Source organism: Candidatus Thiodiazotropha sp. AKAK3, assembly GCF_058244645.1.
Window position 1 is genome coordinate 1 of sequence record NZ_JBSYOQ010000014.1, and the last position, 42077, is coordinate 42077.

Consider the following 42077-nt stretch of genomic DNA (forward strand, 5'->3'; position numbering starts at 1 on the left):
TTAAATCACCTGCCTCGCCCTGCGGGAAGCCACTCAAGCCGCGATTGCGGCGTTGCACCCCTTGGTAAGGGAACAACCATTACCTGCGGGCTGCGCCTTGCACTCACGGCTTGAGCGGCTTTCTAAATACATGGTTTATATGACGCACTACACTAGCGAATCACCACATGGGGATTCTCAATACCGAGCTGACTCAGTCGCTGACTGAGATGATCAGCCATTTCGACACTCGCAATAGGTCCTACCTGTACTCGGTAGACTCTGTTGTTGGGGGAATCATTGCCGTGTATGAGTACACTGGTCTTCAATTGTTCCTCTAACCTGGTTTTAAGTCGGTTAGCATTATTTGAATCACCGAATGCACCAACCTGCAGAAACAGTTCAGGTAGTGCGCCTCTCCTTTTGCTGACAGGGGCGGCAATTCGGCGTGGCTTAGGCTCTGGCTGGCCTGCCTCTACTGTTGTGACTTCGACCAGGCCGGTTCCTTCACCAGTGATGCCCAGTTTCCATGCGGCAGAGTAGGAGAGATCGATCAGGCGATTGTCGTGGAAGGGGCCGCGGTCATTAACCTTAACCACCACGCTGCGATTGTTCTTGAGATTGGTGACACGTGCATAGCTTGGCAGAGGGAGTGTCTTGTGGGCAGCGGTCATGGCATACATATCATAGGGTTCACCACTGCTGGTACGTCGTCCATGAAATTTACTGCCATACCAGGAGGCTATGCCACGGGCACTGTAACCCTGACTCTCGGAAAGGGTGTAGTAGCGTTTGCCAAAGACCTCATAACTGGCTGGATTGCCATATCTGCTTTTAGGTTCGTCCTTGGGTACAGCATCAGGAATAGTCGCTATATCCGAAGGTGGCGGATGGTGAGGACTGACACCATCTGAGTGAATGCCGGGCCTACTGCTGCAACCTGCAAGGATCAACAGAGAGAGGCATACTATGAGATTAAACCTACTGGTTTTCATCGATTATATCCACGGGCGAATCTTACGGTCCTGCAAAGCATACCTCGTAAAATACTGGTTTGATGAAAGCCGATGAAATTCCCTACACCCGACACAGTACAACATCACCATAAGCTCTATTGGTTAGAGGACGAAGCCTTTTCTGCTGCTCGCTTGGCAGCAAGGATCTCCTGGCTCAGCTGGTAGGCAGCCATGGCGTAGAGATTGCTGTGATTGTAACGGGTGATCACGTAGAAGTTGTGAAGACCCAGCCAATACTCCTGCTGACTCCCGGCATCAAGTTTGATCAGACTGGTCAACGCTTCCGGGTCGAGTGGTTCCTGGTTGAGGGGTTTGACCCCTTCAGCAAGCAACTCTGCAACCTGTATGCTCGGTTTCATACCCGCATCCACATAGCGTTGTAGAGCATCGGACCCATGGACTTGTCGAGTGATCGGTTGACCCTTCTTCCAGCCATGTACCTTGAAATAGTTCGCGACACTGGCAATGATGTCGGCATTATTGTGCCATAGGTCTCGCTTGTTATCGCCATCGCCATCCACGGCATACTGACGGTAACTGCTTGAAATAAATTGAGGTTTACCCATGGCGCCTGCATAAGATCCTAATGCGCCAGCCGGATCGACCTGCTCTTCACGGCTGAGTAACAGAAACTCTTCAAGCTCCCGGCGGAAGAACTTGGCGCGTTTTGGATAACCGAAAGCGAGGGTTGTGAGGGCGTCGACAACCCGGTACTTGCCCGTATAGCGCCCATAACGGGTCTCAACCCCAATAATAGCGACGATGATCTCTGCTGGAACCCCAAATGTTTGATTGGCTTTTTCCAGCAGCGATTCGTTCTCCTTCCAGAATTTTAAACCACCAGCCACACGGTCTGGCTTGATGAAAATCGGTCGATACTGGTGCCAGGCTTTGGATTCAGCCGGTCGTGTGATGGCAGCGATAATATCGTCTCTGTATCGGGTGCCGATGAGTAGCTTTTCAACCTCTTCAGCCTTGAATCCATGTTTGTCAGCCATCTCCGTAGCGAAAGCCTTATATTCAGCTCTCATCTGAGGCGTATGGGCGCAGGCCAGGTTGCTCAGGCTAAGGAGAAAAACAAGTATAAGTTGTGTCGTTATTTGCTTCATATCTATGTTGGTAGCAATTTTTTGTGTGTTTGTATGGACATCAGCATACCGAAGCTTGCCAAAATGGTCACCAGGGATGTGCCGCCGTAACTGATCAAGGGTAAGGGTACACCCACAACAGGTAGTAAACCGGTAACCATTCCCGCATTCACAAAAAGATAGACAAAAAATATCAGTGATAATGCGCCTGCGAGAATGCGACCGAAGGTATCCTGGGCCTGGGAGGCGATATATAGCCCTCTTAGGATGATAAAGAGATAGAGGATCAGCAGGGCGATGATTCCAACTAATCCGAACTCCTCCGAGATAACTGCAAAAATGAAATCAGTATGTCTTTCTGGGAGGAATTCCAGGTGGGATTGAGTACCGTTCAGCCAGCCTTTACCACTGATCCCTCCTGATCCGATGGCTATTTTTGACTGGATAATGTGATAGCCCGTACCAAGGGGATCACTCTCCGGGTTGAGAAAAGTGAGTACACGTTGCCGCTGATAGTCGTGCATCAGATACCAGGCAAGGGGACCCATGGCCGCCATGAGTGCGCCGGCGATAAAAATCAGGCGCCAACTGATGCCCGCCAGAAAAAGGGCAAACGCGCCACCTGAGCCTACCAATAGGGCAGTGCCAAGATCTGGCTGTTTTGCGATGAGCAGCACCGGGATAATGGTGAACAAGGCTGCTGTAATCAATCTTGATGGGCTTGGGGGAAGCCGTTTTTCTGCCAGATACCAGGCAATCACCATTGGCAGTGTGAGTTTGAACATCTCCGAGGGCTGGAAACGAACAAAACCGAGGTCGAGCCAGCGTTGCGCCCCTTTACCGAGTTCACCGAACAGAATGACCGAAATCAGAAATAGAATGCCCAGGCCATACAGCCAAGGGGACCATCGGCGGAAATTATCAGGGTGTATTTGAGCAAGTATGACCATAACAGTGAATCCGAAACCCAGGCGAACCAACTGTTTCTGCAGCAGGATCATCTCCTCATCTCCGGCACTGAACAGAATTGTCAGTCCGACACCGACCAGCATCAACAACGACAGTAGCAAGGGTAAGTCGATATGCAGCCAGGCCAGAAGACCATAGGCCTTGGCTGGTTGAGAGTCGTGGAATGTAATGTGCGGCTTAGCCACTATTGATCCTGTTGATTTTTCAGCAGATAACTGTCCATAACTTTACGCGCAATCGGCGCTGCTACCGATCCCCCATGGCCGCCATTTTCCACCACCACAGCGATTGCTATTTTAGGTGATTCAACAGGTGCGAAGGCGATAAACAGTGCATGATCCCGCTTTCGTTTAGCGGTATTCTCCTCATCATACTCCTCATCCTGTTTGACGCTGAATACTTGCGCAGTACCTGTTTTACCGGCTATACGATATTCGTTGCTTCTGATGGATCTCGCTGTACCCCGTTGACCCTCGACCACGTCAGTCATGGCACTGATCACCTGGTTCCAATGCTCCGGATCGAGCTGATGTAAAACATCTTCAATCTTCGGGCTCTCCCTTTTAACCTTATCCGGACTTTCAATGGTTGCAACCACCCTTGGTCGAATTCGATGTCCCCGGTTAGCAAGGGTCGCGGTTGCGGACGCCAATTGGAGTGGGGTGGCCAGAAAGTAGCCTTGACCGATACCGACGATCAATGTCTCTCCGGGATACCAGGGTTCGCGACGTTTACTCTGTTTCCAATCACGACTTGGCATCAATCCTGACAACTCACCATCCAGGTCAACTTTAGAAGGGATTCCGAAACCGAATCCAGTGAGAAATTCGTGCAACCGGTCGATCCCCAGTGTTCTGGCAAGCTCATAGTAGTAGACATCGCAGGACTGCACGATTGCCTGATGCATATCGACTTTTCCATGGCCCCACTTTTTCCAGTCTCGGTATTTGTGCTCCTTGCCGGGTAATTGGTAGTAACCAGGGCAGTAGGTCTCCTGGTGAAAGCCAACCACGTCGTACTCCAGACCAGCCAGGCCAATAAATGGCTTAACTGTGGAGCCGGGAGGATACTGCCCTCTTATGGCGCGATTAAACAGTGGGTTATCCAGGGATGATTCCAACGCTCTGTAAGCTTTACTGCTGATGCCATCAACAAAAAGGTTTGGGTTGTAACCCGGCTTACTCACCAGGGTAAGAACCCCCCCGGTTTCAATATCCATCGCCACCACAGCGCCGTTGTACTCTCCCAGAGCCTCCAGGGCGGTGGATTGCAGCTCCATATCCAGGAATAGCTGCAGGTTGTCGCCGGGCTGAGGGGGTTGATTTTCAAGTACCCGAAGCACCCGTCCCTTGGCGTTGACCTCCACCTGTTGCAGGCCTACCTGGCCATGCAGCATGCTTTCATAGCTCTTTTCGACGCCGTTCTTGCCGATGAAGTCTGTGCCACTGTAGTTGGAGGTGTCGATCTGCAGCAGCTCTTTTTCATTGATCCGGCCAACGTATCCCAACAAATGGGCTGTCTGAACCCCTTGTGGATAGTCTCTAAGCAGGGTGGCTTTGACATCCACACCGGGAAATCTGTGGCGATGGATAGCGATCCGTGCAACCTCCTCTTCCTGCAGACGCACTCGGATGGGAATGCTGTCGAAACGTCGGCGCTGTTTGCGTAAGCGGTGAAAACGCTGGATATCATCCTCACTGATGGTGATGATTTCACTCAGACGGTCGATTGTTGTCTGTAAATCCTTGGTCTTTTCCGGGACGATCTCCAGGCTATAGGCAGGCAGGTTTTGCGCCAGGATGGTGCCATTACGATCGAAGATCAAACCTCGGGTTGGAGGCAGAGGCTCAAGTTTTACCCGATTATCCTGTGATAGGGTGGTGAAGTGTTCGTGATTCTCTACCTGGAGAAAAAAAAGTCTGCCAACCAGTACCCCCAGGGCGATGATAACCAGGATGCTGGAGACGATTGCCCGTCCCAGGAAGAGCTGGCTCTCGTGCAGATAGTCCTTGATTGAGGATTGAGGCATAGGTTAACTGACATTAAAGCGGTGGCTGATATCCCGCAATAGAATATAGACCCAGGGCCAGAGCAAAGTACTGATTAGCGGTGTAACCCAGTACCAGAGTGAGGGGGTTGGATAGTTGGCAGCTCCGGTAGACCAAAGTGCGAGCAGTCGTTCAACCAGTAACAGTATGAAAATGGTGAATACCTGTTGCCGCAATGGCATGACCCTTACTCGTAGATGCAGTCTCAACATGATGTAGGCGATGACAGAAAAACCTAAGGCGTGTTGACCCAGCAGGGTGCCAGTGAGTACATCCAGCAAAAAGCCGGTGGTAAATCCCACACCTACTCCGATACGTTCAGGACGTTGCATGCACCAATAGATCAGTATCAGAGCAACCCATTGCGGACGGTAGGCGTTCGCCCATTCGGGAAGTGGCATGATGGTGAGAATGAATCCAGCAAGCAGGGTTGTATAGATAACGGAGTTACGACTTGGAGATTGACCGATCATTCAGCCTCCTCGGCTTCAGAAGTCGTATCTTCAGCCTCATTGGAGGGCGGTGTAACTACCCTGGATTCAGCAATAGAGACACTGGGATCGAGGGTCCAGACCAACAGTACTTCACGTATCCTGTCCAGATGGGCCGTGGTCTGGGCTATCACTGATGCGAAAGGCTGTCCGGGTTCTCGTCGTACCTCTATCACTTCCGCTACGGGGTAACCGGGGGGGAATCCTCCCCCCAGACCTGAGGTGATCAGCAGATCACCTACCTGGATATCGGCATTATTGGGTAGGTGGGGTAGTTCCAGTCTGTTGATCAAGCCTGTACCGAGCGCAATGGTGCGGAGACCGTTTCGATTGACCTGAACAGGTAAGGCGTGCGCTGCATCGGTGATCAATAAAACACTGGCGTTAAATGGATTGATATGGGTTACCTGACCAACGACTGCATTGGCATCCAGAACAGGCTGTCCTTCAAACAGACCAGAGCTTTTGCCTTTATTGATCAACACCTGTTGACGGAAAGGGTCCTGTTCGACAGCGATCAGTTCAGCAATCAGTACCCGGTCGCCAACCTTGAAGGAGGAGTCGAGCAGGCCTCTTAAGCGCATGTTTTCAGCTTCAAGAGCCTCAAACTTTTGTAGCCTGGCGCGTAATTGAAGGTTTTCCTGATGCAGGTTATCCCTCTGCTCCTCCAGCTGTGAGCGACTGACGATGGCTTCACTGGCCGATTCACTCAGCAATAGAGGCAGACTGGCAAGGTATTGGATTGGATAGAGTAGTACGGACAGGGCTGATCGTAGTGATTCCAGGTGGTTATACCGATGATCCAGAACCATCAATGAAGTGGAGAGGAGCGCAGCCACCACCAGTCGGGTAGTGATGGATGGCCCCTGTGTAAAGATAAGTTTAATGGCTGAATAGCTCCATATAGTGTGGGCTGCCTAAGTGCATGCGCTCACTCCGGGGAGAGAATTCGCAGCTGAGAAACCCTTTAGTCAACCATGAAGAACTCACCACCTCGCTCGTCTATCAACTCCAATGCCCGACCGCCACCACGGGCGACACAGGTCAGAGGGTCTTCTGCCACGATCACAGGCAGGCCGGTCTCCTCCTGCAGTAAGCGGTCGATATCTTTCAGTAAAGCACCGCCACCGGTAAGTACAATACCCCGCTCGGCAACATCTGCTCCAAGTTCCGGAGGCGTCTGTTCCAGTGCCGTTTTTACTGCGCCAACAATACCTGAAAGTGGCTCCTGAAGTGCTTCCAGGATCTCATTACTGTTGAGGGTGAAGCTCCGGGGAATGCCTTCTGCAAGATTGCGGCCTTTGACATCGATCTCCTTCACTTCATTGCCTGGATAGGCGGAGCCGATCTCATGTTTGATGCGTTCAGCAGTGGCCTCACCGATCAGGGTGCCGTAGTTACGACGGACATAGTTGACGATTGCTTCGTCAAAGCGATCGCCGCCGACTCTGACTGAATTGGCGTAGACGATACCGTTCAACGAGATAATTGCGACTTCTGATGTGCCACCACCGATATCCAGTACCATTGATCCACGGGCCTCATCAACCGGCAGACCTGCACCAATCGCGGCAGACATCGGCTCTTCGATCAGGTAGACCTCACGCGCTCCTGCACCAGCGGCTGATTCTTTTATTGCGCGTCGCTCAACCTGGGTGGAGCCACAGGGCACACAGACAAGTACCCGCGGGCTGGGGCGAATGATTCTTGTCTCATGAACCTTGTGGATGAAATATTGCAGCATCTTTTCAGTGACTGTGAAATCGGCAATGACGCCCTCTTTCATCGGTCGGATTGCGGTAATGTTTGCAGGGGTTCGGCCAAGCATTTTTTTGGCGTCCTCACCGACGGCAACTACCGATTTGGCGCCACCCGGACCTCTGTCCTGGCGGATAGCGACCACGGATGGTTCGTTTAACACAATGCCCTGACCGCGGGCGTAAATTAGTGTGTTGGCGGTACCCAGATCGATGGAAAGATCATTGGAAAATAAGCCACGGATGCGTCTGAACAGCATGGATCTTTTATCTTCTCGTGTCAGTGGTTGATATATGGGTTTATCGGGGCTCTGGAGGGTAGCGGGATTGCAACTACATCTGTCCGAAAGATCCTGGATAAACCAAAAGACGGCTAATCTATCAATGGTACAGGAGTTGAGCAAGAATGGGGATGGGGATTAACGCAGAATTCACGCTTTTTGAGGATAAAAAAGATTTTATGCTTGAAACTGTGGCTTCTGCGCGAGTAGTGATTGCAGTAATTTGTGAAAATCCATGCTCAACTGGCTGGGAATGGTTGGAGCCCTGAAGATGGCTATTAAGGTGTCAGCTTAATAGTGCCAACCAGGCCCGGTATCGCTAGGTCTGGTTGGCTGTTATCGATTAAATCTCAATCATGATCATGATGATCGCTATCCTGGTCATCTTCGCTTTCAATCGAGCTGGCGACAAATACACCATCGATATAGTCGCCATCAATCTCAACCAAACTGGACGAGAATTGATAATTAACGCCGGATAGATCCACGACAACCCCAAAAACGCTGATCGTATTGTCATCAATGAGGGTTGGGGTTCCCTCGACTTCGGCGGTGTGGTTGCGTGGTGGGTCATCACGCTCAAGTTTTGTGGCGATCAAAACACCGTTATCGCTATAGATTTTGGCTTCCAGGTAGTCTGTCGCTTCGAGTTGAGTCAGGGTAAAGGTGGACTCACCTTCCAGATCACTTTTCATGATGGTGGAGTTGTTGATCTGGATGGTCTGGCCAAGCAGATTGATCGTTCCCGCAGCAGTATCAACGTTATCAGCGCCCAGGATGCCGGCCAATTCGCCTCTTTCCGATGCTTCCACCTTGAGTTCGATCTCTTCAGCAAGGAGTATGGATCCGTCCATGACACCTTCCACTTTGGCCAACCGGCCAACTGTGAGCATGCTGGTCTGACCACTGAAATTGGTGGCTGAGGCATCGACAAGCTGGCCGTTCAGTGCAAACTGATCCTGGCTGTTCAGCGCAGATGTGATTCTTCCCTCGATTTCGACCTCATCCCCATCATCAGCAATCTGGTTGCTGCCGTCCCCTTCGATTTCGATGCTGTCGGCCTCAAAGATAGTGCCGGAAAAACTATTACCTTCAACTTCTACAAAGGTGCCTTCAGGGGGGATAGGTAGAGCGTCAGCCGCTTCAATCACCAGATCGCCTATCTGAAACTGAGTGCCCGATATATTGCTGACAACACCAGATACTTCCAGGTCGTCACCGGCCCATCCCAGGGATTTGACTTCAATGCGAGTTGCCAGGATATCACCGTTTCCATCGGTGAAGCCGCTTACCTCTACCACACTATTAGTAGGCAGTGCTTCCAGCGATGTGGCATCGAAGGGATTCTCATAGACAGTATCCTGATCCACCACGATGGTTTGATTCATGATGACCAGGGTGTCATTGGTGGCGATGTTATTGGCGTCGATCACCCCTTCGATCAAGCTGTCGTATTCAACACTCTCTGCTTCGCCTGTTGCGGTGGTCTGATCACTGCTGCCGCTGATACGCACCACCATGCCGATTGCCAGGTCATCCTGGGTTCCATCTGCATTGTTGACAGTGAAGCTGGCATTGTCTGTCTCATATTCAACGCCGTTGACGAAAATAGAGCCAAAACTGGTGACTCGACCCTGAGTAACCCCGGTTCCGCCTATGCCACCGTCTGCGACCTGTGAACCACCACCTCCACCACCACAGCTATAGAGTGCACTGATCAATATGGCGCAGACAATTGGGGTAAAAAATCTGTTTGCTCTAACCATGCAGCTATACATCCTTTTCGAAGTAGTAGATACCGATGCCCGCCTGTTTGCGCCCGGTACCTTCTGAGTTTGGTTCAATATCCCTATCGTGTTGGGAAAGAAATTTGTCGCACTCCAATAGTAGCGCTTGTGACTTTTCAGCACTTAGGTTTCGAAATTCCGGTAGTACTTCTGCGGGTAGATTGTTATAGGAGACTTTGCGCTGAAAATGGGGTGTTTGCGAGCCAGTCTGCAGATTATGGTCAATTGTTTCAATAAGGAGCTCTACATCGGTACCCAGGATATGCAGCTTGCCGGTTTCGCCTGTGCGCGGAATATAACCATCACTGAGCAGTGTTATTTTTCCCGATTCATCTTTGGCTATGGTACCGACTCTATGGAGTTCGTCGTAGATGGCCCTGGGTGGGACGTCGCCACTGTGCTCACGCACCAGATCACTGAAATTGTTTTTACCCTGGTCAAATTTTAGTGGGGCCGGATGGCCTTTTTTGGTTAAAAATCGCGGATCTCTAAGCCAGCCGGAGATAACTCTGGCTGCCCGGTTGTACTGGTGGGCGATTGCGCTGACATCCGGGGTGTCGATCTTCTGCAGACGGCTGACCTCTTTGCGGGTCAGACCGGTAATGACTGAAACCCGGGAGACGGTCTGCTTACGACCGGGAATTCCGAACTCGTTTGAGGCAACATCCATAAATATCCATTTACTGAGGTCGGCAAAGTCACCATAGGTAAACCCATTACGCAGCATGAGTCTGATAAGCGGCCTTAGCAGCTTCAGGATTGAGGAGGTCAGTACTTTGCGGTTTTCATCCATAACGGTATTTGACTATCCTGCTAAACGGCAATTCTCTAGTTTATTGACTCTAGTCTTGGTTAATGCTGACTGTCTTTGATATTTATCGATTCTGGTCAAATATTCCCTAATTTTTTTGACCATTCGATATTCTGTTGGGAATAATATCCCAACTGCCTCTATTAAGGTATTATAGATGCTAATTCTCAGGGTGAAAGCGGTATGTTTGTCACATTTTTGCTACTACACTGCCTTGAAATCTGAACTATTCGTAAATCAATCCGTAACAAAGTCGCTCATTTGCTCCAGTGATCAACGTCTTCGGCATGTATCCACTGAGCAGAATATGGTAGATTCCTCTCTTTTTCGAACCAGGAATCAGCCGGATGTCACTAGATCGCTCCGATGTTGAAAAGATTGCCCATTTGGCGCGAATGGCGCTGGATGAAAAGCAGGTTGAAGGCTATGCCACTGAATTGAGTAAAATTCTTGAGCTGGTAGAGCAGTTGGAGGCAGCGGAAACCGATGATATCGAGCCGATGTCTCACCCTCTTCATATGGCACAACGACTGCGACAGGATGAAGTTACTGAAGCAGACCGTCGCGAAGAGAACCAGGCTGTGGCACCTCAAGTTGAAAACGGCCTCTATCTGGTCCCCAAGGTGATTGAGTAGCAGTCGTCTGACAATTACTCATATTCAATGAAGTCAAACCATGCATAAGAAAACAATTGTAGAGCTGGGTGCCGGTCTAAAGGCTGGTGAATTTTCCAGTGTAGAGTTGACCCGCCACTATATCGAGCGCATCGAGCGTTTGGATGGTGATATCAACGCCTTCATCACCACTACCCCGGAACAGGCTCTGCTTGAAGCGGCGGCTGCGGATCAGAAGATAGCGTCTGGAGAGGCGGGGCCTTTGACCGGCATTCCTATTGTGCAGAAGGATATCTTTTGCACTCAAGGTGTGAAAACCAGCTGTGGTTCCAGGATGCTGGATAATTTTATCTCACCCTACGATGCTACTGTGGTCACCCGATTGAAGCAGGCCGGAGTGGTTACTCTCGGCAAAGCCAATATGGATGAATTCGCCATGGGGTCATCGAATGAGACTAGCTTTTATGGTCCTGTGCATAATCCCTGGAATCTGAATAAGGTGCCTGGTGGTTCATCGGGTGGCTCAGCTGCTGCAGTCGCGGCGAGGTTGGTGTCAGCTGCAACGGGTACCGATACAGGGGGTTCGATACGTCAGCCAGCGGCTCTGTGTGGCATTACCGGTCTCAAGCCAACCTACGGCCGTGTCTCCCGTTTCGGAATGATCGCATTTGCCTCGAGTCTTGATCAGGCAGGGCCGATGGCTGCCAGCGCTGAGGATGTGGCGTTGCTGCTGCAGAACATGGCGGGATTCGACCCTAAGGACTCCACCAGTGCCGATCAACCTGTGCCTGACTACTCCTCTGGCCTGAATGATTCCCTTGAGGGGCTGAAGATCGGGCTGCCGAAAGAGTATTTTGGTGAAGGTCTCGATTCAGATGTGAGCAGTTCAATAGCAACGGCCATCGAAGTCTATAAAAGTTTGGGTGCCCAGGTGGTTGAAATCACTCTGCCCAACAGCCACTTAGCTGTACCTACATACTATGTAGTCGCTCCTGCGGAGTGCTCTTCCAACCTCTCCCGCTTCGATGGCGTGCGTTTCGGCTACCGTTGTGAGCAGCCTAAAGATCTTGAGGATCTCTATAAACGATCACGGGGTGAGGGTTTTGGTAGTGAGGTTAAGCGGCGTATCATGATAGGAACCTATGCGCTCTCAGCAGGTTACTATGATGCATACTATCTGAAGGCACAGAAAACCCGTCATCTGATCTCAGATGATTTCAAGCGGGCCTTTGAGGAAGTGGATGTCATTATGGGCCCGGCAACGCCGGCAACCGCATTCAATCTGGGTGAGAAGACCGATGATCCGGTTACCATGTACCTCAATGATATCTATACCATTGCGGCGAATCTGGCTGGTCTGCCGGGTATGTCTCTGCCTGTAGGCCCAGTAAATGGACTGCCTGTGGGACTGCAGGTTATAGGTAACTATTTTTCTGAAGCCAAGTTGCTGAATGTGGCACATCGGTTTCAACAGGAGACAGAGTGGCATCGTCTAATCCCTGAGGGCATGGCTTAGTCTATCGATGATAGCGTCAGGGTTTTTGGATGATCCTCTGTTAAAGGCTGCATCAATGCATGCGGTCATAAGCGTCTAGTCGAGCCTCCGGCCGACGACACAAACCAGACAAAGTAAACATAGAGTTAGAGATATGCAGTGGGAAACCGTCATCGGGCTGGAAATACATACCCAACTTGCCTCCAAATCGAAGATTTTTTCCGGAGCGTCGATCGCCTACGGAGCTGAACCGAATACCCAGGCCTGCATCATTGATCTGGGATTTCCCGGTGTGCTGCCGGTGCTCAACGAAGCCGCCGTGGATATGGCGATAATGTTTGGATTGGCTGTTGATGCGGAGATCGGTTCACGTTCAGTCTTTGCCCGTAAGAACTATTTCTATCCAGATCTACCGAAGGGGTATCAGATCAGTCAGTTTGAGTTGCCGATTGTCGGCAAGGGATCTTTAACCATCGATCTTGATGATGGTCAACAGAAGATAATCGGAATTACCCGTGCTCACCTTGAGGAAGATGCGGGTAAGTCGCTGCATGAGGATTTTCATGGCATGAGCGGCATCGACCTGAACCGTACCGGCACCCCACTACTTGAGATCGTCTCCGAACCTGATATGCGTTCCATCAAGGAAGCAGTGGCCTATGCACGAAAGATACATCAGCTGGTGGTCTATCTGGGTATTTGTGATGGCAACATGCAGGAGGGTTCATTTCGGGTCGATGCAAACCTTTCGATGCGGCCCATGGGCCAGGAAGCGTTGGGTACCAGAACAGAGTTGAAGAACCTCAACTCCTTTCGTTTTCTCGAGCGTGCCATGAATTTCGAAAGGGAGCGCCAGATCGATCTTCTTGAAAGTGGTAAGAAGATAGTGCAGGAGACCCGTCTCTATGACGCGGATCGTGACGAGACCCGCTCTATGCGTAGCAAGGAAGAGGCAAACGACTATCGCTATTTCCCCGATCCGGATCTACTGCCGGTGGAAATTACACCGCAGCGCCTGGAGCAGGCAAAGCAACGCATGCCGGAACTGCCAGCTCAGAAAGAGCGGCGTTTCGAGTCAGACTATCAACTCTCCACCTCAGACGCGAAGATGTTGACCCATAGTCGCAGGCAGGCCGACTATTTTGAGCAGGTGGTAGCCACTGGTGCCAGTCCGAAAATAGCCGCAAACTGGGTCACAGTGGAGCTTGCAGGCGCGTTGAACAAAGCGGGTCTGGATATCAGTGAGTCTCCTGTCAGTGCCGAACACCTTGGCGGTTTGCTGAAGCGGATCGCTGATAACACCATCTCCGGCAAGCTGGCAAAGCAGGTATTTGAAGGTATCTGGCAGGGTGATGGAGATGCTGATACGGTGATTGAGGCCAAAGGGTTGAAACAGATCACCGATACAGGCCAGATAGAGTCGATCATTGACGAAATTATTGCCAATAACCCGAAGCAGGTAGAGCAGTTCCGAGCCGGCAAGGATAAGTTGTTAGGCTTTTTTGTTGGTCAGGTCATGAAGCAGACTCAGGGAAAAGCCAATCCAGGACAGGTCAATCAGATCCTGCTCGGTAAGCTGAAGGGGTGAGGGTAGTAAAGGAAGCGAATTCATTGCAGGAAATCGCTTATCTGCTCCCAGTGGCTAAAAGCGGACTATCTCATCGCCGGACTAATTAAGAGGGCATAATGGGGAATTGCAACTGGAAAAAGTTGAGCGGATGGATCTGGCTGTTTCTGGCACTTCCTCTCCAAGCAGATGAACGTATCTGGCATGATCTCGACAGCCAGACCTTTGCTGCCAAAGGTGTAACTGGCGCCCCCGTCTATTACCGTGCCCTTCAAGCAGACCTGAATAAAATGCAAAGCCTGTTGTTACAGGCCCCAGCTGAATTCACTGCTGATCCTGAAGTTGGCGTGGAACTGGCTCTGCCGATGCCTCATGGTCAGATGCAGCGTTTTTGGGTTGAGTCCTCACCTGTTATGGCGCCTGCACTGGCGCAACGTTATCCCGAAATAGCCACCTACCGGGTCAAAGCTATAGACGAGCCGGCCATCACAGGAAGGATTGACCTGACGCCAAGGGGTTTCCACGCCATGCTCTCGACCCCTTCGGGAACAATCTATATCGATCCGGATGAGGCTGGGAACTATCGTAGTTTCTACAAAGGGGATTACGCCAACTCAATCGGACAGACAAAGAGCCCCAATATGTGCCAGACACATCAGCAGGCCGAGACTGTTCCAGCCACACAAACTGATGTCACAGCTGCGCAACAGACACACAGCAGTGATCAACGACGAATCTACCGTTTGGCAGTAGCGGCGACCGGCGAGTATACCGCCTATTTTGGTGGCAATAAGAGCGAAACCCTGGCTCAAATTGTAACGGCCATCAACCGGGTCAATCAGATTTACGGAAGGGATCTGGCGGTACAGTTTCAACTGGTGGGTAACAATGACCGGATAATCTACACCAATGCGGGATCCGATCCTTACTCCCACTCACCCAATGCAATCCCAACCATGCTGAATGAAAATCAAGAGAATCTTGATTTTACCCTTGGGGCTGACAACTATGATATCGGTCACCTGTTTGGCGTTCTGGGTGGTGGTCTGGCGAGTGTGGGTTCAGCCTGTCAGAGTTTCAAAGCTCAGGCTTATACCGGCACATCAAAACCTGACAGCGACGTTTTCTATATCGATTTTGTCGCCCATGAGTTGGGACACCAGCTCAATGCCAATCACTCCTTCAATGGTACTTCAGCCAACTGTGCCGGTATAAACCGAGTGGGAATCAGTGCTGTTGAGCCGGGTAGTGGTTCGACAATCATGAGTTATGCCGGTATATGCGGCGATGAAAATCTGCAACTAAACTCCGATGCAACCTTCCATGCCATCAGTATTCAGGAGATGCGTTCTTTCATCGACGCGGGTGAGGGGAGGCTCTGTGGCACCCTGGTCAATAGTGGCAACAACGCACCTACTGTCGATGCGGGTGCTTCAGGGGATGATGTTGTCTATACCATACCGTCCGGCACCCCTTTTCGTGTCACTGGTCAGGCCAGTGATCTCGATGGGGATTCGCTCTCCTACCAATGGGATGAGATGGATGTGGGCGGTGATACAGGGGCTACTGATGCAACGACAATTGGTACAGACCTGCCGGGGGAGAGCAATCCGCTGTTTCGAAGCTATCTGCCAAAAACAACCCCAGAGCGCTATTTTCCTCGCCTAAGCACTGTCATTTCCGATAACTATGAGATTGGTGAAACCCTCCCTGATAGCAACCGCCAACTAAATTTAAGACTGACAGTGCGGGATGGTGAATCAGGTGTCGCAAGCGATGATCTTGAAATTACAGTGAACAGTGACTCAGGAAGCTTTGAGATAAGCGGTGGTTCGATCAATGGTGGTGGTAGCTTCAGCAGTGGTTCCACACAATCCCTCAACTGGTCAACTGCAGGTACAGAGCTGAACTGTCCGGAAGTCGAGATCAGCCTGCTCAGTCTGAATGAAACTGACCCCCCAACAAGCTATTGTGAATACCGGGATGAGGGAATGGAGCAGCTAAGCCTGGGAAGTTTTGCCAATAGTGGTTCTGCACTGTTTGAGCTTCCCGATATAACGCTGACCAGAGGTCGTATGATGCTGGCCTGTGCAGATGGTCTCTTTTTCGACCTTACAGATAGAGCGTTTAATGTTGATGGTGGCACACTCAACATAGCAGATGATTGTAAATCACTTGACGGTGATAACCTGGAACATGGAACTGTTTTTACCGATGCGGATAGCGCGACAAAATTCGATAGTCCTGGTGGTGGTGGCCTTGTTTGGTTGCTGAATCTGCTAATGGGAGTGGTTCTGGTATTTCGTTTGTGCTCTGACCCACGGTGGGTTTCCCGCCTATCCTCAGTGAAAACCATCTGAATTAATAGAGGTGCCGATAAGGATCTACGGAAGGTTGCAGGGGGTTTTTGTGAATTTCCAGCGCGATTTGGTGGGGCAGGGCCCCACCCTACCTGTCGATATAAAGGGTTGGGGGGGGCAATGCCCCAGCAACTGCACTAGCGCATATTACGGTTATACAGGTTGATACTCTTTTGCTGAGTAAGGGGAGTAATCAGGTAAAACTTTCAGTTCAGTAGGATCAGGAATTACGTAATCTACAAGGTCGGCTAAACAAACTGAACAGATTCGTCAACATTTGCGTAGTCAATCCAAACAGATGAAGATTGGCTTGGAAACATGATTGCGCCGATATAAAGCGTTGGCGTTTGCCATTGCGCTCAGAGATGTAAATGTTTCTATCATCATCGCTCATTGCATCCAGTGACTCCTGGCTCTTATAGGGAAGCGAAACATTGTCCTGCATGGTTTTCAGGTTATCCATCGCCGCTTGTAGAAATCTAACTTGCAGTGCAACGATAGAACCGGATAAAACGCATAGCCAGCTGATTGTCTTTTTCTCTGTTTGTTGAATGTTATCGGCATTCATACTGTTGAGAATCATATGCCTATAGATAAAGCTGAGTGTGCGATGCCATGACCAATCAGATTTTATGGGATGGTTTTTATGGTTGGATACGAGGTCATTCTCTGTTTTAGCTTCGTCAGCTTCTAAGTCAGGAGTTGCAGTGCTGTGCTGCATAATATCCTTCGGTAAAAACTCATTACAGAGGTTGTCACACTCGGACTGGCACTGAATGTTGTCAGTGGGACCAAGGGTGTCGCATTGATTACTAAACGATGTTCTTAATTCGTCCTGCAGAAAGTTTGGAAGGTCAGAGCTACAAAGTTGTTGGTTAAAACTGTTGTATGCATGTTGTGAAAGAGAGTTATTTAATCCGAGTACCAACTCATCTGTTCCATACTCGTCAGAAATATTTTTTAGCTTGCTGCTAAGTTGACGGGAAACTTTTTCACTTCGGAGGACTCTAGTTTGTCGTCCCAATAGCCGACCATGTTGACCATGGTAGTGGTGGAATATGGTTGGTTGTAATTTCATGGTTATCTTAAACTGTCTATCCGTTAACGCTTAATGATGTTCAATTTAGTTGATCTACTACTCTGATGTAACTAGGGATTACCCTAGCCACTTTAAAGCGCTGTTTAAATAGAGCTGGATGATATGAAAAGTATTATTTTATTTTTCTCTTTGCTAACGATCGTTATATTCCTCTCAGAATCATTACCTTTTGGTAACGAGAGTGATTTAGAGTGGGTTGCTTTATCTGAACAGCAATCTTCCTCAGAGAAGAATGGTCGGCGTGTTGATAAGTTGTTACAGGATCAAAAGCCAATAACTGGCACTGTTGCCCGATCATATATTGAACGGGAAGAGCCCTCTTTAGAAAATGATAGACAAAGCGACCCAGCAAAAAGAGCAGAGTCCAATGTGAACTGTCATCCTGATGATGAGCAGCGAGAAATGTTGCGACTGGTGAATAAAGCGAGAACAAGGGCGCGTGAATGTGGTGGTGAAACCTTTAAGGCAGCGCCATCATTGAGCTGGAGCTGTAGGCTCAAACATGCAGCCTTCATCCATTCACAGGATATGATTGACTACGACTATTTCGACCATGAAGGCTCTGATGGTTCCAGTGTCGGAGTGCGCGTGAGCCGTTCAGGTTATGACTGGAGAGCGGTTGGAGAGAACATCGCTGCAGGTTATCCCGACAATAAACAGGTTATGGAAAACCTGCTGTCGAGCCCCACTCATTGTGAAAATATAATGGATCCGAAATTCAGGGAGTTTGGATTTGCTGTAATCGCTACGGATCAAGCCCACTACTACAACTATTGGACTCAGGTATTTGCTCGACAATAAGTGTGTGCCTACAAAAAGAGTAGGTTATTTTCACTGCTGTCTGATTAACTTTCAATCTTCCCAGAACAACTTTGAAAGCCCCTCTCCCTTTACGGGAGAGGGGTTGGGGAGAGGGTGTACGCGAAGCGTTTGATGTGGCTGAAAGAGAAAAACTGTATTGATCGTATATATTCATCTTGCTGATTGTTGGGGGAAATAGAGTGTTCATTCTCCCCCTCTCTGGCCCCTCTCCCGCGAGGGGAGAGGAGGGTTCTCCCCTACCTATTTAAAATACTGATGACTTGTAAGTTTTTTCAAGCCGTGACCCTCTGCTTTGCGATGTTTTTCATGTCTCAATTCTCAATCAGCAATAGAAACCAATAGTAATAATCAGTTACAACCGTAATAGATAAAGTAAGTGGGTTAGCAGTGGGTTATTTTGATTCTATTTTTTCCAGGCAGTGCTTGATTAATTCCTGGTTATAAGCTGCCGCATAGTCATAAGCCGCCTGTATAAGTTTTAGATGGATATCACCTTGGATAACATCTGTAGATCCCTCAAGATAGCGGACGTCACAAACGGTTTTGGCTTTGGAAGCCAGTTCTGGTGGCACTCCCGGTAAACTTGGAGATCGTCCCGCCATAACCAGCAGCCGGTGATCGTTTTTGGCTAATGCGCTTTCTACATCTTGCTCAACATTGGCCTGTTTCAGCCAGGCGAGTGATGCAACACTTTTTCGTTCTTCGGGGCTCAGCTGAGTCATATCCAAATCATTTGGGCTTTGGCAGGCTATGAGTGAAAAAAGTACAGCTAAAATAGTGGCGCGCTTAATCACTGGTTTTCCCATTGTTAATTGTTTTAAGTACTGTTTCCACGATCCAGACTAGCACACCACTCAGTGCACCATACAGATGAGACTCCACTACCACCCGTCCGTTTGCCAGGGATTCACTCCCCGGCATAGGGCCATGCCACTGTTCCCAGCCGATTTTAATAACCAGACCAAGCAGCAGGGCAGCAGAGAGTCGGGGTTCTGAACTGAAATGGCGGAGTAAGGCCCAAATCAATAGTCCATGGAGTGCACCTGAGAGCCCTCTGTACCAGATCAGTTCTGGGGTGAAAAACCAAAGTCCCGCTGAGGTGCCTATGATCAGTGGAATAAAGATATAGCTGCACCAGCAGATGCGGGAGTTGGTCAAAAAGAGATACCAGATGAACCACATTCCGATCAGGTTCATCAACAGGTGGCCCCAGCCCAGGTGGACAAGATGAGCAGTCAGTAGACGCCACCATTCACCGTTATCGATCTCACCACGATGGTATTGAAGTAGTTCAGAGAGTGTTGCAGAAAAGAGAGCCAGCCCCAGGCAGACCAAACTGATCGCCAGTGGGCAGATCATGGTTTTAGCGGGCAATGTGATCCTGGTTTGTGCCACCAACGAGCCTTAACCCTGATTACTGCAAACAGGGCAGGCTGGATCCTGCTTTAGTTTTAAGCTGCGCCACTCCATATGCAGGGCATCTAAAAGCAACAGTTTTCCTTCAAGACTTTTGCCGGCACCAGTTAGAACTTTAATCGCTTCTGTTGCCTGGATACTGCCGACTATGCCGACCAAGGGGGCAAGCACGCCGTTTGCTGAGCAGGTCTCGTCCATCTCACCTTCGTCTGCGTAGAGACAATGGTAACAAGGTGAACCCGGTTGGCCGCTAAAGACACTCACCTGACCCTCCATACGAATCGCCGCAGCTGAAACCAGTGGGGTTTGGTGGTGATGGCAGGCCTTGTTGATGGCAAAGCGGGTGGTGAAATTGTCGGTGCCGTCGAGCACGATATCGGCTCGTTCAACCAGTCTGTTTAACTCACTCTCATCCAGCTTTTCGGCAAAGATCTCTATCTCTATCTCAGGATTTATGGCATGAAGGGCTTCACGGGCAGATTCGACTTTCAGTTGCTCTATGCGATCTGTTGTGTGAATGATTTGGCGTTGTAGATTGGTTAAATCCACCCGGTCAAAATCGACAAGATCCAAGCTTCCAACCCCGGCAGCAGCAAGATACATCGCAGCCGGAGAGCCTAAACCACCTAATCCGACAATAAGCGCCCGGGACTCGAGCAGTCGCTCCTGCCCTTCGATGCCGATGGATGGCAGCATGATCTGTCGGCTGTAGCGGAGCAGTTGATTGTCATTCATAGAGTGGGTCTGGGCAGGTGAAAAAGTCTGATATAAGCGACAATTTTAGTCGTTAGAGGTACTTTCGCCAATGCTCTGGGCGTTGGTCTCGTAACTGGTGATTCATGCGCTGGTATCGGTCAGCAAAGATTAAACGTGTGCATTTAGAGTCTGTTCTATTGCATCCAAGATTGGCGCGCTCAGTCTCTTCAGTATAGTAATAGAGTGCCCGTTTCAGGCGGTAGAGGAGACGGTTATCAATATGCAGTCCCATTGCAGTCAGACCGGTTTCAATCTGTTCCAAAGAGACCTCCAATAGCTCGTATTCTACCTGTAAGAGGATGGGAGAAATTGGATTTGATTGAATAATACCTGACACATCAGCGAGTAAGGCAGCAGCCGTACTGGCCTGGTTGGGATCCGGGTGGAGTTCGAAAAAGTGAATATCCCGGTGTTTCACTAAGTCGTGTATGGGGTCACCCATAGCATCCAATCCTAGCGAAAGTAGGGAAATAATCAAGCGATTTGATAGGCCCCTACTGGATGAGAGGGGTTGCCGACAAGCTGATCAGTATGTAAGCAGCTTAATAGAGGTGCGCTTTACTATCCTATGGCAGGCGGGCTTCTGTAACACGCGGATTCCCTGCCAGATCAGTGTGTGTCGTTATCTCGACCATGCCTGCTGACTGTAACAGGGTGGTGACCTGCACAGCCTGACAGTAGCCGTGCTCCAAAATCAGCCATCCGTTCTTTTTAAGATATGCGGGTGCCTGAGCAATGATCAAACGGATATCATTCAATCCATCCTCACCAGAGGCGAGTGCACTGATTGGTTCTTGCGGCAGGTCGCCCTGGGTGAGGTGAGGATCATCGGACTCAATATAGGGTGGATTACTCACCAATAGGTCATATTTGGTTCCAATGGGTAGCGCCTTACACCAATCTCCAAGATGAAAGTCGATATTCTTAAAGCCGAGACGATGAGCATTCTCTTCTGCTACAGCCAGTGCCTCAGGAGAGGCGTCTGTTGCGTCAATACTACCTTCTGGGCGCTCATTACTTAGGGCCAGAGCGATTGCGCCACTACCGGTACCTAAATCTACCAGGGTTGGTTTATCAATGTGTTGTAGATGAAAAAGTGAGCGCTCAACTGCCAGTTCGGTTTCGGCTCTTGGTATCAGGGTGTTCGGAGTGACCCGCAGTGAGAGAGACCAGAATTCTCGCTGTTCGAGGATGTAAGCAATGGGTCTACCGCTGAGTCTCTGCTCTACAAGCTGTTGGTAACTTTGCTCCTGGGATGGGGATAAACCGGCTTCGGGCCAGGCATAGAGGTAGCTTTTAGGCTTGCCCAGAAGATGACAGAGTAGCAGCGAAGCCTCCAGTTCAGGTTGACTGTCGGGTCCGTTTTTGAGGGATTTCTGGGCACTCAGCAGAGCCTCTCTCAGGGTGGTCATGGGTTGAACTCCGACGGCGTCAGGAATCACCCATTGCCGCAAGTTCTTCGAGTTGGTGCTCTCTCAGCAGGGGTTCGACTACCTGATCCAGTGCCCCGGAAATCACCTCGTCAAGCTTATAGAGCGTGAGATTGATACGGTGGTCGGTGAGACGGTTCTGTGGAAAATTGTAGGTACGGATGCGCTCAGAACGGTCACCACTACCTACCTGAAGTTTACGTGAGCTTGCCTGCTCAGTGGCGATCTTTTGCTGGGCCTGAGAGAGTAGTTTGGCCTGTAACAGGGACATGGCACGAGCCTTGTTTTTGTGTTGAGAGCGTTCGTCCTGACACTCCACAACAATGCCTGTCGGCAGATGGGTTAAGCGGACTGCAGAGTCTGTTTTATTGACATGCTGTCCTCCTGCACCAGAGGCGCGATAGGTATCGACTCGCAGGTCATTGGTGTTGATCTCTACATCATCCACCTCTTCGACTTCGGGAAGAATGGCAACGGTGCAAGCTGATGTGTGGACGCGCCCTTGTGATTCGGTTTCGGGTACCCGTTGCACCCGGTGGGTGCCAGATTCAAACTTCAAACGGGAATAGACTGCACTGCCGCTGATACGGCAGACGATCTCTTTGAAGCCGCCATGTTCCCCTAGGCTCTCGCTGATGGTCTCTGTTTGCCAATTCTGCGACTCTGCATAGCGCAGGTACATGCGGTGCAGGTCGCTGGCAAACAGGGCGGCTTCGGCACCCCCTGTGCCGGCGCGTACTTCAAGAAAGACATTGCGTTGATCATTGGGGTCGGCAGGAATCAGCAGCAGTTGTAATTCTGGTTCAAGGCGTTCCCTGGCGCTCTCAGCGCTAGCGATCTCCTCTTTCGCCAAGGAGGCCATTTCTGGATCAGAGAGCATCTCCCTGGCAGCTTCCACATCCTCTTCGGCTGCAACATACTCACGGAAAGTCACGACCACAGGTTCCAGCTGGGCGTACTCCCGCCCAAGATCCCGGAATTGGTTCTGATTGCTCTGGATCTCTGGATCAGCCATCAGCGCTGTGATCTCTTCAAAACGTTCTGCGATCTGATCCAGCTTGCCGCGGAGTGATGGCTTCATGGTTTGTCGTCTGTTTTCTTGATTTGGAATAGTGTGTTGGCGGCATCCAGTAGTTCGATTTGGCCGTTGAATCCGGCTTGTCGCATTTGTGTACTGGGGGTGTGTAGCAGTTTGTTGGTCAGTGTATGGGCTATGAAACGCAACGCCTCTTCAGGTGTTTTACCCTTGGCAAGCTGCTGCAGGGCTTTCTGCATGACCTCGTCGCGAACCTGCTCAGCATAACAGCGATAGTCCTGGATCAGCTCTACCGCATCCAGTGAGCGCAGCCAACCCATATAGTCATCCACATACTGTTCGATAATCTCTTCTGCCTGTTCTGCAGCCTCTTCCCGAGAGCGCATGTTTTCCTGGATAACCTCATCCAGATCGTCCACGGTGTAGAGATAGATATCACTTAAATCAGAGACTTCTGGCTCAATATCACGGGGAACGGCAATGTCGACCATGAATATGGGGCGATGTTTTCGCTCCTTCAGAGCGCTCTCAACGGTGCCTTTCCCAAGCACCGGCAGCGGGCTGGCTGTGGATGATATGACGATGTCCGCCTCAGACAGATGATTGCTGAGCTCTGTCAATGCGATGGCATAGCCATCAAACTGAGAGGCCAGCGTGTGTGCCTTCTCTACTGTGCGATTTGCGACGATGATACGGCCGATACCGTTCTGGTTCAGATGTCGAGCTGCCAGTTCTACGGTCTCGCCGGCACCGATAAGGAGTGCCGTCTGTTCCGAGAGGTCACTGAAGATCTGTTTAGCCAGGCTGACAGCGGCAAAAGCAACAGATACAGGGCTATTTCCGATTGCCGTGTCTGTACGGATCTGTTTTGCTGCAGAGAAAGCGTGCTGAAACAGCTTGTAGAGCAGTTTGCCAGTGGTGCCAGCATCTGTTGCGGTCTGATAGGCTGCTTTGACCTGGCCGAGTATCTGTGGCTCTCCGAGAACAAGAGAATCCAAGCCACAGGAGACCCTCAGCAGGTGTTTTACCGCATCCAGGCCAAAATGGTTGTAGAGATAGGGCTGCACCCGACTGTTGGAGAGGCCATGAAAGCGGCTTATCCAGTCGGCGAGAGGCTCATGGTCTTCCTCATTGAGGATGCAGTAGATTTCGGTGCGATTGCAGGTGGAGAGAATGACCGTCTCATTTACCGCCGGATTTTCCTGCAGACTACGCAAAGCGCCAGCAATGATATCAGGCCCAAAGGTAACCTTCTCCCTGATATCCACAGGGGCGGTTTTATGGTTGAGTCCAAGGGCAAGTATCGACATATAAAAGGGTGCGCAGTCTAGTGGATTGGAAATTTTGTTATATCAAAGGGTTAAATTCAAGTTTAATTCGTTTTTTCGAGTAGTGGTGACTGAATTTAGGAATTCGGATTGTTCTATAGCTTAGGGCTATACTTACAAGATTACCCCTGCATTTGCATTAATTTGCTGCGATCCTGGCTTAAAGAGTAGATAAATAGAGTATTGCAGGGTGTAAATTGGACGTAGATTGATGCAGTATGCTGATCACAGGCTACAATGGAAGTCAGCCGAAATTGGTATCTGTGCCCTTAAGTTAATCTTAAGAATCAGGAGTCATGCTGTTAGCAATAAAAAATGCTTATTTGAGGCAAAGGGAAAAGGTGTCTGAAATAGACTATGCTTCTTTAGCTAGCAGAGCTAGCGGATAGCTTGCGAGTCATCGAACAGTAGATAAATGTCGAGGCTGCAGCAAAAAAAACGATTATATGGCTATCTGCAGAGGGGGTTGTGGATTACCCGCATTGCTAAAGTAATGCGATCTCTGTTATTAATATAAAGTCTCAATAAAGCTCGCTCATAAGAAACACTTAAAATTTAATAAATAGGGCGGTTGGGCTTCAAAAAGGCCGCCCATTTGTAGGAGGATTCAATATGCAGATGCGTAAGTTTGTCTACGCAGCGGCCACTGCCGGGTTATTTTTCTCAGGTTCTCTACTGGCCGGTGTCGCAAAAGATCTACCCATTCCGTCAGGTTCGCCTAGTGCAGATGAGATCGCAAATCAGGTCTACTTCGTCAACCATTTCTATTCCTTGAAGAACTTCGGTATCACCAATAACAACAAAGATCCGAAAAGAAGCAATCGGGCAATTCCGGGTAAAATTACAGTGATCCTCAACAAGTCCGCTGGCAGTAAGCCCACCACCATTACTGTAGAGCGTTACCTCAACAACGATTATGCCGACAGTGCTATTAACGGGCAGGATATAGCCATATTCCGTTCCGGTAAGTTGAAGGGTACCGGTATGTTGATTACCGACTACGTTGATGACAATAAGAGCCAATCCTACTCAATCTGGTTGCCGGCACTGAGAAAGATCCGTCGTTTCGCTGAACCTGCACACGATGATGCCTGGGGTGGTACCGATTTTACTTTCGGTGATGTGACACTGCGCAAGCCTAAAGATGAAACACATGAATTGTTGGGTACCGATACCTTTAGTGATTGTCTGGGTGCGATCGATAAAGCTGAGTCTAAAAACAAATATCTGCCTAGTCCGCCAGAAGCGGCATGTGACCACAAAGGCAAAGAGGTTTATAAACTGAAGAGTCAAACCAAGCGTGAGAGCTGGTGGTACGATCATCGCATCAGCTATGTCGATACAAAGACCTACGCTGACTACCGCACCGAGTATTTTAAAGGGGATAAAAAGGTAAAAGTGATCGATAGGGATTGGCAATCCCTGGGATTGGACGATCCTCGTGCTCAATACTGGGGCTATTGGTACGGTAAGACCTTTGAGTCAGGCCATGAGACCTGGGCTGTTATTCCCAGAGAGATCGTTCAATACGATCAACCTTGGCAGGCAGACTATTGGTCTGAAAAGACCCTGAGAAAAATAAAACGCTAATTAAAAAAATCGAAACACCCGACTATTCGGGTGTTTCCACGTTATACGGCTGACCAGCATAAGTCAGCCAACACCATCATTGCGCGCGACAGGCCAAAGGAAGAGGTACTGTGCAGCAGTGAATCCGGGAGGAAGCATTCATGTTCAAACGCTGTAAGTTGTATCAGTCTATCCTGCTTGCCTTGGTCGTACCCAGTGCGGCCGTCGCTGAAGTAGAGATTAGCGGCTATTTGAAAAATGAGACATCAGTCTTTACCAGAGATGGTCAGCTCACGGGCGAAGCCGATACCATGCTGGATCAAGAGGGGCACGATAAAGGGGATCTGCTGAAGTTTGAAAACTCAGCACGAGTCTTCGTGAACGGTTATGTCGGCGACTCAATTACCTGGCATGCTGATCTGAATTTTATCTATGACACTGAAGGCGTGAACGACGACTACAAAGGGCATCGACTCTATACGCAACACGACTACCTTCGTGAGCTCTACATGGACACCTCTGTGTTCGATTGGGATTTACGACTTGGTAAACAACAGGTGGTATGGGGAACTGCTGATGGTATCAAGCTACTGGATATCATCAATCCATCTGATTTTCGTGAACTTAACCAGAATGCCATGGAAGACTCCCGCATACCGATCTGGATGATCAATGCAGAGCGCAATATTGGTGACAGCAGCAATATTCAGCTGATTGTATCCCAGGTTGAAGAGAACAAGATTCCAGGCCTCAATTCCGATGGCGATGCTGGACATCCATTCCTCATGAAAGGTGTGGAGACGATCAGTGGCAAGGTAAATGGCTTCTACAATATAGCTCCTGCATTGAGTAATGTGGCTGCGACATTCAACGGCGCCGCAATGGGTGGCGGTTTCACTGGCGGTAGTGCATTACCGGTGGGTCTTAACCTGTTTGCCGGTTTAACCGTAGACGGCTTTGCAGGTAATTTCTGGGATGCTCAGACTACTCCCGGCCTTCTAAATCCGACGGTTCCTACCGATCCTTTAGCCGCTCCAGGTTGGCTGTTACTGAATGCATTTACTCAGTTCGGATTTACTGGACAACCAGGTTTCCCGCCAGGTGTTAATGATCCCAACGGTAACTATGGCGAAACCAACCTGATGCCCATTACCGGCCTGACACCGTTAGATCCAACTGAAGTGACCTGGCAGCCGCAAGCGGCCACCTCAGCATTTGAATATATGTCAAATGCGACCTTTGCCACATTCAATACTTTTACCAGTTTCACTGCAGCTGGTGGTTTGACTGGATTCGAAACTGAGTGGGTCAGAGACTATCCCGATGACAGTGATGTGAATGGTGGATTTCGTTTTAGAAACTCTACCGATGGTGGTTTGAACTGGTCTGTTAACTATTTCTACCACTATGGCGGTAATCCTGATATCGACCTGAGTTGGCATAATGCGGCAGGGGATGAGTTGATCGTACAGCGTGCGCCAACACTGTTTTTTGATACCAATGGCACACCTGGTCCACAGCAGAATGACACCTTCGTTCCTGATGTAGCCAACAGTTTGTCAAGAGATGAGGCCAGAGCGAATTGGGAAGCTGGTAATGCGACTACCATTTTGGCTCACGACAGTGCAGGTAACTATGCCGGTGCATTGGATCCAAGTGCTGTATTGCCAGCCCTGGCTGATGGCAACCCATTCAATGATCCGATTGCCATGGGAACCGGTGCGCCGACATTGCGTTTCACTGAAACCTTGCATCGAGTCAACAGTATCGGCTCTTCATTCGATTATGCGCTGGAAGTGGGTGATGTGCCATTAGTGCTCAGAGGCGAGTTTCTTTACGATGAAGGTGAGAAGCAGCCTGTCATCGATAAGTTTCTGCTGAGTATCGGTGATCTGACCAATGCGCTGAAAATGGAAGATGCTGACTACTTTAAGTATGTCATTGGTGCAGATATTACAGTAGCCACCAATCTGCTGGTGAGCGGTCAATTTATTCAGTTCCGCAATCTCGACTTTATTGAAGAATCGGATACCTGCCGGACTCAAACTGGTGTAACCATGGATTGCAGCCGCTATACCGCCGATTTTGCAACAATGAATCTGGCGAATGGCTTGAAAAAGGGTTACGAAGATAAAGAGTTCTATTCAATCTTTTTCTCCAAACCTTTCGGCGAGTCTCAGGAACATCGTTGGAACAATATCTTTATCTACGAAGAAGGGGGCGGCAAGTGGAATCGCTTCGATGTGGAGTATACCTTCACCGATACCTTGCTTGCTTCAGTGGAGTGGAACAACTATTGGGGTGATGAAAACACTACCTTTGGCCAGTTCAGAGACTCCTCTAACTTCCAAGTGGGTCTGAAATGGATCTTTGAGTAATTTCTAACGGAGTTACTTGAGTTAACCCTTCGGAAGCAGGCGTTCGCACTTGTCTGTGCGGGCGCCTGCCAAATCGCAGAGATATCGAGGAGTATGGGCCATGAGCGGCTCTGCATCTAATAATCAAACTAATAACTCTATGGCTGAGCGCTACGCGGATTTTGTCATAAAATTCCGTTGGCCTCTGATGCTGATCCTTCTGGTGGTCACTATTGTGGCTGCCCTGCAGATAAAAAATCTGGATATGCGCAACGATCCAGACACGCTATTACCTCCCAGTAATCGCTACGTGGCAACCAATCTCTATGCAGAGCACAACTTCGGCATGGGAAACCTGATGGTTTTCACCTTGCGGATCAACGAAGGTGATGTTTACAAAGGCTGGTTTGTTAATAAGGTTCAAGAGATACACAATCGTTTGGTGAATCTACCCACTGCCCGTGAGTCCAACTTTATTGATATAGCTGCGAAAAAGATCAAATACATGGGTGCTGATGAGAATGGTCTGGTATTCAAACGCCTGATACCGACCGAGGGCATCAGCAGTGAAGCGGAAAAAGCGGAGCAGCAGCTTGTTTTTCTGAAAGATGGTGTGGAAAACAATCCTGTAATAGGGCCGATGTTGATCGGTTTCGAGGATGCTGAAGGGAATAAGTGTGAATTCAAGGATAAGGATTCCAAAAACTGTACTGCCAAGTCCCTCTACATCATTGGCGACTATACCGATGATGTTAAGGAGATCTATCTGCCCTGGGTGCGTGAAATTCGCGCCATGATGGATGAGTATAGTGAGGATGAGAGATTCGAAGTCTTGGTCGCAGGTGAGCCCTACTTCCTGGCCTGGATGTTGGCCGATCTGGTGAATAAATGGTGGCTGTTTGTCATCTCCTTTGCGATTGTTATTGCCGCGCTTTGGTTTGAATTCCGTAACTGGAGAGGATCCCTGTTTCCGATTATTGGTGTCAGTGCAACCATTATACTGACACTCGGGCTGATGGGTTTTTCTGCATTTAAACTTACTACCATGATGGTATTGACCCCAATGTTGCTTCTGGCCATTGGTATTGGTCACTCCGTTCAGGTAACCCGGCGGTTTATGCAGGAGCAGGCTGCATCAGGCAGTTGTGAATCCGCTGCAAGGGTTTCCATATCCCATACAATCGTGCCTGCAAGCTTGTCTATCGTTACCGATATGGTCGGTTTTGCGACCCTTGCCACGGTGGATATCTCGTTTTACAAGGCATACGCCTATTTCGGCATGTTCGGTATGCTGACTCTTTTGTTCACCACCACGACCCTCATACCGCTGCTGATGATGACCTTTCCGTGTAGTTCAAGTGAGACTAAAGCGGGGCACGAGCATGCATGGGAATCAAAGGTTGGTGGTTTTATCTCCGGGCTGCTAACCGGCCCAGGAAAATTGATTCCTATTGGCATTGTTGTGGCGATCATGGGTTGGTCTGTCTACGAGACAGATATTCTGAACGGCACCAGTAAAGATCTGATGCCAGGTGTGGAGAAGGGTATTAACTACTCCCGCGCCGCCTTTAAGGAAAAGTCGATAACCATTCAGCATATCGAGCGTCTGAACGATATCATGCCTGGTGTGATTTCGGTCTCTATTCCGATTCGTGGCAAGGAGCCAACGGCTGAACTCTGTGTTGAGACCTATTTTCCTGAGGAGATCTATGACATAGAGGATCCACTAGAGAAGATCGCACAGTGTGAGAGAGCCAAGGCTGAACTGGGATGTTGGGATCCAGATCCATGCGGTGCTCAGGGCATTTTCAATCAGGCAGATGTCCTGGCTGATATAGAGGCCCTCGAAGAGTGGATGAGAGCCCATCCATTTATCGGTTTTACCGGATCTTATGCACAATATATTCGTTTGGTAAATATGCTGTTGACTGCGGAACCGGGAGAGCAACCGGATGTTAAAGATCTATATATCCCAACCTCAGCAAAACTTCGTTCTATCGATCCGGATGATGACAGGGGTGGTGATGACATAGTTCAGCTCTACAACGGTCTATTGGAGACAATGACTGAAGAGGGGGATATGGACTCCTTCGTCATGAAGAATTGGAATGAAGGTGTGGTGATGGGCTTTGTCAACACCATGGATCCTGTAGAGACGCACCAGGTCACGATGGATATTCAGCAATATATTGAAGACCATAAAAATGATGTAGGATTCCAGAAGGTTAACTTTGGCCTGCGTTCAGGGCCTGTTTCTGATCTCTCAGGTGATACCAATGAACTCTCCGTTGATGGCCCCGGTTATGTCACACCAGGCTTGGGCGGGTTTCTCGGTGCTACAGAGGCTACCCGTGAGGTGGCGGTGGATAACTGGCTCTCTGGACCTCTGTTAACCGCAGCTGCTGTATTCGTTATTGCCGCTCTGATTTTCCGCTCCTTGATCATCTCCAGTATTTTGATGGTGTTGCTGTTCATCACCTTATTCGCCCAATATGGCCTGGGTGGTTACATGACCAGTATCCAAAACTGGTCGGGTAATCTCGCATTCCATCTGCAAGTGGCACTGAGTATCGCCATGGGGTTGGGAATCGATTACGGCATCTACATGATGTCCCGGCTCAAAGAGGAGATGCAGGCAACAGCGGGTAACTGGCAGCAGTCATTGGTCAACACCCTGAATACCACCGGCTCGGCGGTAATCATCTCTGTGGTTGTGCTTTTGGGCTGTTTTATCCCATTGTTGAATACTGATCTGGCAAACACCTGGGGACTGGGTATCTACATCAGTCAGGCACTGTTAATCGATGTAGTTACCGCATTGACCATATTGCCGATGCTGGTAGCCTGGCTGAAACCAAAATTTGTATTTGGTGAATATAAAAACTAGAAAAGTTAACTGGGCTTAGTCTCAGTATGATTTCAAGCCGGCTTTATGCCGGCTTTTTTATTGTCCTGCTGATGAGAAAGAGATCTATCCTCTATTCATAGATGTCGTAGCCTGGATGGAGTGCAGTGGAATCCAGGGGATTAAGCGCACCGAGCACCCCGGATTCCGTTCCACTCCATCCAGGCTACCTTGCTGGGTATCTACATCAGTCAACCACTGTTAAATAATGTGTCTACTGCATTGACCATATTGCGATGCTGGTGACCGCTGATATCTAACCCTCAAGTGCAGATATCAGGATCGTCTGGAAGTTTTATTATGCTCTGTTTGTCGGTTACGGCGATGTTTGAAAAAGAGTCGCATACGCTCAGTGAATGGCAGATTACGTGCAGGACAGGTTATAGCTAGTGAGGCAGGTGGGTTCGGTGATTCATCCCAATCGTTTACAATGCAGCCGTCGCTTAATTTGATCAAACGGCTGGCTGCTCTCTTAACATCCGGGTCATGAGATGAAATCAGAAATGTAGTACCCAGGCGTTCATTCAATGAGTGCATCAGCTCTACCAGGTGTCTGCCGGTTATTGAATCCAGGTTTGCGGTCGGTTCATCAGCAAGAATTATTTTTGGCTCTGTAGCAAGAGCACGGGCAACGGCAACCCGTTGTTGCTGTCCACCAGAGAGTTGATCGGGACGTCGGTATCCCAGATGTTCGATCTCTACCTGATGCAGCCAATGGTTGGCGATCTCCATACTCTCCTGTCTGCTTTTACCCTGGAGTTGACAGACATAAGCGACATTTTCACGAGCACTCAATACGCGAATCAGGTTATAGGCCTGGAATACAAAGCCGATATGGTCAAGACGAAACTGGGTGCGCTGATCCCCTGTCATGCCAAGAATATCCTGGTTCAGAACTTCAACCTTGCCACGATCAGCAGACTCCAAGGAGCCAACAATATTCAATAGCGTGCTTTTTCCCGATCCTGATCGTCCGGCAAGCACTACGAACTCACCCGCTTTAATCTCCAGATTGATACCGTGAAGTGCAGGGTAGGGCATTGTGCCTACCCAGTAGCACTTATGCAGGTCACTGGTTCGGATAATGGTGGTAGCGTTTTCTTCTGACATGGGCAACCTATTGGATACGTAGTGCCTGACTAAGTGACAATCGAGTGGCTTTCCATGCCGGGTAGATACCTGCAAGTAGTGTAGCCGTAAGGGAGGCCAGAAGAATTTTAATGGCTGAGTTTTGGGTCAACTGGGGATGGATAACCGGATCCATATAGAAAAATTCAAAGGCATTGGAGTAACCTGTCAGGTCTATGCCGGAATCAGCGAGCGCGTAGACTATAAGACCTGCGACAAGATAACCCAAAATAGCGCCAATCAGGATTAACAGTACAGCTTCAAGCAATAGCATAAAAAAGAGTTGATAGGGTTTGGTACCGATCGCGATCATTACGCCCAACTCTTTTTGGCGTTCATGAAGGGAGATCAGCATGGTGTTGAGGATCTCAGTGAGTACCAGCACAATGACAACAATCAAGATCACTAATCCATAGGCGTCACTGAATTCGAGCCACTGTCTGACCATTGGATCAAGCTCCTGCCAGGGCATGATTTCATAGGTGTTCTCAGATAGTTGTTGGGCGAATAGACGATATAGTTTATCAGTCTGATGGTGTTCGTCTGCTCTTATCACGATATCGGTAACTGCCTGCTGCATCTGCAACCATTGCTGCGCACCCTTAAGGGTGATCAATGCCAGGGTACGATCTATTTGTGGTGCCCCTGTCTCCAATATTCCTCTTAAATAGAAGACCTCAGAGATCATCTCGCCACTGGGGCGCTGAGTCATGAGAACTACCCGGTCACCTAATTCAGCACCTAGATTTTGAGCGATGGTCAGGCCTAATAGCAGGTCATTTGTCATACCTGGCTGCAGCCAGCGACCCGATTTGACACTTTGATCCATGGAGGTGACCCATGTCTCCTGCTCTGGATCAGTGGCCATGATTTGCACGCCGGCGCTGCTGCCGCTGACTGAAGCAAGTCCTGAAGTTCGAATGCGTTCAGTCCAGCCGAAAATTTCCGGATAGGACTCCATGAATCGGGTGATCTCCTCCGGATTTGAAATTTGATCGCGCAGATTTTGTGAAACTTCGAACCCTTTAGCGTGGATTTGAACATGCCCGGTAAAGCTAAGAATAAAGTTGGTCTTCATTTGGCTCAGCCAACCATCATTGAGCGCACTCAGTAGGGTCAATGTGGCGATACCAAAAATCATGGTCAACAAGGTGATGGTTGTACGTCGGCGGTTTCGTAATAAATTACGATATGCCAGTGCAAGATAGGTCAGAGGCCCGAGGCGTGTTCGGCTAACCATTTCGAATTGCCTCGACTGGCTGAAGCAGGCTGGCTCGCCAGGCTGGGTAGATGCTGGAGAGGATAGAGGCGAAGAAAATGGCACTGGCAGTGATGCCGAGATGGTCAAGTTTTAAATGGGGATAGATCAATGGGTCGACATAAAATCGAGAGGTCGATCCAAGTAGAATTGAGAGATCAATGCCGACCATTCCTGTGATTGAAATTAGGGTATACCCGAGCAGGATTCCAAGCAGAATACCTAAAATACCGATGATCCCCGCCTCAGTCATCATCAACAGCGCAATCTGTCGACGGGTAGTACCGATGGCCATCAGAATCCCGAATTCCCGGGTTCTATCCAACATGGATAACAGTAAGGTATTCAACTCTCCGGCCAAGACAATAAAGAGTACAACCCCAAGGAAGAGGAAGAGAAAACCATTGTGCAGAGTAACCCACTCCTTCATTACCGGAAACATAATATACCAGGGCATGATCTCTAGATTTTCGTCGGATAGCGCAAGATTAAGATTTGTAATCAACTCGGGAAGCAGTTTCTCATCGATATTGATCACAAAGGTTGTCACACGTGCTTGCATATCTACCATCTCCTGGAGCGTTGCAAGGCTGGTGATGGCCATACCCTTATCAAGGCCCATTTCACCACTGGTGATGATGCCAACCAGAGTGAATGATTCAGCGATCATTGCACCATATCGGTCATAGCCGATTATGATTACCTCATCTCCGAGATTGACCTGCAGGTTGTTTGCTGTCGTTGCACCAAGTATTAGTGTGTAACTGTCATCCGGTTGTAGAAAGCGGCCAATGCCGATTCGTCTATTAAGTTCGGTAACTCTTGTTTCATTGACTGGATCCATGCCGATCAGCATCACCCCTTGGGTGGTGCTATCCGAAGCCGCCAGGCCAAATGATTCCAGTCGCTGACTGTAGTTTTCAACGCCAGCACTCTCAAGAGCGTTGGAGACTCTATCAGCATTGGGGATAGCCAGTGAGAGGTTGGGTTGTTGAAAAAAGCCTTCACGGTGTATTTGTAGAGTACCGATGATTGCTTTCTGAAAATTGCCGAGCATGTTTCGGTGAAGACCCTCATTGAATCCCCAAAGGAAGATCAATGAAGCAAGGCCGACAGAAATAGCACCTGCAGTCAGCAGGGTACGTCGAGGGTGCCCCACAAGATTTCGCAGTGCCATGGTTAATAGATTGGTGTTGAACGATGACATCGAGTAGGCAATCCACTGCCTGGTCTTTGTTAACAGGCCCTAAGAGATAATCTCGGTCAGCTTTCCGCCACAGGTGCTCTTCAGCCTATTGTTTTTGCATAGGTGAAAAGAGCTGTGGTTCCAGCGGTATGTCGAACTGTATGGATTGTAGGGTGATAATTGTGCTTTTTCCTTCTCCATCCTGGGGTTGCATGGTCCATCGTGTTGGTATCACCCTTCCTCCCATCTCCTCTATCTGGTCAAACACCATCATGCGTTTGACCCTTTTCTTACAATGGTAAGCCATATCCAGAGGAATGCCATCCCCACGAATGCGTCTGATCAGTTTTTTCCAGGTAACTGTGGTCTCAGGGGCCGGGATAGATTCAATGGTAATGATGGCGTCGTCACCCTCACCCTGCTGATCGATGATTTGATGTGTATGCCCGTCGATCATCGTGTCAGTTTCCAGCAGATCCTGGTTATTGAAATCAGAACCCATCCAGGGGTCTTGCATCATTGCGGGGGAGATTTTGATCTGACGACGAAGTTTGGGTAGATACATAGAAAGGACATTGTCCACCTTAAGAAATACCGTTCCCTTGGTTTTCCGGGGTGAGAGTATCTCCATGCGAAAGCGATTATCACGCATATCATCATGGCTGCGAAAGGTCATGGTTCTTTGCCAGTCCGGGCGCAGGATGTCGATGCGGTACTCAGCAACGGTACCCTCTGAACGCATAAGCGCTTCTGTCTTTTGTAACAATTCAAGCGCTTCCTTTGCGGAATCACCAGCCAACGTCCCTGAAGTGGTGAGAATAAGCAGCCAAAATGTTGTGAAGACTCTAACCATTGAAAAACATACTCTGAAACTCGGAAATCATTCAATGCCATTATAAGCATTTCATAATATATAGCCAGTCTAAGGCAAGTGGCCGAGTGCAAAGCGGTTTCTGTTTCAAAGAGAATAGAGTGATTTCTCTTTTTAAACAGCAGCTTGAGTATGTTATCGGCTGCTATGCAGTTGATTCATCGCCTTTTGGAGTTCCCCTTGCAGGATCACTGGCAGGCAGTCGATTGCCTTGTCGATCCCCTGATCGATGGACTCTCTATCGGCTTTTGATGGGCGGCCGAGTACATAATTGACCACAGCAGCACGGTCATTTGGGTGGTCAATGCCGATTCGTAAGCGGTGAAAATTACGATTTCCCAGGGCACTCATGATATCCCTCAGGCCATTGTGTCCAGCGTGACCGCCCCCGGTTTTAAGGCGAACCTCTCCTGGTGCCAGGTCAAGTTCATCATGGACAACCAGAATCTCATTTGGGTCAATCCGAAAGTAGTTGGCCAGACTTGAAAGTGCCTGTCCGCTTCTGTTCATGAAAGTGGTCGGCTTTAACAATCTTACCTCTTCACCATGCAGGTTCAATTTACAGACCTGACCATGGTGTCTCGATTCCATTCGGAAGGGTTGGTGATGTTGATCTGCAAGTTTGTCGACAAACCAAAAGCCAGCGTTGTGGCGTGTTAGATCGTAGTCTGGGCCAGGGTTGCCGAGACCGACAATGAGCCTAATAGGTTGGGATGACATGGGAGGTGTACTTTGGGGAGAGAAGGGGGGATGCCCCCCCTTGGGGTACAGGTCTATTCTGTACCTTCCTCACCTTCTTCAGAATCAGCAGATTCCTCATCTTCACCCTTATGGGTGGCGTGAATGGTCACGATGATAGGATCTTCATTACCTTCATGGGTGATCAACTCAACACCATCAGGGAATTTAACTTCAGAAGCATGCAGAACAGCCCCAAGTTCCAGGTTGCCCAGATCAATCTCGATGAATTCGGGCAGATCCTTAGGCAGACAGCTGATCTCCATGTCAGTCATCACATGGCTGGCTTGTCCGCCGGACTTGACGCCGGGGCAGGTCGCCTCATTGATGAAGTGTATCGGTACATGCAGGCGAATCTTCTCGTCAGCCTGTACCCGCTGAAAATCCACATGCAGCAGGAAAGGCTTTGCTGGATGGCGCTGCAGATCTTTCAATACAACAGTCTCTTCCTTGCCATCAATTTTCAGAGAGAGCAGGTTCGAGTAGAAACCCTCATTCTCGAGCGAATGGACAATTTCATTGTGCTGCAGGGAGATCGGGGTTGGATCCTTGTGTGCACCATAGACGATGCCTGGGATCAGGCCGGCGCGACGCAGGCGGCGGCTCGCACCTTTCCCATTATCGCTCCGCAACTGGGCGTTGATTTCAAAACTGGCAGACATGGTTTTCTCCGTATCTGTTAGGTCAATAGGGATGCCGCTTCGCGACCAAGCAGCACCACCGCTGCATTGACAGCGGACGCGCGATTCTATCAGGATTGGCCAGAATTTCCAGCCCCAAAATAGAAAACCGCCACTGTTTGGCGACAGTGGCGGTTTTCAGTCTTCCGTTATAAGCTGGTTTTGCCCGATTGATCTCCGCATCAATATCTTCGTCATGGAACTGGATCATAGATAGCTCCTCAATTGCCCGGTCTGGCAACTGACTAAAGGATCGGGGGATTTGATTGGTGCAGGTCTGAGCGTCGGGTACTGTTCAGTCGATGAATAGAGAGCTGACCGACTCTTCATTTGAGACACGGCGCATGGTTTCAGCGAGCAGTTCAGCAATCGATACCTGACGTATAACACTACACTGCTTTGCCTCTTCCGATAGAGGGATTGTATTGGTGACCACCAACTCATCTAGCTGAGAGTTGCTCAAATTTGTAACTGCAGGGCCAGATAGTACAGGATGGGTACAGTAGGCAACCACTTTCGCCGCACCATGATCCTTCAAGGCGTTGGCTGCCTGACAAAGGGTGCCGGCTGTGTCCACCAGGTCATCGATGAGGATGCAGCTGCGGCCCTCGACCTTACCGATGATGTTCATTACTTTGGCTTCATTGGGCTGAGGACGACGTTTGTCGATAATTGCAAGATCTGCATCATCCAGACGTTTTGCCAGTGCCCGGGCTCGCACTACACCACCAACATCGGGTGAGACAACAACAATATCTGGGTGCTTTTGGCGCCACACATCTCCCAGCAGGATTGGGGAAGCATAGACATTGTCGACTGGGATATCGAAAAAACCCTGAATCTGGTCTGCATGGAGGTCGACAGTCAATACGCGATCAGCGCCAGCGGTAGCGATCATCTTGGCTGCCAGTCTGGCAGTAATCGGCACCCTGGCAGAGCGTGGACGTCTGTCCTGACGGGCATAACCGAAGTATGGGATGACCGCGGTGATGCGGTCGGGAGATGACCAGCGCATAGCGTCGATCATCACCAGTAGCTCCATCAGGTTTTCATTAGTGGGCGCGGATGTCGGTTGAACGATGAAAATATCGCGGCCTCGAACATTCTCATGAATCTCAGCCATGACTTCGCCATCGCTGAATCGTCCCACTTGCATCTTACCCAGTGGGAGATTGAGATGACTCACGATTTCGGCAGTGAGTGCTGAGTTGGCATTGCCCGAGAAGACCGTCATGGCGTTGGATGGCACGGTACTAATCCTCTGTCGTGAAAATGGTTTGCAGAGAAATGGCTGGGGCGGCAGGATTCGAACCTACGCATGCTGGGATCAAAACCCAGTGCCTTACCGCTTGGCGACGCCCCAATTAACTCTTTTCTTTCTGGAACATGTCCAGCAATGGGGAGCTGTTAAGCCCCTGAGCAACAAAACCCGTGAGATCGGTAGGAAGCCGATCCAGCATCTCATCTGCCTCTCGCCGTTCAGCGAATTCTGCAAATAAGCATGCCCCTGTACCCGTCAGTCGTGCATCGGCATGCCGATTAAGCCAATCCATTGCCTTTGCTACTTGAGGGTAGCGTCTGATGACTACGGGCAGGCAGTCATTCTGTTTGTTGCCATCTAGAAAGGCGCGTATTTTGATGCGGGGTGAGTGGCGTGTCAAATCAGGTTGTCCGAATATCTCCGCTGTGGAGATGTGACAAGGGGGATGTATCACCAAAAACCAGCTCTCCGGGAGCTCTATGTCTGTGATTTTCTCACCAATTCCTTCTGCCCAGGCTGCATGCCCATGGATGAAGATGGGCACATCAGCACCCAGGGAGAGTCCGATATCCATTAGCTGTTGATTGCTTAAATTTATATCCCAAAGTCGATTCAGAGCGACCAGCGTGGTTGCTGCATCTGAACTGCCGCCACCGAGTCCCCCCCCTATAGGCAGGGACTTCCGCAGGTAAATGTCTGCTCCAAATGGTGTTTTACTCAGGTTTTGTAAGATTTTAGCAGCCCGAAAAGAGAGGTTTTGCTCCTTTGTGACACCAGGCAGGTTATCGGATAGGTGAATCTCTGCGTCACTGCGCAGATGAAAATCGAGCTGGTCAGAGTGGTCTAGGAATTGAAATACTGTCTGCAGGTTGTGGTAACCATCAGCCCTTCTGCCTGTAATGCGTAGCATCAGATTGAGTTTTGCGGGGGCCGGACAGCTTAAAAAATCCGGGGAGTGCTTCGGATGAGTTGACACAGAGTTGTCTGAATCTAGTTTTCAACACCCAGGCGCATCATGGCGGGTCTGATAAAACGATTATCAGGCTCTCTCTCATTTGCCGCATCCCAGATTTCAAGAGCACGTTGCTGTTGCCCCATGACCCATAGCACTTCTCCCAGATGGGATGCGATTTCAGCATCAGGGCTGATTTCAGCCGCCTTTTCAAGATGAGCCAGAGCGGCTTCATAATTGCCGAGACGGTACTCAACCCAGCCGATACTATCCAAAATCGCAGGATTGTCCGGTTTCAGTGAAAGTGCCATCTGAATATACTCTTTTGCCTCATCGAGTCGGTCAGTTTGATCCGCCAGGGTGTAACCCAGTGCATTCAAGGCGTCAGCATGTTTGGGTTGAGTTGCAAGGATCTTGCGGAGATCCTGCTCCAGCAGGTCGACCCGTTTCAGGTCGGCAGCATTGAGTCCGCGGGCATAAAGCAGCTCTATGTTGTCTGCAAATCGGCCAAGAGCCTTAGTGTAAACCTCATGTGCTAAGGCGTAGTCACGTGCCTCTCGCAGTAACTCTGCCTCTATCATGTAGAATTTTAGCTGATCACGTGACTGGTTTACCCGCAGGCGCTGCAGTGTCTCTCTGGCCTGTTTGAGATTGCCTTGATCGGAGAGAATTTTAGCGATGCGTACCTGGGCATCGGCTAAATGCTTTCCTTCAACGCGGCTATAGCGATCGAGGGCGCTTTCAACTGCTTCTTGCTCTTCAGCGATAGCCCCCAGGTAAAAATTGGCCTCATTACGTTTAGATCTGTTTTTGGTCAGTTTTGATAGATAGTTTGATGCCTCGTCATATTGGTCGAGCTGCATGTAGATCATGCCGAGTGAGAAAGTGAAATCGCTGTTATCCGGTGCCAGTTGATGGAGCTTCAGAAACTGCTGCAGTGAGGCTTCAGGTTGATTAACCTCCAGAAGTACTCTTGCGTATGCATGTCCAAGTTTGATGTTGTCAGGCTGATCCTGGACGGCTTGTTTAAGAAATTCGACCCCCTTTTGATCCTGTTTTAACGCAATCAATGTATGGGCTTTAAGCACCAGGCTTTGTGTGGATTTAGGGTCGATCAGGAGGGATTTCTCAATATATCCAAGAGCTAATTCACGTTGTTTGGCGTGATTGGCAACCAGGGCGAGGGCGTAAAGCGCCTGGCTGGAATCTGTATCCTGAGGAATCAGTTGCTGCATTATCGCCAGGGATTTATTGGGATTCCCGGATTTTTCGGCGATGGCTGCCGCCTGTACGTAGCCTGATTGGCCATTCTTGTTGGCAATTTTTATTACCTTTTGAAGCTGAGTAATGGCCTCGTTCATTTGCTCAGCGCGAATATTGATGATGGCAGCAATTTGGTAGGCCTTAAGCTCATCCGGATCTATTTCCATCCACAGCTTGGCTGCGGTCAGCGCCTCATCTGGAAGATTGGCTTGCAGCGCAAGGCTGGTAGCGCGTTCTGCAGACATGGCATCTCTCGACTCCCTGGCAACCTGCAGCGCATGCTCGAAAGCCATAGGCTGCTTACCCCGTTGGGCTGCAATTTCACTGGCCAGAGTGTGGTAGACGAGGTCGTTTGTCAGCGAATCTGAAGTCTGTTCTGTCAGCTTTGAACTCTTCTCAGTTTCTACCGGGGCAGATGAGCTGGGCGCATTGAGGTTTGGGTTGCCGGCACAGGCAGAAAGAAGCAGGCAGATTAAGATGGTGGCTCTATTCATTTTGTTCGCTGATTTCATGCGCCTTCAATGCGCTGTAATTCGTCGGGTTTACTGTTCTAGTGTACCTCGTCATAGACTCTGTACCATTCAGAGCCGCCCCAATACGTCAGATCAAGGCGCGGCTCGCAGGGAATGGCAGGCCCTTTACAAGAGCCACAACGCAGAGCTGGCGTATTGGGGCGGCTCCCTCCGGGCGAGCCTGGAAGGGGTTATCCGCGGCGTTATGCCTCTTGGCAAGGGAGGGGCCATTCCCTGCGAGGCATGCCTAGCGGCTAACCCCTTCCAGACTCGCTGAATGGTACAGAGTCTATGACGAGGTACACTAGGCTCTAGTAGAAATGTAAATGACACTGGCTGCAAGCCTTAATTCTGAACAGGTCTATGAAGTAGACAAAAAAATGTTTGAAATGTTTATTGACTTTGGCAAGGCTTGGCGTCAGAATGCCCGGCTCTCGCTAGGAGGGGTTCCCGAGTGGCCAAAGGGATCAGACTGTAAATCTGACGGCTCAGCCTTCGGAGGTTCGAATCCTCCCCCCTCCACCAGGTAACATTGAGAATGAGGTTTTTATTATCCTGCATCTCGATATATCCTTCCGTGCTGTAGAGCAGAGGGAGGATGCGAACCTGAGTTGGTTCGTTAGTAGTGGCGCCTAAAGCGACTTTTGGATTATAAAGTGCTTGGCGCAATGCCCTCAGGGCAAAGGGTCGGAGGCTGGGAGCAACCTTCTATCCTCTGCTGTGTTGGTTTGTAGCGGTTATGGTGAGCGACGCGTCGCTTGGCTGCGCGGGTGTAGTTCAATGGTAGAACTTCAGCCTTCCAAGCTGAATACGTGGGTTCGATTCCCATCACCCGCTCCATTGATTATCTTAGGTCAATTTAGTTTGATTGGCCAATCGACGGCGTACTGCGTGGCGGTATCGCCGTTTGTTCTGTGCCGACGGTCGAGTTGCTGTGTTGTGACCTATATAGACTTTAGGTGATGAAAATTTGCCCAGATAGCTCAGTTGGTAGAGCACACCCTTGGTAAGGGTGAGGTCGGCAGTTCAAATCTGCTTCTGGGCTCCAAATATTGAACGGCGTGCGGAAGCGCGCGAATTTGTCTTTATACAATAAATAGAGAACCTGGAGAGAAACTCATGTCCAAGGAAAAATTCGAACGCACAAAGCCGCATGTCAATGTGGGCACGATTGGTCACGTAGACCACGGCAAGACCACGCTGACGGCGGCCATCACAACAGTCCAGGCGGCCAAGTATGGTGGCGA

General features: G+C 49.6%; 36 protein-coding genes and 4 tRNA genes. 12 read left to right on the top strand and 28 right to left on the bottom strand.

All coding sequences use genetic code 11. The annotated features are described in order from the left end of the window. Positions 1 to 152: 152 nt before the first annotated feature. From AC4IE7_RS01425 to AC4IE7_RS01465, 9 genes are all read right to left on the bottom strand, one after another. The gene (locus AC4IE7_RS01425; protein ID WP_490775019.1) at positions 153 to 974 is read right to left on the bottom strand and encodes a septal ring lytic transglycosylase RlpA family protein; all 822 of its coding nucleotides are present in this window, start codon (positions 972 to 974) and stop codon (positions 153 to 155) included. A gap of 116 nt (positions 975 to 1090) precedes the next feature. Further along, positions 1091 to 2104 carry a lytic murein transglycosylase B gene (gene mltB / locus AC4IE7_RS01430; RefSeq protein WP_490775020.1) on the bottom strand — a complete coding sequence of 338 codons (1014 nt, stop codon included), beginning with the start codon at positions 2102 to 2104 and terminating at the stop codon, positions 1091 to 1093. Between the two features lie 2 nt (positions 2105 to 2106). Further along, a complete protein-coding gene (rodA, locus tag AC4IE7_RS01435; RefSeq protein ID WP_490775021.1) occupies positions 2107 to 3237 on the bottom strand; it encodes a rod shape-determining protein RodA in 1131 nt (376 codons plus the stop codon). Next, a complete protein-coding gene (mrdA, locus tag AC4IE7_RS01440; RefSeq protein WP_490775022.1) occupies positions 3237 to 5081 on the bottom strand; it encodes a penicillin-binding protein 2 in 1845 nt (614 codons plus the stop codon). Before mrdA ends, rodA begins: the two co-directional genes overlap by 1 nt. Positions 5082 to 5084: 3 nt before the next feature. Next, positions 5085 to 5573: a rod shape-determining protein MreD gene (gene mreD / locus AC4IE7_RS01445; protein ID WP_490775023.1), complete on the bottom strand. Its 489-nt coding sequence runs from the start codon at positions 5571 to 5573 to the stop codon at positions 5085 to 5087. Continuing rightward, positions 5570 to 6430 carry a rod shape-determining protein MreC gene (gene mreC, locus AC4IE7_RS01450; protein WP_490775024.1) on the bottom strand — a complete coding sequence of 287 codons (861 nt, stop codon included), beginning with the start codon at positions 6428 to 6430 and terminating at the stop codon, positions 5570 to 5572. The genes mreD and mreC overlap by 4 nt, the downstream gene beginning before the upstream one ends. Before the next feature lie 128 nt (positions 6431 to 6558). Further along, on the bottom strand, positions 6559 to 7608 hold the full coding sequence (locus tag AC4IE7_RS01455) for a rod shape-determining protein (protein ID WP_490775025.1): 1050 nt from the start codon (positions 7606 to 7608) through the stop codon (positions 6559 to 6561). A gap of 371 nt (positions 7609 to 7979) precedes the next feature. Next, entirely contained in the window at positions 7980 to 9395 is a 1416-nt protein-coding gene (locus AC4IE7_RS01460; protein ID WP_490775026.1) for a DUF5666 domain-containing protein, read from the bottom strand. A 4-nt stretch (positions 9396 to 9399) separates the two neighbouring features. Then, positions 9400 to 10209, bottom strand: coding sequence for a DUF6502 family protein (locus AC4IE7_RS01465; protein WP_490775027.1), 810 nt, complete (start codon positions 10207 to 10209; stop codon positions 9400 to 9402). A gap of 365 nt (positions 10210 to 10574) precedes the next feature. On the opposite strand from AC4IE7_RS01465, the gene gatC reads away from it, so the two are divergent. From gatC to AC4IE7_RS01485, 4 genes are all read left to right on the top strand, one after another. Continuing rightward, positions 10575 to 10862, top strand: a complete 288-nt coding sequence (gatC, locus tag AC4IE7_RS01470; RefSeq protein ID WP_490775028.1) for an Asp-tRNA(Asn)/Glu-tRNA(Gln) amidotransferase subunit GatC — start codon at positions 10575 to 10577, stop codon at positions 10860 to 10862. A gap of 40 nt (positions 10863 to 10902) precedes the next feature. Next, positions 10903 to 12357, top strand: coding sequence for an Asp-tRNA(Asn)/Glu-tRNA(Gln) amidotransferase subunit GatA (gatA, locus tag AC4IE7_RS01475; protein WP_490775029.1), 1455 nt, complete (start codon positions 10903 to 10905; stop codon positions 12355 to 12357). Positions 12358 to 12490: 133 nt separating this feature from the next. Continuing rightward, on the top strand, positions 12491 to 13924 hold the full coding sequence (gene gatB / locus AC4IE7_RS01480) for an Asp-tRNA(Asn)/Glu-tRNA(Gln) amidotransferase subunit GatB (RefSeq protein ID WP_490775030.1): 1434 nt from the start codon (positions 12491 to 12493) through the stop codon (positions 13922 to 13924). A gap of 98 nt (positions 13925 to 14022) precedes the next feature. Next, the gene (locus AC4IE7_RS01485; RefSeq protein WP_490775031.1) at positions 14023 to 16263 is read left to right on the top strand and encodes a reprolysin-like metallopeptidase; all 2241 of its coding nucleotides are present in this window, start codon (positions 14023 to 14025) and stop codon (positions 16261 to 16263) included. A gap of 220 nt (positions 16264 to 16483) precedes the next feature. Here the strand turns inward: AC4IE7_RS01485 and AC4IE7_RS01490 are convergent, their stop codons facing one another. Beyond that, complete coding sequence (locus AC4IE7_RS01490) at positions 16484 to 17341, bottom strand: hypothetical protein (protein WP_490775032.1); 858 nt, start codon at positions 17339 to 17341, stop codon at positions 16484 to 16486. A gap of 123 nt (positions 17342 to 17464) precedes the next feature. Between AC4IE7_RS01490 and AC4IE7_RS01495 the strand changes: the two genes are divergently transcribed. Continuing rightward, positions 17465 to 18163: a CAP domain-containing protein gene (locus AC4IE7_RS01495; RefSeq protein WP_490775033.1), complete on the top strand. Its 699-nt coding sequence runs from the start codon at positions 17465 to 17467 to the stop codon at positions 18161 to 18163. 413 nt (positions 18164 to 18576) lie between these two features. Here AC4IE7_RS01495 and AC4IE7_RS01500 read toward each other — a convergent pair whose 3' ends face one another. The 7 genes from AC4IE7_RS01500 to hemA all read right to left on the bottom strand — a co-directional run bounded on the left by AC4IE7_RS01500 (position 18577) and on the right by hemA (position 24132). After that, entirely contained in the window at positions 18577 to 18978 is a 402-nt protein-coding gene (locus AC4IE7_RS01500) for a glutamyl-tRNA amidotransferase (RefSeq protein ID WP_490775034.1), read from the bottom strand. Further along, the gene (rrtA, locus tag AC4IE7_RS01505; protein ID WP_490775035.1) at positions 18971 to 19579 is read right to left on the bottom strand and encodes a rhombosortase; all 609 of its coding nucleotides are present in this window, start codon (positions 19577 to 19579) and stop codon (positions 18971 to 18973) included. Before rrtA ends, AC4IE7_RS01500 begins: the two co-directional genes overlap by 8 nt. Positions 19580 to 19588: 9 nt before the next feature. After that, a complete protein-coding gene (locus AC4IE7_RS01510; protein ID WP_490775036.1) occupies positions 19589 to 20335 on the bottom strand; it encodes a HesA/MoeB/ThiF family protein in 747 nt (248 codons plus the stop codon). A gap of 52 nt (positions 20336 to 20387) precedes the next feature. After that, a complete protein-coding gene (locus AC4IE7_RS01515) occupies positions 20388 to 20798 on the bottom strand; it encodes a hypothetical protein (RefSeq protein WP_490775037.1) in 411 nt (136 codons plus the stop codon). Between the two features lie 124 nt (positions 20799 to 20922). Beyond that, entirely contained in the window at positions 20923 to 21768 is an 846-nt protein-coding gene (gene prmC / locus AC4IE7_RS01520) for a peptide chain release factor N(5)-glutamine methyltransferase (RefSeq protein ID WP_490775038.1), read from the bottom strand. Positions 21769 to 21787: 19 nt separating this feature from the next. After that, entirely contained in the window at positions 21788 to 22867 is a 1080-nt protein-coding gene (gene prfA, locus AC4IE7_RS01525) for a peptide chain release factor 1 (protein WP_490775039.1), read from the bottom strand. Further along, positions 22864 to 24132 (bottom strand): glutamyl-tRNA reductase, encoded by a 1269-nt coding sequence (hemA, locus tag AC4IE7_RS01530; protein ID WP_490775040.1) that lies wholly within the window; start codon positions 24130 to 24132, stop codon positions 22864 to 22866. Before hemA ends, prfA begins: the two co-directional genes overlap by 4 nt. A gap of 630 nt (positions 24133 to 24762) precedes the next feature. Here hemA and AC4IE7_RS01535 point away from each other — a divergent pair. The 3 genes from AC4IE7_RS01535 to AC4IE7_RS01545 all read left to right on the top strand — a co-directional run bounded on the left by AC4IE7_RS01535 (position 24763) and on the right by AC4IE7_RS01545 (position 30963). Next, the gene (locus tag AC4IE7_RS01535) at positions 24763 to 25740 is read left to right on the top strand and encodes an outer membrane lipoprotein-sorting protein (RefSeq protein WP_490775041.1); all 978 of its coding nucleotides are present in this window, start codon (positions 24763 to 24765) and stop codon (positions 25738 to 25740) included. Positions 25741 to 25880: 140 nt separating this feature from the next. Beyond that, positions 25881 to 28097, top strand: coding sequence for an RNA polymerase-associated protein rapA (locus AC4IE7_RS01540; protein WP_490775042.1), 2217 nt, complete (start codon positions 25881 to 25883; stop codon positions 28095 to 28097). 100 nt (positions 28098 to 28197) lie between these two features. After that, complete coding sequence (locus AC4IE7_RS01545; RefSeq protein WP_490775043.1) at positions 28198 to 30963, top strand: efflux RND transporter permease subunit; 2766 nt, start codon at positions 28198 to 28200, stop codon at positions 30961 to 30963. A 294-nt stretch (positions 30964 to 31257) separates the two neighbouring features. Here AC4IE7_RS01545 and AC4IE7_RS01550 read toward each other — a convergent pair whose 3' ends face one another. From AC4IE7_RS01550 to AC4IE7_RS01600, 11 genes are all read right to left on the bottom strand, one after another. After that, a complete protein-coding gene (locus AC4IE7_RS01550; protein ID WP_490775044.1) occupies positions 31258 to 32091 on the bottom strand; it encodes an ABC transporter ATP-binding protein in 834 nt (277 codons plus the stop codon). A gap of 7 nt (positions 32092 to 32098) precedes the next feature. Further along, on the bottom strand, positions 32099 to 33349 hold the full coding sequence (locus AC4IE7_RS01555) for an FtsX-like permease family protein (RefSeq protein WP_490775045.1): 1251 nt from the start codon (positions 33347 to 33349) through the stop codon (positions 32099 to 32101). After that, on the bottom strand, positions 33342 to 34574 hold the full coding sequence (locus tag AC4IE7_RS01560) for an ABC transporter permease (RefSeq protein ID WP_490775046.1): 1233 nt from the start codon (positions 34572 to 34574) through the stop codon (positions 33342 to 33344). Before AC4IE7_RS01560 ends, AC4IE7_RS01555 begins: the two co-directional genes overlap by 8 nt. 85 nt (positions 34575 to 34659) lie before the next feature. Beyond that, positions 34660 to 35406 (bottom strand): outer membrane lipoprotein-sorting protein, encoded by a 747-nt coding sequence (locus AC4IE7_RS01565; protein ID WP_490775047.1) that lies wholly within the window; start codon positions 35404 to 35406, stop codon positions 34660 to 34662. Positions 35407 to 35559: 153 nt separating this feature from the next. Further along, positions 35560 to 36144, bottom strand: a complete 585-nt coding sequence (pth, locus tag AC4IE7_RS01570) for an aminoacyl-tRNA hydrolase (protein ID WP_490775048.1) — start codon at positions 36142 to 36144, stop codon at positions 35560 to 35562. 53 nt (positions 36145 to 36197) lie between these two features. Beyond that, positions 36198 to 36824, bottom strand: coding sequence for a 50S ribosomal protein L25/general stress protein Ctc (locus AC4IE7_RS01575; protein ID WP_490775049.1), 627 nt, complete (start codon positions 36822 to 36824; stop codon positions 36198 to 36200). A gap of 22 nt (positions 36825 to 36846) precedes the next feature. Beyond that, a complete protein-coding gene (locus AC4IE7_RS01580; RefSeq protein WP_490775050.1) occupies positions 36847 to 37053 on the bottom strand; it encodes a hypothetical protein in 207 nt (68 codons plus the stop codon). Between the two features lie 84 nt (positions 37054 to 37137). Continuing rightward, positions 37138 to 38076, bottom strand: coding sequence for a ribose-phosphate diphosphokinase (locus AC4IE7_RS01585; protein ID WP_490775053.1), 939 nt, complete (start codon positions 38074 to 38076; stop codon positions 37138 to 37140). A 54-nt stretch (positions 38077 to 38130) separates the two neighbouring features. Continuing rightward, a tRNA-Gln gene (locus tag AC4IE7_RS01590) sits at positions 38131 to 38205 on the bottom strand. Position 38206: 1 nt separating this feature from the next. After that, entirely contained in the window at positions 38207 to 39079 is an 873-nt protein-coding gene (gene ispE / locus AC4IE7_RS01595; protein ID WP_490775051.1) for a 4-(cytidine 5'-diphospho)-2-C-methyl-D-erythritol kinase, read from the bottom strand. Between the two features lie 14 nt (positions 39080 to 39093). Next, the gene (locus AC4IE7_RS01600) at positions 39094 to 40812 is read right to left on the bottom strand and encodes a tetratricopeptide repeat protein (protein ID WP_490775052.1); all 1719 of its coding nucleotides are present in this window, start codon (positions 40810 to 40812) and stop codon (positions 39094 to 39096) included. 458 nt (positions 40813 to 41270) lie between these two features. Here AC4IE7_RS01600 and AC4IE7_RS01605 point away from each other — a divergent pair. From AC4IE7_RS01605 to AC4IE7_RS01620, 4 genes are all read left to right on the top strand, one after another. Then, a tRNA-Tyr gene (locus tag AC4IE7_RS01605) sits at positions 41271 to 41355 on the top strand. A 241-nt stretch (positions 41356 to 41596) separates the two neighbouring features. Beyond that, positions 41597 to 41670, top strand: a tRNA-Gly gene (locus AC4IE7_RS01610). A gap of 132 nt (positions 41671 to 41802) precedes the next feature. Next, a tRNA-Thr gene (locus tag AC4IE7_RS01615) sits at positions 41803 to 41878 on the top strand. Between the two features lie 71 nt (positions 41879 to 41949). Next, positions 41950 to 42077 (top strand): GTP-binding protein (locus tag AC4IE7_RS01620; RefSeq protein ID WP_490775054.1); only part of this gene is annotated, 128 nt, incomplete at its 3' end.

Excerpts from the sequence above, each read along its gene's own strand:
- AC4IE7_RS01425 (WP_490775019.1), bottom strand. The coding sequence starts at position 974 with ATGAAAACCAGTAGGTTTAATCTCATAGTATGCCTCTCTCTGTTGATC.
- gatB (WP_490775030.1), top strand. The coding sequence starts at position 12,491 with ATGCAGTGGGAAACCGTCATCGGGCTGGAAATACATACCCAACTTGCC.
- mrdA (WP_490775022.1), bottom strand. The coding sequence starts at position 5,081 with ATGCCTCAATCCTCAATCAAGGACTATCTGCACGAGAGCCAGCTCTTC.
- AC4IE7_RS01455 (WP_490775025.1), bottom strand. The coding sequence starts at position 7,608 with ATGCTGTTCAGACGCATCCGTGGCTTATTTTCCAATGATCTTTCCATC.
- AC4IE7_RS01510 (WP_490775036.1), bottom strand. The coding sequence starts at position 20,335 with ATGAATGACAATCAACTGCTCCGCTACAGCCGACAGATCATGCTGCCA.
- pth (WP_490775048.1), bottom strand. The coding sequence starts at position 36,144 with ATGTCATCCCAACCTATTAGGCTCATTGTCGGTCTCGGCAACCCTGGC.
- prfA (WP_490775039.1), bottom strand. The coding sequence starts at position 22,867 with ATGAAGCCATCACTCCGCGGCAAGCTGGATCAGATCGCAGAACGTTTT.
- AC4IE7_RS01600 (WP_490775052.1), bottom strand. The coding sequence starts at position 40,812 with ATGAATAGAGCCACCATCTTAATCTGCCTGCTTCTTTCTGCCTGTGCC.
- AC4IE7_RS01540 (WP_490775042.1), top strand. The coding sequence starts at position 25,881 with ATGTTCAAACGCTGTAAGTTGTATCAGTCTATCCTGCTTGCCTTGGTC.
- hemA (WP_490775040.1), bottom strand. The coding sequence starts at position 24,132 with ATGTCGATACTTGCCCTTGGACTCAACCATAAAACCGCCCCTGTGGAT.
- AC4IE7_RS01545 (WP_490775043.1), top strand. The coding sequence starts at position 28,198 with ATGAGCGGCTCTGCATCTAATAATCAAACTAATAACTCTATGGCTGAG.
- AC4IE7_RS01485 (WP_490775031.1), top strand. The coding sequence starts at position 14,023 with ATGGGGAATTGCAACTGGAAAAAGTTGAGCGGATGGATCTGGCTGTTT.
- AC4IE7_RS01460 (WP_490775026.1), bottom strand. The coding sequence starts at position 9,395 with ATGGTTAGAGCAAACAGATTTTTTACCCCAATTGTCTGCGCCATATTG.
- AC4IE7_RS01550 (WP_490775044.1), bottom strand. The coding sequence starts at position 32,091 with ATGTCAGAAGAAAACGCTACCACCATTATCCGAACCAGTGACCTGCAT.
- AC4IE7_RS01585 (WP_490775053.1), bottom strand. The coding sequence starts at position 38,076 with ATGACGGTCTTCTCGGGCAATGCCAACTCAGCACTCACTGCCGAAATC.
- AC4IE7_RS01490 (WP_490775032.1), bottom strand. The coding sequence starts at position 17,341 with ATGAAATTACAACCAACCATATTCCACCACTACCATGGTCAACATGGT.
- AC4IE7_RS01555 (WP_490775045.1), bottom strand. The coding sequence starts at position 33,349 with ATGGTTAGCCGAACACGCCTCGGGCCTCTGACCTATCTTGCACTGGCA.
- AC4IE7_RS01575 (WP_490775049.1), bottom strand. The coding sequence starts at position 36,824 with ATGTCTGCCAGTTTTGAAATCAACGCCCAGTTGCGGAGCGATAATGGG.
- AC4IE7_RS01580 (WP_490775050.1), bottom strand. The coding sequence starts at position 37,053 with ATGATCCAGTTCCATGACGAAGATATTGATGCGGAGATCAATCGGGCA.
- AC4IE7_RS01560 (WP_490775046.1), bottom strand. The coding sequence starts at position 34,574 with ATGTCATCGTTCAACACCAATCTATTAACCATGGCACTGCGAAATCTT.
- gatA (WP_490775029.1), top strand. The coding sequence starts at position 10,903 with ATGCATAAGAAAACAATTGTAGAGCTGGGTGCCGGTCTAAAGGCTGGT.
- gatC (WP_490775028.1), top strand. The coding sequence starts at position 10,575 with ATGTCACTAGATCGCTCCGATGTTGAAAAGATTGCCCATTTGGCGCGA.
- AC4IE7_RS01535 (WP_490775041.1), top strand. The coding sequence starts at position 24,763 with ATGCAGATGCGTAAGTTTGTCTACGCAGCGGCCACTGCCGGGTTATTT.
- AC4IE7_RS01465 (WP_490775027.1), bottom strand. The coding sequence starts at position 10,209 with ATGGATGAAAACCGCAAAGTACTGACCTCCTCAATCCTGAAGCTGCTA.
- AC4IE7_RS01515 (WP_490775037.1), bottom strand. The coding sequence starts at position 20,798 with ATGGGTGACCCCATACACGACTTAGTGAAACACCGGGATATTCACTTT.
- mreD (WP_490775023.1), bottom strand. The coding sequence starts at position 5,573 with ATGATCGGTCAATCTCCAAGTCGTAACTCCGTTATCTATACAACCCTG.
- prmC (WP_490775038.1), bottom strand. The coding sequence starts at position 21,768 with ATGACCACCCTGAGAGAGGCTCTGCTGAGTGCCCAGAAATCCCTCAAA.
- mltB (WP_490775020.1), bottom strand. The coding sequence starts at position 2,104 with ATGAAGCAAATAACGACACAACTTATACTTGTTTTTCTCCTTAGCCTG.
- AC4IE7_RS01565 (WP_490775047.1), bottom strand. The coding sequence starts at position 35,406 with ATGGTTAGAGTCTTCACAACATTTTGGCTGCTTATTCTCACCACTTCA.
- AC4IE7_RS01495 (WP_490775033.1), top strand. The coding sequence starts at position 17,465 with ATGAAAAGTATTATTTTATTTTTCTCTTTGCTAACGATCGTTATATTC.